This window comes from Streptomyces sp. APSN-46.1, assembly GCF_022815725.1.
Classification (GTDB): domain Bacteria; phylum Actinomycetota; class Actinomycetes; order Streptomycetales; family Streptomycetaceae; genus Streptomyces.
The window spans coordinates 1251351-1307334 of sequence record NZ_JALGRF010000001.1 but is presented as its reverse complement, the minus strand read 5'-3'; the positions used below and the strand labels follow the sequence as shown (position 1 = coordinate 1307334).

Sequence of the window (55984 nt, the reverse complement as noted above, 5' to 3'; positions counted from 1 at the left end):
CCGCCGGTCAACGGGAAGGTTGCGGTGGGCGAGGAGCAGAGTCAGGACACCCAGCGGCGCGTTGACGAGGAAGAGGGCCCGCCAGCCGAACCCGGAGATCAGGGCGCCGCCCAGCGAAGGACCCAGCGCGGTGCCGATCGCGGACATCGTTCCCAGCAGTCCCATGGCCCTGCCGGTCTGCTCCTTCGGCACCGTCTCACCGACGAACGCCATCGTCAGGGCCATCATCACGGCCGCTCCGAGACCCTGCGCCGCCCGGGCGGCGATCAGCAGCCAGAGCGTCGGCGCGAGACCGCACAGGACCGAGGCGACCGTGAACAGGGAGATTCCCGCCAGGAGCAGCCGGCGGCGGCCGATGAGGTCACCGAGCCGTCCGACGCTGACGATCAGCGTGGTGACGGCGAGGAGGTAGGCGAGGACGACCCACTGGACCGCCTGAAAAGAGGTGCCGAACGCCTCCGCCAACGTCGGCAGGCCGACATGGGCGATGCTGGTGCCGAGCGAGGACAGCACCATGGACAGGGAAAGACCGGCGAGCGCACACCGCAGCGCGGGTGTCCGGATTCCCCCGCTCGCGGCCGCCTGGTCCTGGTGTGCGCCGATCGGCTTCACCGTGAGCTCCGTTCTCCGGTGAATCCCGTGAAGACCGTGGTGGCGGAGAGGAGGAAGGCGTCGGGCCGTCGCAGGATGCCCTCCGGCGCCTCGGGATCGAGGAGTACGCCGAGCGTCGTGAGGTCGTCCTCGTCCAGGGACTCGCTCATCGTTTCCCGCAGCGTTTCCCGCAGCCGGGTCAGATGGCCGTGCAGGAAGGCCCGGCCCTGCTCGCCGAGCGGTGCCGGCAGGTCCAGGAGGGAAGTGAAGGCGCCGACACGGGTGAGCCCGGCGCGCTTCAGCATCGCGGGCCAGTCCTCGACCACGGCGGTAGCGCCCGGCAGTTCCGCCCGCATGATCTCGAACCAGTGCTCCTGGGCGGCGTCGAGCCTGGCCTGGAGGCCCGGCCTGCCGATACCGATGTCGCGGGGGAGGAAACGCATCGGCAGGCCGCCCTCCGCCACGGCGAGCAGCCCGCCGGGCCTCAGCACACCCGCGAGCGCGTCCAACGCGCCCTGCTGATCGCCGAGGTGGTGCACGGCCCTGCTGCTCCAGACCAGGTCCGCCGTGCCGAGCCCTCCGGCCCCGTGTTCGCCACCGGCGTCCAGGCCCTCGGGCAGCCGCACGTGCCGGACGGCCACCCGGCCGGCGAGGCCGAGCCGCTCGGCGCGGGCCAGGGCGCGGTCCAGCAACCCGGGCGTGCCGTCCACGGCCACGACCTCGGCGTCCGCGAAGGCCTCGGCGAAGACGCAGGTCATCACGCCCGGCCCGCTGCCGATGTCGAGGATGCGCCGGACGTCCCGTTCCGGGCCGAGCAGCTCCCTCAGGCGGGCCGCGGTCCGGTGGAGGGCCGGGAGCTGGAGTTCGCCGCCGCTCTCCAGCTGGGCGGCCATGACCTCCCAGTCGATGTCGGTGGTGTGGTCTCCGGGGCCGTGTCCATGTCCGTGTCCGTGCCGATGTTCATGTTCATGTTCATGTCCATGCTCGGGTGCGTGTCCGGAATCGTCGTGTGGGTTCATGCCGGGGAGCCTGCATCCGCCGGGCGAACGCGGCAACTTCTGTTGCCGATTCCGGGACGGCCGAGTGAAATGCCGGTATGGACAGCCCGCGATCGGCCCAGACGTACCAAGCGGTCCTCGACGAGGTCGCCCCCCGGCTCAGGCGACTGCGTGCCCAGCGCGGACTCACCCTGGCCGCGCTCTCCGAGGAGACCGGCATCTCCAAGAGCACCCTGTCCAGGCTGGAGTCCGGACAGCGCCGCCCGAGCCTGGAACTACTGCTGCCGCTCACGGGGGTGTACCAGGTACCCCTGGACGACCTGGTCGGCGCCCCCGAAGTGGGGGACCCCCGGGTGCGGCTGACCCCCGGCACCCTGGCGAACGGCGGTACGTTCGTCCCGCTGACCCGGGCTCCCGGCCCCCTTCAGGCGTACAAGATGATCATCACCGACCGGGGTGCCGAGCCGGCGCACCGTACGCACGAGGGCTACGAGTGGCTGTACGTGCTGAACGGCCGCCTGCGGCTCGTCCTCGCCGAGCACGACCTGGTCCTCGGCCCCGGTGAAGCCGCCGAGTTCGACACCCGGCTGCCCCACTGGTTCACCAGCGCGGACGGGCAACCCGTCGAGATCCTCAGCCTCTTCGGGAGGCAGGGGGAGCGCATGCACGTCCGGGCGAAGCCCCGCGCGTGACCGGGTCAGCCAGCCTCTTTGACCTCGGCCGCCGTCGGGGCGGTGCCGCCCAGGTGGGCCGGCAGCCACCAGGAGTCCTCGGGGCCCGAGGGCTTGGCCGGGTACGCGCGCTGCGCGGCCTCCAGCAGCTCCTGCACCCGCTCGCGCAGCCGGCGCGTGATGGCACCGGCGTACTGGTCGGCGGGCGCCTCCAGCGGCTCGCCCACGCGCATCGTCACCGGGATGTGGCTGCGCTTGAGGTTCTTCGGACGGCCCTTGGTCCACAGCCGCTGCGTGCCCCACAGCGCCACCGGGATCAGCGGGACCCCCGCGTCCTGCGCCATCCGCGCCGCACCCGACTTGAAGCTCTTGAGCGTGAAGGACTGCGAGATCGTCGCCTCCGGGAACACCCCGATGATCTCGCCGGCGCGCAGCGCGTCCAGCGCGTGCTGGTACGCGGCTTCACCCTGCTTGCGGTCAACCGGGATGTGCTTCATCGCGCGCATGAGCGGGCCGGACACCTTGTGCCGGAACACCGACTCCTTCGCCATGAAGCGGACCAGCCGCTTCTGCGGCCGCGCCGTCAGGCCGGCGAAGATGAAGTCGAGGTAGCCGATGTGGTTCGACACCAGGACCGCTCCGCCCTCGCGGGGGATGTTCTCGGTGCCCTTCATGTCGATGCGGATGTCCAACGCGCGGAAGAGCGTGTGCGCGGCGCCGATCACCGGAGGGTAGACGAGCTCAGCCATGGAGGGGAGACCCCCGCTTTCTGCCTGGGGAAGTGCTCCCGGCCGGAAGTTACGGAAGCGTAGGTACGCGACCATGGGGATCGTGCCCCAAATGTGGCCTGCTGGCCAGTCCAGACGGCTGTGCCCGGCGAGATTCTCGTCACGCCGGGAATGTGGCGCCCGCCCGGGGCGCTCGGAACAGGGTACGGATCATCAGGCGGGCGGGGTGCGGCGATGAGTGCGGAAACGAGAACGGGAGCGCGCGTGCGCGGGCACGAAGGCGGGCGCCAAAGCGGTCGGGAAAGCGGTCGGGAAGGCCGGCGAAGGGCACCGCTCGGCAGCGCCGAGCTGGGCGCCGAGCCGGGGGAGAGGGCCAGCCTGGTCCAGTTCTCCAGCGCCTTCTGCCAGCCCTGCCGGGCCACCCGGCGGATCCTGGCCGAGGTCGCCGACATGGTCGACGGCGTCGCGCACATCGAGATCGACGCCGAGCGGAACCTGGATCTGGTGCGGTCCCTCGGCGTCGAGAAGACGCCCACCGTGTTCGTGCTCGACGGCGCGGGGCGGATCGTCCGGCGGGGTGTCGGGATGCCGCGCAAGGCGGATGTGATCGCCGCCCTGGGTGCGGCGGTCGGCGCGGGGGGCACCCCGGCGCACGAGACGACGTAGGACGGGAAGGGTCCGGGTGCGCCGGTACGCGCGCCCGCACGCAGCGTGACGCGCCTGACATCTGCCCGCAGCCGCTTGACTGTGTACACGGGAGATCGACAGGCTGGCCGTATGAGGTATGAACTCCTGCTCTACGGGCGCATCCATGTGGACCTCGTCCGGCATGCGAGCGCGCGCTGTTGGTATCGCTGAACGCCCAACCTCCGCTCCCCGACTGTGCCCGTGGTTCCCGCGGCAGAAGGAAGACCCCTCATGACGGCCCCGACGGCCACCACTGCCCTGACCGCCTCGACCGCACGTCACGAGGGCGACCGTGACGACGACCGCGACCGTGACCGCGACCGCCTGGGTCTGCCCGGCTCGCCCGACCTCCTGCGCTCCGTCTTCCGGCAGCACGCCGCCGGGGTCGCGGTGATCACCGCCGCGGGCGGCGGCGGACCGGTGGGATTCACCGCGACCTCGCTGAACTCGGTCTCCGCGGACCCGCCGCTGCTGTCCTTCACCATCGGTACCGGCTCCTCCAGCTGGCCCGTGCTACGCGACTCCGGCCACATCGGCGTCCACATACTCGGCGAGCATCAGAGCGAGCTGGCCGGCCTCTTCGCGCGCAGCGGCGCCGACCGCTTCGGCCCCGCCACCGACTGGGCCCCCGGTCCGCACGGGGTCCCGCTGTTGGACGGCGTGCTGGCGTGGCTGGTGTGCCGGGTGGCGTCGGTGGTGCCCGCCGGAGCCCACCGGGTCGTGATCGCGGAGGCCGTCGAGGGAAACCCGGCCGGCCAGGGCCGTCCCCTGCTGTACCACCAGGGACGCTTCAACGCTCTGCGTGACTGAATCGTCCCTGCTGGGACGGGTTCGGTGCGCGTTGGACAGATCACAGTTCAGCGGCCTTGCAACCGGGGAAGACCCACGGTGTACTGACGAGTAACATTCCCTTCGGAGCGCGGGCCGCCCCGACCGGGATCCGCCCGAGAAGGCGCCTATGCTGCCTGCATAAGGCGGTATCAGTAAAAAGACGATGCGGTAGGAGAGCCGGCGTGAGCCTGAGGATCGTTGTCTGTGTGAAGTACGTGCCCGACGCCACCGGCGACCGGCACTTCGCCGATGACCTGACTGTCGACCGCGAGGACGTCGACGGCCTGCTGTCGGAGCTCGACGAGTACGCCGTCGAGCAGGCGCTGCAGATCGCCGACGAGGCGGACGACGCCGAGATCACCGTCCTGACGGTGGGCCCCGAGGACGCCAAGGACGCGCTGCGCAAGGCGCTGTCGATGGGCGCCGACAAGGCCATCCACGTCGAGGACGACGATCTGCACGGCTCCGACGTCATGGCCACCTCGCTGGTGCTCGCCAAGGCGATCGAGAAGGCCGGCTACGACCTGGTCATCACCGGCATGGCCTCGACCGACGGCACCATGGGTGTCCTCCCGGCGATCCTGGCCGAGCGTCTGGGCGTCCCGCAGGTCACCCTGCTGTCCGAGGTCAAGGTCGAGGACGGCACCGTCACCGGCCGCCGCGACGGCGACACCGCGAGCGAGCAGCTGGAGGCCTCCCTCCCCGCGCTCGTCTCCGTGACGGACCAGTCGGGCGAGGCCCGCTACCCGTCCTTCAAGGGCATCATGGCCGCCAAGAAGAAGCCGGTGGAGTCCTGGGACCTGGAGGAGCTGGAGATCGAGGCCGACGAGGTCGGTCTCGAGGGCTCCTGGACCGCGGTCGACTCCGCGGCGCAGCGTCCGGCCCGTACCGCCGGCACGATCGTCAAGGACGAGGGCGAGGGCGGCAAGCAGCTGGCCGAGTTCCTTGCCGGCCAGAAGTTCATCTAGAGCTTCGGTCGTCGACTCGATCGCCCCCTGACTACTTCGCATTCGCAGGAGCATCCCCATGGCTGAAGTTCTCGTCTACGTCGACCACGTGGACGGCGCCGTCCGCAAGCCCACCCTCGAACTGCTGACGCTGGCCCGCCGCATCGGCGAGCCCGTCGCCGTCGCCCTGGGCGCCGGTGCCGAGGCCACCGCCGCCGTGCTCGCCGAGCACGGTGCGGTCAAGGTCCTCACGGCCGACGCCCCCGAGTTCACCGAGTACCTCGTCGTACCGAAGGTGGACGCGCTGCAGGCCGCGTACGAGGCTGTGTCCACCGCAGGTTCCCTGGCCGCCGTGCTCGTCCCGTCCTCCGCCGAGGGCAAGGAGATCGCCGCGCGTCTGGCGGTCCGCATCGGTTCCGGCATCATCACGGACGCCGTGGACCTGGAGGCGGGTGACGAGGGTCCCGTCGCGACGCAGGCCGCGTTCGCCGCTTCCTTCACCACCAAGTCCCGTGTCTCCAAGGGCACCCCGGTCATCACCGTCAAGCCGAACTCGGCTCCGGTCGAGGCCGCCCCGGCCGCCGGCGCCGTCGAGGCGCTCGCCGTCACCTTCGGCGCCCTGGCCACCGGTACCAAGGTCGTCTCCCGCACCCCGCGCCAGTCGACCGGCCGCCCCGAGCTGACCGAGGCCGCGATCGTGGTCTCCGGCGGCCGCGGCGTCAACGGTGCCGAGAACTTCCACATCATCGAGGAGCTCGCGGACTCCCTCGGTGCCGCCGTCGGCGCCTCGCGCGCCGCCGTGGACGCCGGCTGGTACCCGCACTCCAACCAGGTCGGCCAGACCGGCAAGTCGGTCTCCCCGCAGCTGTACATCGCCTCCGGCATCTCGGGCGCGATCCAGCACCGGGCCGGCATGCAGACCTCGAAGACCATCGTGGCCATCAACAAGGACGCCGAGGCCCCGATCTTCGACCTGGTCGACTACGGCGTGGTCGGCGACCTCTTCGCGGTCGTCCCGCAGCTGACCGAGGAGATCAAGGCGCGCAAGGGCTAATCGCCTGACCTGCGTCGATGCTGTGACTCGGGGCCGCGTGGTGACACTCACCACGCGGCCCCGAGCCGTTTCCTGCAACCATTGACTAGTGAATGGCCCGTGACTAAATTCTGCTATGCGGATCTAAGCTTCCGTGAAGCGGAAAAGAGGAGAGTGCACGATGGGTCAGCAGGAGAAGGTGGCGACGAGCCTCGCAGGCGCGGTCAGCGAGGGCATCAGCGCCTCCCTCGCGCCGGTGGACGCGGAACTCGCGCGCCACTACCCCGGCGACCCCGGCACCCGTCAGCCCATCCACACGGTCTACGTCCCCGGTGACGTCTTCGCCGCCGACACCATCCGCTCCTGGGGCGACCAGGCCCTCGCGGCCCTCGACGAGCACGCCCCGGACGCCGCCACCTTCGCCAAGGTCCTCGGCATCAGCGACGAACTGGCCGTCCCGGTCTACGACCGCGTCCGCGCCAAGCTCCTGCGCGAGCCGATCGAGGACCTCCGCGTCGACTTCGAGGACGGCTTCGGCGTCCGCTCCGACGAGGAGGAGGACCAGGCCGCGGCCCGCGCCGCCCGCCTCGTGTCGGAGGCCTTCTCCAACGGCACGAACGCCCCGTACATGGGCATCCGCATGAAGTGCATGGAGTCCAACGTCCGCGACCGCGGCATCCGCACCACCGACATCTTCCTCTCCGGCCTGCTGGAGCACGGCGGCCTTCCCGACGGCCTGGTCCTCACCCTCCCGAAGGTGACCTACGCCGAGCAGGTCAGCGCGTTCGTCAAGCTGCTGGAGGCCTTCGAGACCACCCGCGGCCTGCGCCCGGGACGGATCGGCTTCGAGATCCAGATCGAGACCAGCCAGTCCATCGTCGCCTCCGACGGCACCGCCACCGTCGCCCGGATGATCGAGGCGTCCAAGGGCCGCGCCACCGGCCTGCACTACGGCACGTTCGACTACAGCGCCTGCGTCGGCGTCTCCGCCGCGTACCAGTCGAGCGACCACCCCGCGGCCGACCACGCCAAGGCGATCATGCAGGTCGCGGCCGCCGGCACCGGCGTACGCGTCTCCGACGGCTCGACCAACGTCCTGCCGATCGGCACCACCGAGCACGTCCACGAGGCCTGGAAGCTGCACTACGGCCTCACCCGCCGTGCGCTGGCCCGCGCCTACTACCAGGGCTGGGACATGCACCCGGCGCACCTCCCGACCCGCTACGCGGCGGTCTTCACCTTCTACCGCGAGGGTCTGGAGACGGCGGCTGCCCGCCTGAAGGCGTACGTGGCGAAGATCGAGGGCGACGTGATGGACGAGCCCGCCACCGCGAAGGCGCTGGCCGGCTACCTGGTCCGCGGCCTGGACTGCGGCGCGGTCGGCGCCGACGAGGTCACCGCCCTCACCGGCCTGACCCGCGCCGAGCTGGACGCCTTCGCCATCCCGCGCCGCTCGGCGACCCTGACGGCGACCGCCTGATCCGGCGCGTCCCCTTTCCGTACGCCCTTTTCCGTACGCCACCCCAGCCCCGCCCGGACGACACCGGGCGGGGCTGCGGTGCGGTCACCAGACCGGGGTGATCTCGCCCGAGCCGCGGGGTATCAGCCGGGTCGGGAGTTCCGTGCGGGTCGGGGGGAGGGGGGTGCCGGCGAGGCGTCGGAAGAGGCGGTCGGCGGCCACCCGGCCCAGGGCCGCGGGGTCCTGGGCGACCACCGTCACGCCCGGGCGCAGCAGGTCGGCGAGCTCGAAGTCGTCGAAGCCGACCAGGGCCACGGGGCGGGGGACCGCCGCCAGGACCCGTACCACCGTCACCGTCACGCGGTTGTTGCCCGCGAAGAGGGCCGTGACCGGGTCCGGGCCGGTCAGCATCGCGCGGGCCGCCGCGCTGACGCGTTCCGGGTCGGTGGATCCGGGTGATACCCAGGATTCAGCCACCGGAAGGCCCGCGTCCGCCATGGCCGAGCGGTAGCCGCGCAGGCGCTCGGCCGCCGTGTGGATGTGCGGGTGGTCCCCGATGAAGCCGATCCGGCGGTGCCCGCCGGCGATCAGGTGGGCCACCCCGTCCCGGGCGCCGCCGTAGCTGTCGGAGAGCACCACGTCCGCGTCGATCCGGCCGGCCGGGCGGTCCACGAACACCGTGGCCACACCCGCCCGGATCTCCGGCTCCAGGTAGCGGTGGTCGTCCCCGGCCGGGATCACGATCAGCCCGTCCACCCGGCGCGCGCACAGCGCGAGCGCCAACTCCCGCTCCCGGTGCGGGTCCTCGGCGCTGGAGCCGATGATGAGCAGGGCGCCGTGCGCGCGGGCCGCCTCCTCCACCGCCCGGTTCAGCGGTCCGTAGAAGGGGTCCGCGAGGTCCTCCAGGACCAGGCCCACGCTGGCGGTACGGCCCTTGCGGAGCACGCGGGCGCCGTCGTTGCGGCGGAAGCCGAGCGAGTCGATGGCTTCCCGGACCCGCCGCTCGGTGTCGGGGGTGACCCCGGGCTCGCCGTTGACCACCCGCGAGACCGTCTTCAGACCCACGCCCGCGCGGGCCGCCACGTCCTTCATGGTCGGCCGGTTGCCGTAGCGGGGCTCGGACGGGCGGCGGCTGAGGGGCACGGTACGGAAACCTCCGGAGGTACGGGGCGGTCGACGCTCTGACCTTGAGGATAAGCACTCGGCTGATAACCGGGTTTCCGTGGCAGGGTGGTGCGGGCAAGCCACTGGGGGCTGCGGAGGCGAGCCATCGGGAGAGGGGTACACGTGATTGTCTGGATCAACGGCACGTTCGGTGCCGGGAAGACCAGCACGGCCCGCGAACTGGCCGGACTCCTTCCGGACAGCACCCTGTTCGACCCGGAGTTCATCGGCGACGCGCTGCGTGTGCTGCTGCCGCGCAAACGGCTCGCGGAGGTCAGCGACTACCAGGACCTGCCGAGCTGGCGGCGCCTCGTCGTGGACACGGCGGCGGCGATGCTGGCGGAGCTGGGCGGGGTGCTGGTGGTACCGATGACGGTGCTGCGGCAGGAGTACCGGGACGAGATGTTCGGCGGCCTCGCGGCGCGGCGGATTCCGGTACGGCATGTGCTGCTGGCCCCAGCGGAAACGATCCTTCGGGAGCGGATCGCGGCCCGCGAGGAGCCGGGGAAGTCGGGGGAGCCGGGGGAGCCGGAGGCGGTGGACCTGCGGGTGCGGCAGAGGGCGTACGACCACATCGCCGCCTACCAGCAGGCGCTGGGCTGGCTCACCGCCGACGCGCACGTCATCGACAACGGTGTGCTGAGCGTCCGGGAGACGGCGGAGCGGATCGTGGAGGCCGTACGGACCGACACCGCGCGGGTCTGCGACATCGTGCAGACCCCGGAGCCCACGCGGGAGACCGTGGCGGCGGGGGTGCTGCTGTTCGACGAGCGGGACCGGGTGCTGCTGGTTGATCCGACGTACAAGCCGGGCTGGGAGTTCCCGGGTGGGATCGTCGAACCGGGCGAGGCGCCGGCGCGGGCGGGCATGCGGGAGGTGGAGGAGGAACTGGGCCTGACGCTGGACCGCGCGCCGGGTCTGCTGGTGGTGGACTGGGAGCCGCCGCGGCACCCCGCGTACGGCGGCCTGCGCCTGCTGTTCGACGGGGGCGCGCTCGCGGAGCCCGACATCGCGGGCCTCCGCCTTCCCGGGCCGGAGCTGCGGGAGTGGCGGTTCGTCACGGAGCCGGAGGCGGCGGAGCTGCTGCCGCCGCAGCGCTACGAACGCCTCCGCTGGGCCCTGCGCGCCCGCGAACGCGGCCGCCCCCTGTACCTGGAGGCGGGCCACCCGACCCCGTAGCGCTGCCGCGCAGGTGCCCCCGGGCTTCCCGGTCGCCGCCGTAGGCACCCGTGGTGGGGCCGGGCGCCGTCCTCCGGCCGTCCCGAGCCCGGATGCCCGCAGCGGCCACCGGCAGGCCCGGGACGGCAGCGCCGGCGCCAGTTCCGGCCCGCCCGGCCACATCCAGCCTCGCTGGCGGTTGAGACCGTAGGCCGGCGTTTGACCGGGGGTCCGCCATCTTCAGCCTCGCCGGCGGGGCTGAAGATGGTCGGCGACGCTGAAGATGGTCGGCGGGGGTGAAGGTGGCCGGCAGGGTTGAACGGGTGACGCTGCCGGGGCGCTGACGGGCCGGGGCGCCAATGGGCCCGGGCGCCGCCGGGTGTGGGAGCCTGCGGCGGCTACGGGCCGCCCGGGGTTGCGGTGGAGGCCGCCTGGAGGGTGGCAGGAGTGTTGGAGGTCAGGGGGTCGCCGTGGCCGAAGCAGGCCACCGACGGCGACAGCGCGGCCAGGCGGCGGAACGAGGCCCGCGCTTGGGCCCGGTCCACGTTGAACACGCCCAGCATCACCTGACCCACACCCGCCACACAGTCGCCCGTGAACAGCACGCCGTGCCGCGGCAGATGGACGCCGATGCTCCCCGGCGTGTGGCCCGGGGCGTGGACCACGACCGCCCCGTCGCCGAAGGGCAGTACCTCCCCGTCCTCCACCTCACGGTCCACCCGCGTCGGCGGCGCCTCGGGGACCGTCAGGCCGTGTGCGTACAGCGGTACTTCCCAGTCCAGCAGCACGGGCTCGGGCACCGCCCGCTCGCCCCGGATCACCGGGGCGTCCAGGCCGTGCGCCAGCACCTCCGCTCCCCAGCGGCCGGCGAGATCGTCCGCCGCGCCCACGTGGTCGCGGTGGCAGTGGGTCAGGACGATCCGCTCCAGCCCCTCCGGGCGCAGCCCGAGCGAGCGGATCGCACCCTCGATCGCGTCCGCCGCACCGGCATGGCCGGCGTCGATCAGGGTCAGGGCCTCGCCGTCGCGCCACAGGTACGCCTGGCCGATGGGGAAGCGGAGCATGTACAGCCGGTCGGAGACTACCTCTACAAGATCCATGGCCCGAACGTACGCGCGACGACTCCGCTCCCCGTGCTCGTTTCACGGGGAGCGGAGTTCGCTTCCAGCGCAGCCCAGCCGCAGCCCGGCCTCACGGACCGCGCCGCGATCCCCGGTGTGACGCGGCGTCAGACGCGCTTGGACTCCGCGTAGTTCAGCAGGAAGTGGGCCTCGGCGACCGACAGCCGCTCCAGTTCCTCCGGGGACACGCTCTCGTTCACCGCGTGGATCTGCGCCTCCGGCTCGCTCAGACCGATCAGCAGTATCTCCGCCCGCGGGTACAGCGACGTCAGCGTGTTGCACAGCGGGATCGATCCGCCCATGCCGGCGATCTGCATCTCCTGGCCCGGGTACGCCACCCGCATGGCCGCGGCCATCGACGCGTACGCCGGGCTGTTCGTGTCCGCCTGGAACGGCTGGCCCTGCCCCACGACCTCGACCTCAAGACGCGCCTGCCACGGCGTGTGCGCCACCAGGTGCGCCTCCAGCCGCTTGATGGCGTCCCCGGTGTCCACACCCGGCGGCACCCGCAGGCTGATCAGCGCGCCGGCGCTCGCGTGCACCGACGGGGTGGCGCCGACCACCGGCGGGCAGTCGATGCCCAGGACCGTGACGGCCGGACGCGCCCACAGCCGGTCCGCGATGGTCCCCTCGCCGATCAGTTCGACGCCGTCCAGCACCTTCGCGTCGGAGCGGAAGTCCGCCTCCGGGTACTGCAGGCCCTCCCACACCGCGTCCGAGTCCAGGCCGTCGACCGTGGTCGAGCCGTCGGCCGCGCGCAGCGAGGCCAGCAGCTGGATCAGGGCCGCCAGCGCGTCCGGGGCGACGCCGCCGAACATGCCGGAGTGCAGGTTGCCGCCCAGCGTGTCGATCTTGACCTTGACCAGCGTCATCCCGCGCAGCGTGGCCGTCACCGTCGGCAGGCCGAGCCGGAAGTTGCCCGCGTCGCCGATCAGGATCGTGTCGGCGGTCAGCAGCTCCGGGTTCGCCTCCGCGTACTGCTGGAGGCCGCCCGTGCCCTGCTCCTCCGAGCCCTCGACGATCATCTTCACGCTCACCGGCACACCGCCGTTGGCCTTCAGCGCGCGCAGCGCCAGCAGGTGCATGATGAACCCGCCCTTGCAGTCCGCGGCGCCGCGCCCGTACCAGCGGCCGTCGCGCTCGGTCAGCTCGAACGCGGGGGATATCCAGGCGGCGTCGTCGAGCGGCGGCTGCACGTCGTAGTGCGCGTACAGCAGGACGGTCGGCGCGCCCTCGGGGCCGGGCAGGAAGCCGTACACCGACTGCGTGCCGTCAGGGGTGTCGAGCAGCGCCACGTCCTGGAAACCCTCGACGCGCAGGGCGTCGGCCACCCAGTTGGCGGCGGCCTCGCTCTCGCTCTTGGGGAACTGCGCCCAGTCCGCCACCGACTGGAAGGCCACCAGCTCGGTCAGCTCCCGCTTGGCGCGGGGCATCAGTGCGGCGATGGTCTCGGCGATCGGATTCGGGCTCATGGGCACGCTCCTCTTGGGTGCGACGTTGTTCTCCGTGTACGCCGCCCGCATGCGCGGGGTGGGCGTATGCGGGCATGGCGAAAGACAGCCCCGATCCTCGCACAGCCGGGTGGGGCGGTCTCTCGCCGTAGGATTTCCACGGCATCCGAGCAACAGCGTGATCAGGAGCAGCAGCACATCGTGAGCAGCGACGACGACGTACACGGCGGGGGCGCGGGGCAGGCCGCTCAAGGGGCGGGCGGTTCGGGCGAGGAGACGGCCGGGGGGACCGGCGAGGTGTGGGACGTGGTCGTGGTCGGGGCCGGTCCGGCCGGTTCCTCGGCCGCGTACGCGGCGGCGACGGCGGGGCGGCGCGTCCTGCTGCTGGAGAAGGCGGAGCTGCCCCGGTACAAGACCTGCGGCGGCGGCATCATCGGCCCCTCGCGCGATGCCCTGCCTCCGGGTTTCGTACTGCCCTTGAAGGACCGCGTCCACGCGGTCACCTTCTCCCACAACGGCAGGCTGACGCGGACCAGGCGCTCGAAGCGCATGCTGTTCGGGCTCATCAACCGGCCGGAGTTCGATGCCGGTCTGGTCGCCGTCGCGGAGAAGGCGGGCGCGACCATCCGTACGGGCACGGCCGTGGCGCGGGTCGAGCAGCACGGCGCCGCGGTACCCGACCGGCGCACCGTCGCCGTGGTCCTCGCGGACGGGGAGACCGTACTGGCCCGCGCGGTGGTCGGGGCGGACGGCAGCGCGAGCCGGATCGGCGCGCACGTGGGCGTCGAGATGGACACGGTGGACCTCGGTCTGGAGGCGGAGATCCCGGTTCCGGAGACCGTCGCCGAGGACTGGAAGGGCCGGGTGCTCATCGACTGGGGCCCGCTGCCCGGCAGTTACGGATGGGTCTTCCCCAAGGGCGACACCCTCACCGTCGGGGTCATCTCGGCGAAGGGCGAAGGCGCCGCGACCAAGCGGTACCTGGACGACTTCATCGCCCGCCTCGGCCTTGCCGGCTTCGAGCCGGCCGTCTCCTCCGGGCACCTGACCCGCTGCCGCACGCCCGATTCGCCGCTCTCGCGCGGCCGGGTGCTGGTGGCGGGTGACGCGGCCGGGCTGCTGGAGCCGTGGACCCGGGAGGGCATCTCCTTCGCGCTGCGCTCGGGGCGGCTCGCGGGGGAGTGGGCCGTGAAGATCTCCGAGGCGCAGGACGCGGTGGACGCGCGGCGCCAGGCGCTCAACTACGCCTTCGCGGTGAAGGCCGGGCTGGGTGTGGAGATGAGCGTCGGCAAGCGCGTGCTGACCCTGTTCGAGTCCCGGCCGGGGCTGATGCACGCCGCGATCACCGGCTTCCGGCCGGCGTGGACGGCGTTCACCCGGATCGTGCGCGGCTCGACGACGCTGGCCGATCTGGTACGGACGTACCCGCTGGCCCGCAAGGCGCTGCACACCCTGGACAACCGGCAGGCGCGGAGCGGCGGGAGCTGAGGGAGCGGTCGGAGCGGCCTTAGCTGACGGAGCGGCCGTAGCTGACGGATCGGTGGGAGCTGACGGAGCCGACGGAGCGGCCGGAGCCGACGGGGCGCCGCGCCGTCGGGGCCCGGTGCGTGCCGGGCTCCGACGGGGTGCGTCAGCCGCTCACCGGCCGTCAGGGCTTGGGGCGGTGATCCTTCAGGCGGGCGAGGAGGAGGTTCGGGTCCGTCTGCGTCGTGAAGGCGGCGCTGGGGACGTAGACCTTCTCGTGGCGCACCGCGACCGACGTGGGGTTGGACAGCCCGTCGGCCGCGGTCAGCAGGACGGTGTGCGAACCGTCGTGCCGCACCAGGGCGACCTCGCTGGTGGCGTTCAGGGCGGCGAGGACCGTCTCGCCGTGCCCGGCGAAGGCGAAGTCGTCGATGCCGCCCAGCCCGGTGGCCCGGGTTTCGATCGCGCCCGCGGATCCGTCCCGCTCGACCGGGATCCGCAGCAGGGTGCCCTGGTCCAGGTTGGACACCCACACCGAGTCGTTGCGCACCTTGATGCCGTTGGCGCCGACGAACCCGGCTCGTTCGAGCGCGGCGCCGGTGGCCCACGTCGTCGCCGAGCCGTCGTCGAGCGAGACGCGCCACACCTTTCCGAGGTACGCGTCGGCGGCGTAGAGCACGCCGTGCCGCTCGTCGATCGCGAGGCCGTTGACGAAGGCGTCCGTCGGCAGGTCGCTGCCGGTGAACTGCTCGACCCGGCCGTCAGGGGTGATCCGCCAGATGCCGTTGGCCTCCGTACCGGTGGCGTAGCCGACGTACAGCGTCCCGTCGTGGGCCCGCACGATCCCGGTCGCGGCCGCCACGCCGATGACGGGCGTCCGGGGGTTCGCCACCGCGGGCAGGGTCGCGACGGGCTGGGAGTCCCCGTGCTTGTCGACCCGGACGACCTGGTGGGCGACGGCGAAGGTCAGGATGGCGGAGCCGTCGGGCTCCAGCGCGATGTTCTCCGGCGTCTGGCCCCGGGAGAAGTCGAAGTGGGCGAAGATGCGCGGGTCCGTCAGCGAGAGCGGCGGACCCGGAGACGGCGCCGGCAGTGTGGACGGTGGAGGCTCGGCGACGACCGCGGCGCCGGCGGTGGGGGCGGACGCGAGCACGCCGAGGGCGACGGCTACGGCGCCGATACCGGCGATACGCGGCAGACGGACCATTCGGGGCACGGGACTCTCTCCTTCTCGACCGGGCAGGGGAGTCAGGCGGGACGAGGGTCCAGAGAAACATGACGGAGGGTCAGGAACGGCGTTCTCGCACGGCGGGACCGCGAGGATCGCCCGCACGGTCGAAGGCCGCGCCGGCGTGTCCCCCTTCCCTCGCATGGGGCCTGCCGGTGAGCGCCGGGGTCGCGGCCGCGGCATGAGCCGGGTGCGGGCGGCGGGTGGGCGCGGCGGGTGCGCGCGCGGCGGCTCAGCGTGAATCGGCTCAGCGTGCGACGGCGAGGCGGAACACCGGGTGATCGCCGGCCGCCGCCTGGAGCTCCGCGTCGGAGGACTGGGCGGTGACGCCCTGGAAGAAACGATTGACCTCCCAGCCCCACTTCTCCAGGTACGTGCGCAGGACGGCGGCCCGCAGGACGGGGTCGGTGATCTCGACGGCCGTGAAGGTGCGCACCTTGCGGCCCACGCGCAGCTCCCCGCCGCCGGCGACCCGCATGTTGCGGACCCACTGGGAGTGGCCGCGGGCCGAAACCAGGTACTGCTCGCCCTCGTGGGTGTGCGGGTTGACCGGGATCCGCTGCATCTCGCCGGACGTGCGGCCGCGCACCGACAGCTCGGCGCTGCCAGCCAGGCTGATACCGAGGCGGGCGAGCTTCCCGAAGAGCGCGTTGAAGCGGACGGCGAACGGGCCGGCCTGGACGTAGTAGCGGCTGGACGCGTTCATGATGGCCTCCGAGGCGTGTGGGGAGAGCGGTGCTCTCGTTTCGGTGCACTGCCCAGTCTGCGTGGAGCGGTGCACTAAATCAAGAGCACTGCTCTTATTTTGGATCGCCGCTCCGGATTTTGGGCAGTGCTCCACCCGCATGGCACACTGGCCGCATGAGCACCGTGCGAGGGGCCAGGGAACGGGCCCGCATCGAGGTCACCGCCGCCATCAAGGACGAGGCGCGCCGCATGCTCGCGGCCGAAGGAGCCGCGAAGCTCTCGCTGCGCGCCGTCGCCCGCGAGCTCGGCATGGTCTCCTCGGCCCTGTACCGCTACTTCCCCAGCCGCGACGAGTTGCTCACCGCGCTCATCGTCGACGCCTACGACAGCGTCGGCGCCGCCGCCGAGGAAGCCGACGCCCGCACCCTCGCCGCGGGCGAACCGCCCCGCGCCCGCTGGGTCGCGGTCTGCGAGGCCGTCCGCGCCTGGGCGCTGGAGCACCCGCACGAGTACTCCCTCATCTACGGCTCCCCGGTCCCCGGCTACAGCGCCCCGCTCGACACCGTCGGCCCGGCCTCCCGCGTGGGCAACGCGTTCATAGGCATCCTCCGCGCCGCCTACCAGGGCCGCGGGCTCGCCCTCCCGCCGCTGCCCGCCGCCCTGCGCCCCGAAGCGGCCCGGATGACCGCGGACTTCGCCGAAGGCCTGCCCCCGGAGGTGACGGCCGCGCTGGTCGCCGCGTGGGCGCAGCTGGTCGGGCTCGTCTCCTTCGAGGTGTTCGGCCAGTTCAACCGGGTGGTCGAGGACCGCGACACCTTCTTCGCGCACGCCGCCGACCAACTGGCCCACGGGGTCGGGCTACCCGCCGTCTGACGCGGACGCCGGCGAGCGGACCCCTGTGACTTCCACCCCCGGCTAAAGGGGCCGGGGTGGTGGCCTGCGTTGTCTCCGGACACGTGTCCGCATCCCCCGGCGGAGGGCGGGCAGGTGCGGGACGTGTTGCGGGCGCTGACCGGGATCGTCAGCCGACCGGCGCTTTCAGCCTTGTGAGCGAGGATTCCCAGGAACACCCCCCAACCCGCATCGTGGATGCTGCTGTTCAGTCCGGCTTTCGCCGCCGCGCCTGCCGTCACCGGCTCTGACGGTGGTGGACGCCCTGGATCCCTGGAGGGAAGGTGGCGGTGCACATCGTGCCCTGGGTACATGTCGTTCCTGAGCAAGGCAGCCTGCCTGTCGATTTGCTGCTTCCCATGGCTGGGAGGGCGTACGTAGCGCGGCTCGACGGCCGGGAGATGCGTGACACCGACTCCGTCTTCCAGCAGTTCTACGACGGACTGAAGCTGCCGGATTACTTCGGGTGGAACTGGAATGCCCTCTTCGACTGCCTGCGTGACCTGAAGTGGCTGCCCGCGGACCACTACGTGCTGATCGTCGAGGCTGCGGATGAGGCGCTGTCGGGCGATGCCGCCGGACGGCGGCTGCTCTTCGAGACTCTGCTACGGGCAGGACAGCGATGGTCCTCCACAAAGCGGCCCGAAGGCATTGACCTCAGCAGGCTCGTGGTCGTCATGTCCTGCGACGCAGCATCCATTTCGGGCCTGCAGGCACAGCTGCGATTGTGCTGGGAAGAGATGGTCTCGTCATAGAGAGGGCTTCATCTCGCGGACCAGAGGAAGATGCCCGCGACGTGGAGTCCGGCCAGGTAGATGGTCGCGGTCTTCTCATCACGTGTGGCGATGCCGCGCCACTGCTTCAAGCGGTTGATGCACCGCTCGACCGTGTTGCGCTGCTTGTATGCCGCGCGGTCGAAGATCGGGGGCCGGCCACCGCGGCTCCCTCGACGCAGTCGGTGGCCCCGCTGGTCCGCCGGGACGGGGATCACCACTCGGATGCCGCGCTTGCTCAGGTGATCGCGAATGGCACGTGAGGAGTACGCCTTGTCGGCTAGGACTTGTCCGGTGTTGCGCTTCTTATACCGCTCTTCGTTGAAGCCCGGTGGCCGTCCGCCGCGTGACCCTTTGCGCTGGCGGGCGACCTGAACCCGCCGCGCGAGCGGCCCAGGCCCTCACCTCCCGCACTACCTCCACCAGGCGGGCGTGCAGGCTCTGCCACGGGGTTTCGCCCTGGTGTTCTGGGACTTCGGCCCCCTTTGAGGCGGGGGCCGGTGCGGGCGCCGGCCGCGTGCTGATGAGCCCGCAGGATGGTGGAGTCGACCGAGATGTCCCAGTCGATCTCACCCGCCGCATCGGCGGCGGCCTGGACCTGCTGGAGTAGTCGCTCCCAGGTTCCGTCTGCCGACCACAGTCGGTGGCGTTCATAGACCGTCTTCCATGGGTCGAACCGCTCGGGCAGGTCACGCCACTGCACGCCGGTTCGTACCCGGTGCAGAATCCCGTCGATCACCTGCCGGTGGTCCCGCCACCTGCCACAACGCCTGTTGCTGACCGGCAAGAACGGCCGCAGCCGTTCCCACTGGGCATCGCTCAGATCCGGACGCGGGTGGTCGGCCGAGAGCTGAGCGGGGCCGGCCGCGCCCGATACGGCAGCAGGGCCCGGACCGCGCGTCGCGGTCCGGGCCCTGCCCCGTGCGGTGCCGCCCTGCGGCGGCGGTGCGTCAGCTCTGTGCGGTGTCGTCGCCCGCCTGCCCGGCGCCCTCAGCCGCGCCGGCCTTCTCGCGCATCTTGCGCACCAGCTCCGCCTTCTGGTCGGCTGCACCCTGGCGGTCGAGGTTGCGGTGCGGACCGTTGTTCTGCCGTTCGGCGCGGGACAGCTTCTTGCGCTGGCCGCCGCCCATGCCCACGGGGTTGTTGATGTTCTTGCTCACGGTCACGGGTTCTCCCGGTAATGATGTGAAGTGATCTACGGATTCATCGGTGGGGGACGGGCGGCGACGTCGAAGGACGTCAGCAGGGGCCCGTCACGCTCTCACTCGTAAATCGGCCTCTGGAAGAACATGACAAAGACGTTACCCGGTTCCGTCGGCCCCGCACACCAACCTTTTCGCCGCCCCGGCGTCGGCCGGGCCTTCGGCGAGCGTCCGGGGTCAGCCGTTTCCTTCCGGGAATCTCGGCACCGCCAGCGTTGTCAGTGGTCGTGAGCACACTGACGGCATGAGAGATCATCTCACTTGCGCCCCGCCGTTTACGGGACAACCGTCAGAGATAGCAGCGCAACGAACTCCGGCGCTCCGCGCCTACGATCCAAGGACGAAACTCCCCCACCGGCTAAAGCCGGTGGTCCCCTTTCGAGAAGGCCTGATGGAAGATCTCGTCACCCAACGGCTCGTGCTGCACCCCCTCAGCGTCCAGGAAGCGGCATCCCTGGCGCGGGGCGAGCCGGAGGGGCACGGGCGATGGGCCCGCGGCTATCCCACCGCGGCCGACATCGCCGGCGCCCGGCGCCACCTCGACACCTGCGCGCTGCAAGGCGATCCGCAGCCGTTCGGCCCCTACGAGATCCGCCGCCGGGAGGACGGCGAGGCCATCGGCGGCCTCGGCTTCCACGGACCGCCGGACGAGGACGGCACGGTCACCATCGGATACGGACTCGCCCCCTCCGCCCAGGGCCGGGGATACGCGGCGGAGGCCCTGCGCGCCCTGCTCGGCTTCGCCCGCGCCCACGGTGTCAGACAGGTGCTCGGAGACACGGACCGCGGCAACATCGCCTCGCAACGGGTGATGGCGGCAGCCGGGATGGAGCCGGTGGGGGAGGACGACCGGCTGAAGTACTACGCCGTACGGTGGCCGGTCCCGGCGGACGGCCCGGGCTCGCCCGCCTGACAGGCGACGACGGCCACCCGGGGGCGGCGACCGGCGTGCGGCGTGCGGCCGAGGTTTCCGGGCCCCCAGCGCGCGGGAGCCGGGCGCGCCCGACGGAGGCCGCCGACGGCGCGCCCGGCTCCAGCGCGCCCGTACGGTCCGGCGGGGTCCGGCGGGGTCCGCGGGTCGTCAGAGGGACGCGTGGTCCACGAGAGCGGCCAGCGCGGCCGCCAGCGCGTCGAGACCGGGTCCCGCGGGCCCTCCCGGCTCCCGCATGTAGAGGTCGCGCCGGATCTCCACCATCAGCGCGCCGACCCGCTGATCCTTCCCGTAGTACCGCAGCGGCACGTACGTGCCCGCGAACGGGCTGTCCAGCCCCGTGCCCCCGAAGTCCGCGAACGTCCGGCGCGCCGCGTCGAGCAGCGGGCCCGGCGTATGGAAGGAGTCCGTGCCGAGGCAGATCGGGGGCCGCGGCCCGTCGCCGTGGAGCTCGTACGGCAACGCCTTCGCCGGGTACGAGTGGACGTCGATGATCACGGCGCGTCCGACCGCCCGGAGCCGCTCCGCGACCGCGTCGGTCATGGCGCGCGCGTACGGGTGGAAGTAGCGCTCGATCAGCGGCTGTCCGTCGAAACCGGCCGGGCGGAGCTCCTCGCGGTGCGTGGTCCGCGCGTAGACCGCGCCCATGCCCCGCGCCAGCATCTCCTCGCGGTCGTCGGGGAAGCGCTCGGGGTCGACGACCAGTCGGGAGAGCCGGTTCACGAACCGCCAGGGAGCGGTGCGCGCGGCCTCGGCCGCCCCGGCGGCGATCTCCGCCGTGTGCGAGTCGGTGATGTGGTCCAGCTCCGACGCGAGCGCGTGCTCGTCCAGCAGGATCCCGGCGCGGACGTCCGCGGGTACGGCGCGGGAGGAGTGTGGGACGTGGAGGATCACGGGAGAGTCGGGAGAGCCCGGATGGAGCCGGAAGGAGGCGGAGGCATCGGTCATCTGGTTCCTCGCTGCGCGTCTCGTGGCGGTGACGTGTCCCGGACATCATGTCCGTCCGTTCGTCCGTTCGTCCGTCCGTCCGCTTCGCCCGGGCCCGGCCTACGGCCGTCGTTCTCCGGGCGAGGGCGAACCGCCAGAGGACGTGCGTGGCGCGGAGCAGGAAGACAAGGAAGACCACTGCGGCCAGGACCCCGCCCGGCACGGCCAGGGCGTGCCGTGCCGTGCCGTGCCGGGCCGGGCGAGGGAGCGAGGGAGGGAGAAGGCCGGCGCCGGGCCGAAGACCGCCCCGAAGACCAGCGCGGCCGCGAAGCACCCGCTGAGGAAGGCGTAGCCGATCTCGACGGTGATCGCGTCCCCATCCGCCTGCGTACGTCGCCCCACGCGGGCAGTGTCACGGCGGGCACGCGCCCCTCACAAGGGCGCCCCGCCGGCTCTGCCCGCTCCGGCCGCCCCCGCCCGGGCCCTCGGTCAGTCGGTCAGATGCCGGCCGTCTCCCGCCACAGCCGGGCCGGCTCCGGATCACCCGTCACGCCCGGTCCGGCCAGCGGGGTCCGGTTCCACAGGGCCGTGTACAGCCAGGCCGCCGTGCCGGTCAGCTCGCAGTCCACCGGGCCCCCCAGATCGCCCGTCACCGTACGCGGCGGCTCCGCGGACAGGTGTACGGTCCACACCGCGCCCGTGTCCACCGCCCGGACCCGGATCACCCGGGGCTCCGGGCTGCGCACCCGGCTGCGCGGCCGGGCGTGGAAGCCGGTCAGCAGCTCGTCCACCCCGTCCTCCGCGAACTCCGGCTCGAACGCCGAGAACTCGACGCCGAGCGCCGCCTCGGCGTCCAGCCGGTGGACGGCCGTCTCATGTGCCTGCCGCCGCGCCCAGAACGCCAGCGGCGAGGGCGGGGCCGTCGGCAGGAAGGTCCAGCACTGCACCTCGGCCGGGGCCTCGGCCAGCGTACGGACCAGCTCCGCGTGACCCTCGCGGAACCAGGCCAGCAGCTCCGCACCGGCCAGTTCGGGGGCGTCCGGGAACGGCACCGGCTCCACGATCGCGTCCCCGACGAACGCGGCCGCCCAGCGGTGCACCGACCCCGTGTGCCGCAGCAGATCCGCGACCCGCCACTGCGGACAGGTGGGCACCAGCGCCTCCGTGCCCGCCCGTTCGGCCACGTCGGCGAGCAGCTCGCCCTCCCGACCAAGGGTCTTCAGGTACTCATCGATATCCATGCCGCGAGTCTCGCAGCAGACCCCGACAATGGAGGCATGGACGGGGAACTCTTCCCGCGCGAGCGGACCGAGATCGCCCCCGGCGCCGTGCACGTGCCCGACTGGCTCGGGCCGGAGCGGCAGCGGGAGCTGCTGGCCGCCTGCCGGGAGTGGGCGCGGCCGCCCGCCGGGCTGCGCACCGTCAGCACCCCCGGGGGCGGGACGATGACCGCCCGCCAGGTGTGCCTCGGGCTCCACTGGTATCCGTACGCGTACGCCCGCACCGCCGTGGACGGCGACGGGGCGCCGGTGAAGCCGATGCCGGGGTGGCTCGCGGAGCTGGGGCGGGACGCCGTGGCCGCCGCGTACGGCACGGCCGCCGGCACCGCCGCCACGGCCGCCACGGCCGCTCGTACGCCGGCCCACACGCCCGCCGGCCGTGACGCCGCCGCCTACGACATCGCGCTGATCAACTTCTATGACGGCGACGCCCGGATGGGCATGCACCGCGACGCCGAGGAGAAGTCCCCCGCCCCGGTGGTCTCCCTGAGCCTCGGCGACACCTGCGTCTTCCGGTTCGGCAACACCGCCTCGCGCGGCCGCCCGTACCAGGACGTCGAGCTGCGCAGCGGGGACCTGTTCGTCTTCGGCGGTCCCAGCCGGGCGGCCTACCACGGGGTGCCGAAGGTCCTGTCCGGAACGGCCCCGCCCGGGCTGGGCCTGACCGGGCGGCTGAACATCACGCTCCGGGTCGGCGGGTTCGGAGACCAACTCGGCTGAGGGGCGGGCGCCGGCGCGACCACACCGCCGATCATGCGAGGATCGCTTCCATGAACGGCAACGGGGCCCCGCCGCGGGCGGGGGATGCGAGCACCGTGTCCACGCGGAGCAAACTGGAGCGGGGCCGCGGCGCGCTCGGCCCGGCGCTGGAGCTCGTCCATACCGGCCGGGCCCCGACCCGGGCGGTCCTGACGGCCGAGCTCGGCGTCACCCGCGCCACGGCCGGAGCCGTCGCCGCCGAGCTGGAGGCGCTCGGCCTGATCCGCGTCGACTCCCGCCCCGGTGGCGCGGGCGGCACCCAGGGCCGCCCCTCGCACCGGCTGTCCGTGGACGAGAACGGCCCCGTCGCGCTGGCCGCGCAGGTGCACTCGGACGGGTTCCGGGCCGCCCTCGTCGGCCTCGGCGGCCGGATCGTGGCCACCGCCCCCGGCAAGGTCACCGTCTCCGCCGACCCGGCGCAGGTGCTCGGCGCGGTGGTCGAGGCGGGCGCCGCGCTGCTCGCGGAGAGCGGGCGCCGCTGCGTCGGCGCGGGCCTCGCGGTGCCCTCGGCCGTCGCCGAGCCGGACGGTACGGCGCTGAACCCGCTGCACCTGGCCTGGCCTGCCGGTTCCCCCGTACGGGCCATCTTCGCGGAATGCGTGAAGGCCGCCGGGATCGACGGCCCCGCCCTGACGGGGAACGACGTCAACCTCGCCGCGCTCGCCGAACACCGGCACGGCGCGGGGCGCAGCGCTCAGCACCTGCTGTGCGTGGCCACCGGCCACCGCGGGGTCGGCGGGGCGCTGGTGCTCGACGGGCGCCTGCACAGCGGGAGTTCGGGCCTGGCGCTGGAGGTCGGCCACCTCACCGTGAACCCGGAGGGGCGGCCCTGCCACTGCGGCAGCCGGGGCTGCCTCGACGTGGAGGCCGATCCGCTGGCCTTCCTCACCGCGGCGGGGCGGACCCCGGGCCCCGAGGTGTCGCTGCTCCAGCAGGCCCGTGACCTGCTGCGCGAGGAGTACGCACAACCCGCCGTCCGGGCGGCCGCGGCGGAGCTCATCGACCGGCTCGGGCTCGGCCTCGCGGGCCTGGTGAACATCCTGAACCCGGACCGGATCATCCTGGGCGGCCTGCACCGGGAGCTGCTGTACGCGGACCCGGAGCGGCTGCGCGCGGTGGTCGCGGACCGGAGCCTGTGGGGGCGCAGCGGGGGTGTGCCGATCCTGCCGTGCACCCTGGACCACAACAGCCTGGTCGGCGCGGCGGAGCTGGCGTGGCAGCCGGTGCTGGACGACCCGCTGGGGACGCTGGGGGCGACGGCGGCCTGAGCCGCTGCCACCGGCCCGGAGCTACCACCCGGCCCGGAGCTACCCGGGCCGGGTGCCGACCGACAACGCCACCGGCACGCCGACGGTGACGGCTCCCGGATCGACGGCGACGAACGCCGCCGGCGCGGGCTCTCGTACAGGTGTGCTGGTATCGATCCGGACCGTACGGGTCGGCGTGGCGGGGGTGGGCGTCGCCCGCAGGGAGAACCACACGACCTTGCCCGGGCTGTCGTCCTGGGGCCGCGCGCCCCAGGCCTCGCTGACCGCCTCGACGAGCGCGAGGCCGCGCCCGCAGGTCTCCAGGGCGTCCGCCTGCGTCGCGCGCAGGACGGGGAGCCGCGGATCGCTGTCGTACACGGAGACGGTGAGGCGGCCGAGACGGAACTCGATCTCGACGGTGCAGGTCTTGTGCGGCTGCGCGTGGCGGTGGACGTTGCTGAGCAGCTCCGTCACGCCGAGCGCAGCCCGGTCTATGAGCGGATCGAGCTGCCAGTGGCGCAATTGCGCGGAAACGATGCGGCGGACCTGACCGATCCGCGACGGCATGGCCTGCAGTTCGACTACGCAGTGCCTGCGGGAATGACTGATCACGGCTGCGACTCCCCGACATGAGTGTTACGGGTGCTGCACCCTCGGTAATGCTCCACCAGGGTCACCCACGGTGCCGGACTGTGCAACCGAACGCGCGTGACAACACCCGACGCGACGTGTTCGAGCCCGCGTGATCCCGTGCGGCCTCGTGCGATCCCCTTCGACCCCGTTCGGCCCCGTGCGATACGGCGGCCCAAAGCGATTCGCATGGACCCCCAAAGTGACTGTTTGCGCAGGTGAGGGGGGTACATTGCGAAAGCAGGGGGCGAACGCACGCACGAAGGAGCACGGCGCATGAGCACCACCGGTAGCACCCGCAGCACCGCCGGCACCGGCGGCGCGACGGTCACGACCGTCGACGTCGACCGCACTGACGCGGACTACCGCGCCTGGCTGAAGGAGGCCGTGCGCAAGGTCCAGGCGGACGCCAACCGCTCCGCCGACACCCACCTCCTCCGCTTCCCGCTCCCCGAGGAGTGGGGCATCGACCTCTACCTCAAGGACGAGTCCACGCACCCCACGGGCTCCCTCAAGCACCGGCTCGCCCGCTCCCTGTTCCTGTACGCCCTCTGCAACGGCTGGATCCGCCCCGGCCGCCCCGTCATCGAGGCGTCCAGCGGCTCGACCGCCGTCTCCGAGGCGTACTTCGCCAAGCTGATCGGCGTGCCGTTCATCGCGGTGATGCCGAGGACGACCAGCCCGGAGAAGTGCCGCCTCATCGAATTCCACGGCGGGGCATGCCACTTCGTCGACGACTCGATGAAGATGTACGAGGAGTCGGCGGAGCTCGCGGCCCGGACCGGCGGGCACTACATGGACCAGTTCACGTACGCGGAGCGCGCGACGGACTGGCGTGGCAACAACAACATCGCCGAATCGATGTACCAGCAGCTGCGCCTGGAGCGGTACCCCGAGCCCACGTGGATCGTGGCGACCGCGGGCACCGGCGGCACCTCCGCGACCATCGCGCGGTACGTGCACTACATGCAGCACGACACGCGCGTTTGCGTCCCGGACCCGGAGAACTCCTGTTTCTTCGACGGCTGGACCAACAACGACCCGCACGCGAGCAGCGATTGCGGCTCGCGCATCGAGGGCATCGGCCGGCCGAGGATGGAGCCGAGCTTCGTGCCGGGCGCCATCGACCGGATGATGAAGGTGCCGGACGCGGCGAGCGTGGCCGCGTGCCGGGCGCTGGAACAGGCCATCGGCCGCAAGGCGGGCGGCTCGACCGGCACCGGACTGTGGAGCGCCCTGAAGATCGTCTCGGAGATGGTGGCGCAGGGCCGTACGGGCAGTGTGGTCACCCTGCTGTGCGACCCGGGCGACCGGTACCTCGACAAGTACTACTCGGACGAATGGCTGGCGGCGCAGCGGCTCGACATCGCCCCGTACGCGAAGACGCTCGACACGCTGCTGACCACGGGGGTCTGGCGCGAGCCGGTGGCCTGAAGCGGGGCCGGGGGCGCGGGGCGGGGCACGGCCCAGGGGCGGGGGCCCGGCGGCACGGTCCGCCGTCACGCCCCGGGGCTGAGCCGGGGGTTACCGGCCGGCCGCGTCGCGCCGGGCGACGAGGCGGCCGTCGAGCGTGCGGACCGCCGCGCGGAAAGACCGGCCGAGGCCCGGGCGGGAGGTGGTGAGGGCCAGCCGGAACGGGGCCGAGCCGTCCGCCGCGAAGGTCCAGCGGACCAGGGTTCCCGTGCCCGAGGGAGTGAGCCGCCACTCCTCCAACAGGGCCCGCACGCCGGGGACGTTGGTCTCGTCGACCCGGTACGCGTAGCGTCGCTCCGGGTCTCTGGCCATGATCGTCTCGCGGAATCGGACCCCGCCCAGCAGCTTGATCTCGCGGCCCGCACCACCGTCTGTGGGCCGGGCCAGGGTCACGGCCTTGAACCAGTCCGGCCAGCCCTCGACATCCTCCGCGAGGGCGCGGTACACCGCGTCCGGCGCCGCCGCGGCCTCGGCCGCGAAGCCGAGCCGGATCGGGGCGTCCTCGGCGAAGCGGAGCCCCACGGGGCGGAGTCGGCGGGCCATGGCGGTACCCCCTGGGGTGCGTGCGGTGCGGAATCGTGCGGGCACGATAGCCGAGCTGCCGTCAGAAGTCCGCACCGGACGGGAATTCACCCGGAGGGGCGGCCCCGGGCCCTGGGCAGGCGGCCCGCCGCGCGGGATGCTGGAGCCCGGAGCGAGCCGCGCGCCCCGCCGCGGCCCCCGCGAGCGGAGGCACCGTGCCGGACACCCCGACGTCGGACGCCCCGCCCCCGGACGCCTCCACCCGGGACGCCCCGCCCCCGGACGCCCCGACCCCGGACGCCCCGCCCCCGGACGTCTACACCCGGGACGCCCCGCCCCCGGACGTCTACACCCCGGACGCCCGCACACCAGACGCCTCCACCCGGGACGTTTCCACGCAGGAGGCCCGAACACCGGACGCCCCGGCTTCGGACGCCTCCACTCGAAACGCCCCGACGCCGGACGTCTCCACGCCGGACGCCCCGACCCCGGACGCCCGCACACCAGACGCCTCCACCCGGGATGCCTCCACGCCGGACGCCCGGACACCAGACGCCTCCACCCGGGACGTCTCCATTCGGGACGCCTCTACGCCGGAGGCCCGCATGCTGGACGTCTCCAATCCGGAGGCCCGCATGCCGGGCGTCTCCAGGCCGGAGGCCCGCACGCCGGAGGCCGGCGCCCCGGAGGCCGGTGCCCCGGGAGGCCCCGGGGTGCCGCTCGCGCTGGAGCTTCTGGTGCATGGTGTCGCCGGAGCCGGACCTGACGAGTTGCTCGGCGATCCCCGCACCGTCCGCGTCAGCGGTGATTCCACCGCCGCCGTCTTCCGCCGCGCCGAGGATGCCGACGCCGAGGCCCACCCCGAGCGCCATGCCGGCCGGCCCGTGCCCGAGGCCTACTGCTGGTCCCGGCTCACCTCAGGCAACGGCACCCGCGCGCTGTGGCTGCTCCTCCTGCCGTTCATGGTGGCCAACCTCGCCCACTGGGCCCGCCCGGCCCCGCCCGCCGCCGCCCCGGGATCGCCGCGCGCGGTGCGCGCGTACGGGCTGCTCGTGCGCGTCCTCGCGCTCAGCCTCACCGTCCTGTTGACCGCGGCCGCCTGCGAGGTCGCGCTCGACCTCGTCGCCTGGCAGTGCGCGGGCTCCGGAACCTGCACCGGGTCCCGCTCCCGGCTCGGGTTCCTCTCCGCCGACGGCGGCGGCTGGTGGGGCCGGCCCGGACGCCGCCTCGCGCTGGGCGCGTTGGTCCCGGCCGCGCTGACCGGCCTGCTCTGGTTCCTGTCGAACCGCACGTGGAGCGCCTACGAATCGCAGCCCCCGCCCGCCGGCACGGGCGACCCGGACGCCCTGGACGACACCGCGCCCGCGCTCGGCCGGCCCGGATTCTGGTACGGACGCCGTCTCGTGGCCCGGCTGCGCGCGGCGCACACCGCCGCCGGCCTGCTCACCGTCGCGGCGGCCGTCGCCGCGCCCGTCGCCCGCCACGACCGCCGGGCCGGCGGCGCCCCGGCCCTCGCGGCCGTCGGCTGGACGGTCGAAGCACTGCTCATCGGCGGGGCCGTCGCGGTGGCCTGGGTCGTCTGCCGACGGGGCCGCACCGAAGCGCGGCCCGACCACCGCCTCGACCGGGCCGCCGTCACGGTACTGCCCGGCTGCGCCCTCGGCCTGCTCGCCGCCGTCCTCGTCTACGCCTGCTGGTCGCGCCCCGGCTGGAGCTCGGCCGGACGCCTCCCGGGGGACTTCGCCTTCGGGGTGATCATGCTGGGACAGGGCTGCGCGGTGCTCGCCCTCGCCCTCGTCGCCCGCCACCTGTACCGCGGGGCACCCGATCCGGCCGCCGCCCTGCGCGGCCTCGGCGGGCCCGCCGTCGCCATGCTCGGCTGCGCACTCGGCGGGGTGATGTCCGGCGGCGTGGCCCAGCGCGTCGCCGACTGGCTCGACGGCGGAGCCACCCCCGGCATGGCGGGCGCCCCGCTGCCCGGACCCCCGGTGCTGCTGTCCTGGCAGGCCGCCGTACTGCCCCCGCTGCTGCTCGTACTGGTCGGGCTCGCCCTCTGGTTCGGCGTCCGCGGGGCCCGCGCGCGCCGCCGGCTCGCCGCGACCGTCGCCGCCGAGTACCCGGGGGAGGCGCCGGACGCGGCCCGCAGCCGCCGGATCGCCGGGGCCCGGGCCGCCGCCGCGCTCACCGACTCCGCGCCGTGGTTCGTGGCCGCCGTCTCCGGGGTCACCCTGCTGCTCGGCGCGGGCGCCCTCGCCGGAGCCTGGCTCAGCGGGCAGGTCCCGGGCGAGGCGGCCCGGGGCGCCCACCCGCTGCTGGAGACCGCCGCCCGCGCCGCGCAGGAAACCGGGTCCTGGCTCGTCGGCCTCGGTATCGCCGCCTTCGTCACCTGGGGCCGCCGCGCCTACCGGGATCCCGCAGCCCGCCGCACCATCGGCATCCTGTGGGACGTCGGAACCTTCTGGCCGCGCGCCGCCCACCCCTTCGCCCCGCCCTGCTACGCCGAGCGGGCCGTCCCCGACCTGACCTGGCGGATGACCGGCTGGATCGGGAGCACCGGCGGCCGTCTGGTGATCTCCGGCCACTCGCAGGGCAGCGTGCTCGCGGCCGCCGCCGTCTGGCAGCTGCCGCCGCGGGTCCGCCGCCGGGTCGCGCTGCTGACGTACGGCTCCCCGCTCGGCCGGCTCTACGGGCGCTGGTTCCCGGCCTACTTCGGCCCCGGTCCGCTCACCGCGCTGCACCGCGAGGTCGACTGCTGGCGCAATCTGTGGCGCTCCACCGACCCGATCGGCGGCCCGGTCCTGGTCGGTGGCCCGGAGGTGGACCGGGGGCCGCTCGCCGACCCGATCGCCTACGGGCGCAGCGCACGGCACCCGTTGCCCGCCCCCATCCTCGGGCACTCCGCCTACCAGGCCGACCCGGCCTTCGCCGCCGAACGCGATGCGTTGCTCGCGCGCCTGGGCGCGCCCGCGCGGGCCGACGTACCGGCTCAGCGGTTCAGCGAGGCCCCGACAGCTCCGACACGTCCGACGGCACCGGCAGACGAGGCGGACCAGGCAGACCCGGCAGCACCGGAAGGTCGCGCAGCACCGGCAGGCCCGGCAGGTCCGCCGGGTACAGCAAGGTGAGTTCGTCCGTGGTCGGCTCCGACAACTGCGCCACCCGCCCCGCGTGCCGCTCGACCATCGACTCGAACGTCTGGCGCGCCGTGCGGCCGTTGCCGAAGGCCGGGCCCTTGGGCAGCTCGGTGAAATAAGCCAGCAGCGCCTCGGACGTGCCCTCGCCCAGCCGGTACTCGTGCTCCTCCGCCTGCTGCTCCACGATCCGCAGCAACTCCTCGGGCCCGTAGTCGCCGAAGGTGATGGTCCGGGAGAACCGGGAGGCCACACCCGGGTTGACGGTCAGGAACCGGTCCATCTCCGCCGTGTACCCGGCGACGATCACCACCACCGCGTCCCGGTGGTCCTCCATCAGCTTCACCAGGGTGTCGATCGCCTCGCGCCCGAAGTCCCGGCCCGAGTCCTCGGGGGCCAGCGCGTACGCCTCGTCGATGAACAGCACCCCGCCGCGCGCCCGGTCGAAGGCCTCCTGGGTGCGGATCGCCGTGGAGCCGATGTGCTCGCCGACCAGGTCCACCCGCGATACCTCGACCAGGTGGCCGTGCTCCAGGACGCCGAGGGAGGCGAGGATCTCCCCGTACAGCCGGGCCACCGTGGTCTTCCCGGTGCCGGGGGAGCCGGTGAAGACCAGATGCCGGCGCACCGAGGCCGCCTTGAGCCCGGCCCGCTGCCGCCTGCGGCCCACCTCGATCATGTCGGTCAGGGCGCGGACCTCGCGTTTGACGCTGTCCAGCCCGACCAGCGCGTCGAGCTGCCCCAGTACCGCGCCGGAGCCCCCGGCCGCCGTCCCGGTCCCGGTCCCGGTCGCCTTCGACGCGGCCGCCCCGGCCGCCCGGTCCGGCCGGTCGGCGGACCGCTGCGCGGGCACGTCCGCCGCCGCGGGCCCGGCGGAGCTCCGCGCCGCGGTGACCGTACGGATGCCCGGGCGCTCCCCGGCGAGCCCGCCGCCCGGGGCCGACTGGGCGGCGAGGCGCGGCCCGGACTCGTCACTGGTGCACTCCTCGGCGACCGGCCCGTCCTCGGCGAACTCGTAACCCCCGCGCGCGCAGCGCTCGGTATGGCAGCGGCTCAGTGTGGTGCGGCAGCCGTCGATGACGTGGAAGCCGAAGCCGGAGCTGCCGGTGACCCGGCAGGCGGTGAAGGTACCCCGGCCCCCCGCCGACACGTAGAAACCGGCCTCGGTGGGGGAACTGACCGTGCACCGTTCCAGGGCGGGATCGGCGCCCTTGGTGACGATCACGCCCGTCTGCACGGAGTCGATGGTGCAGTTGGCAAGGGTGCCGCCGCTGCCGTGGTCGCGGAACCAGGCGCCGGTGGCCGCCTCCCGGATCCGGCAGTCGTCCAGCCGGGCGGTGGCCCCGTCGCTCACGGAGACGGCGGTGTTCCGCACCTGGGACAGATCGCTGTCGACCACATCGACGCGCGAGCCCCGGTCCAGGACGAACACCGCGTCCGGCACGTCACGCACGCGGCAGGAGTCCAGCGAGGCGGTGGCCCCGTCGCTGATCCACACCGCCGGATAGTCGCCCGTACTGTCGTGGATCTCGCAGGACTCGGCATCGACCCGGGTGCCCGGGTCCCACACCGACAGGCCGTTGCGGCCGAACCGGCGGACGCTGGTGCGGCTGAGGGTGAGCACCGAACGGGAACGCAGATCCACCGCGTTCTCGGGAATGTCGTGGATGTCGCAGCCGGCGAGCGCGAGCACGGCGTCCGTGTCGAGGGTGACCCCGTCGGAGGAGGTGCGGTGCACCGCGCAGTCCGTGAGGCGGGCGGCGGCGCGCGCGGCGATCTGCACCCCCGTGCCCCTGATCTCGTACACCTCGCAGCCCAGCGCCTCCAGGCCGGAGCCCTCGCCGGTCACGCTGATGCCGGCCCCGGTCGCGTGGTGGATGCGGCAGCGCTCCAGGCGCGGGTGGCCGCCGCCGCGCACCGAGATCCCGGCCTGCCCGGCGGCCACGACCTCGCACTCCTCGAACACCCCGCCGCCGCCGTCCAGTACGGCGATCCCGACGCCCGTCGGGTTCTCCACCGTGCACCGCCGCACCAGGGGCCGGGCCCCGCCCCGGACCTCGATACCGGCCGCCGACCGGGTGCTCACGCGGAGGTCGCTGAGCTCCGGGGCGCCCTCTTCGACGAGCACGGCGGGCGCCGCCCGGTCCTGGCCCTCCAGATGCAGGTCCTGGACCACGGCCGAGGCGCGCAGGGTCAGCGCGACGCCGTCGAGCGGGGCGATCCGCACCGATCCCACGGCGCCCTCGGGCCCGCGCAGGGTGACGGCGTGGTGCAGCACCAGGTTCTCCCGGTAGGTGCCGGGGGCGATCGACAGCACGTCCCCGTCGACCGCGACGGCGAGCGCGGAGGCCAGCGTCGGATACTCACCGGAGCGGCGCCGCCACCGAGAAGCCCCGCCGTGCGTCACCTGGACCGTGCCCTGAGCCATGGTGCTGTCGTGCCCCCACCCTCGTACTCGCGCTGCCGAAGCGACGGAAGCCGCTCAAGGAATCCGCCGAAGCGGCTCAAGCGACTCAAGCGACTGATCTGGCTCACCACCGTAGCGCGCGCGGGGCCGAGGAGTTGCCAGGTCAACTGCCCGCGCCCGCCCGGCCCCAGTCCGGCCCGGCCGCCGCCCAGGCGCGGTCCAGCCGTATGTACCGCCGATGCACCAGCCTTCGTACGACCATCCGCCGGACCGTCTCGACCAGCACGGCCACGGTGAGGGCGGCGGCCAGGCCCGCCAGGGCCGCGTGGAAGGAGGCGGACGACGGGTCGAGCGGCTGCCCCACCACCCGGCCCCGGGTGTCGGTCCATATCCGGAACCGGTCGCCGGTGCGCGGCGGTTCCTCGGCGGCCGGCACCGTCCCCTGGTGGCTGCTGCCGTCGGGCGCTGTCCACGCGGCCACGATCCGCGTCCGCTGCGGGGTCTGCCGCTGCGCCGACGGGTCGGCGGATGCCCCGCCGGGCGGTTCCGGACCCGGCCGGACCACCACCGCGGGGACGAGGTACCGCTCGTGCCGCTGTTCGCGCGCGGCCCGCTGAAGGGTGCCGTCCACCCGCATGCCCGCGACCCAGCCGATGGCCGGAGCCACCACCAGGACGCACACCAGCGCGGCGAAGGCCACCCACGCCTCGAAGAGATCGGTCGGCCGGCGCAGCGGATTGCGCCGCCAGCGCCACACACCCATCGCCGTCCACACGGTCCGGCTCCCCCTGCCCATGCCCGCTCCGCCCGCCTGCGCGTCCCAGCCTCCCGCATGCCCGGAGCACGCGCATTCCGGGACGCGCGAGACGCGGGTCACCCGATCCGGTGCACGTTCCCCCGCACCGGCTCCTCGTGAGATTCCACGGGAGTGCCCACACGTCCTGTCAGCTCCAACGGCGTGGTCGGGCACGTTGGTTCCAGTCGACGGGCGGAGCCCCCCGAAGGTGTCATTCCAGGACGCGGACCTCGTCGCCCACGCGTACCGTGCCCAGTCGCACCGGCACCAGCTGACGCCCGAAGGCCAGCGACTTCCCGATCCGCCGGTGCCGCGCCAGCGTCTTCAGCGGCTCCTTGCCGCGCTCCGCCGTCGTCTGGTCGGTGGTGGTGATGATGCACCGCCCGCACTCGCGCACCCCGCGGAACTCGGCGTCGCCGATCGCGATGCGCCGCCAGTCGTCCTCGGCCCACGCCTCGGCACCCGAGACCACCACGTTCGGGCGGAAACGGTTCATCGGCAGCGGGCCCTCCTCGGGATGCTCCCCCTGCCGGATCAGGCCATTGAGGGCGTCCAGCGAGGCGAGTGTGGTGAGCAACAGGGGATAGGCGTCGGCCAGGCTCACCGTCTCGCCCGGCAGGGCGTAGTCCGGGTCCACGGGCCGCCGGACCGCGGGGTCGTCCATGTGCACCAGCCGGGCCGGGAGCCCGAGGTACGCGGAGAACCAGTCGGCGGCGGCGCTCGCCGCGACCACGGTCTCGACCTTCTTGCCGAACAGCGCGACGGGCTCCAGCGGCCCGGGCTCCGGCACCTCCACGACCAGCTCCGCCATGCCCGGTCCCGACAGCGCGACCCGGCCGTCCGCCAGGGGACTGGCCGACGCCAGGGCGAGCCGCGCCTCCTGGCGTTGGGTGATCACCGCGCCCTCGCTGTCGATCACCGCCCATCGCCGGTCCCCGGACAGCCCCCAGGGCTCCACGGCCACCTCGTCGGGAGTGGTCCCCGCTACCGACTTGACGGGATGGACGTGGAGGGCCTGAACATACAAATTCGCCATGAGGGCATCTTGCCAGGCGACCCCGGCGCGGACCGAGGGAGTATCGGGCCCGCTGTCGGGCCGGCCGTCGGGCCCGCCGTCAGTAGCCGCGCCCGGGGTAGGGGCGGCCGTACGGGTCCTCGTACGAGCCCGGACCCTGCGCCGGAGTCGGCATCGGGCGCGGAGCGGCCGGGCGCATGGCTTCGTATCCGGGGGCTCCGGCGGCGACCGGACGGGGCTGCTGCGGCTGCGGCGCGTATCCCGTTCGGGCCGCGACCGGCTGCTGCTGCGGGATGTACGGGGCCGGGGCGTTCTGCAGCGGCATCGGCTGCTGCGCCGCCTGCTGCTGGTACGGGTACCCGTACCCATACCCGTGGCTCTGCTGCTGCGGCATCGCCGGGGGCAGCGCGGCCGGCAGGGCGGGCAGCGCGGAGGCGAGAGCCGGCAGGTAACCACCGCTCGAATAACCGGCGCTCGGGGAGTCGTAGGCGGCAGGAACGCGGATCGGGGCGATCTGCGGAGTGCCGCGTTCGGCGACGAGGGAGTCGTAGATGGGGGTGTCCGGGAAGGAGGGCGCGGAGTAGTAACCGCCGCCATAAGTGGAGCGGGGGGAGGTCATGGGACCTAAGTTAAGCCCACGGCTTCACCGGGTCCATAGCGAGGGCTCGTCAACACCGCCCTGACCTGCATATTCCCAGGTCAGGGCCGCACCTTTCACTTGGCGTTCACGTGCACGATTCGTCACTTGCGCCCCATCTTGATACTGCTCGTGCTCACCGGTTGTGTGGTGCACCCACTTGTTGTTGACGGAGCGTCACAACGCGGTGACCTCGGATGACGCTGATTCAGGCGCAGTTACGCGGTTTTACGCGTCGCTGGGGCGGGCATAGGTACGGCCCTTCCAGGCGGCGCCTCGGCCGCGGTAATGCAGCAAAGCGGAGTCGATGGTCATCAGGAGATACAGCAGCGCGGTGAGCGGGAGCAGCGGCGCGAGGGCGGCCGGCTGCCGGTAGTAGCGCAGCATCGGCAGGTAGGTCCCGGCCATCAGCAGCCAGGCCAGGCCCCCGGCCCACGCGGCGGCCGTCCGCCCGGTCGCCATCCCCGCGAAGAAGGCCGCCGGGGGGACGAGGTAGACGAGGACGAGACCGGCCACCGTCCCGGCCAGCAGCATCGGCTGGTGGCGCAGTTGGGCGTAGGCGCTGCGCGAGACCATCCGCCACAGGTCCTTGAGGGCGGGGTACGGGCGCACGCTGTCCACCCGGTCCGCCAGCCCGAGCCAGATCCGTCCGCCGGAGCGCCGGACCGCGCGGGCGAGCGAGACGTCGTCGATGACGGCCTGCCGGATGGAGTCGGGGACGCCCGCGCGAACGGCGGCCTCGGTGCGCAGCAGCACACAGCCGCCGGCGGCCGCGGCGGTCCGGCCGGTGGGGCGGTTGATCCGGCGGAAGGGGTAGAGCTGGGCGAAGAAGTACACGAAGGCCGGTACGACGAGCCGCTCCCAGAAGCTCGCGACGCGCAGCCGGGCCATCTGCGAGACGAGGTCGAGGCCGGCGGAGTTCGCGGCGGCGACGAGTTCGCGGAGGCTGTCGGGCTCGTGGGCGATGTCGGCGTCGGTGAGGAGGAGGAACTCGGGCTCGGTGGGGCGGGAGGTGCGGGCGAGGGCGATGCCGTGGCGGAGCGCCCAGAGCTTGCCGGTCCAGCCGGGTGCGGGGTCGCCGGGGGAGACGACGGTCAGGGGGAGTCCGGGGAACGCGTGGGCGAGGCGGCGGGCGAGCTCGCCGGTGCCGTCGCGACTGCCGTCGTCGACCAGGATGACCTCGGCTTCGCCGGGATAGTCCTGGGCGAGGAGGGAGGGCAGGCTGCGGGGCAGCACCTCGGCCTCGTCCCTGGCCGGGACGACGATGGCGACGGAGGGCCAGGGCCCGGCGGGGGCGGTGCGCGGGGGGAGGCGGACGTCGGTGCGCCAGAACATGCCCTGGGCGAGGGTGAGCCAGAGCCAGGCGGCGAGGGAGACGTAGGCGGCGGTGGTGAGGAGGCCCATTGCGGCAGTGTGTCGAAGCCGGCGGCGGCTGTCTCGCATTCGGACCCGGCGTGGCCCTGTCGGGTACGCCCGCCCGTACGCCCCGACCGCCGACGCGCCTGAATCCCCCCGCCCGCCCGGACTCACTCGGGGTTCCACCCAAGCGCCCCGCGCCTCGATCGTCGGTGGGGTCGGGGTGCCCGGCCGCCCCGGGCCCGACGCGCCTGGGGCGCCCGGCCGCCCGAACCCGGCGGGGTGAGCGCTGGCGGGGGCCGGGGTCGGCGCGCGGCTGCGGCGGCTGGCGGCCGGGCTTCGTCGGTGCTCCGCCCGGTGCTCCGCGCGATCGCCGGCGGGCTGGGGTACCCGGCCGCCCGGATTCGTCGGGGCTTTGCCCCGTGCTCCGTGCCTCGATCGCCGCCTGGGGCCGGTGGGTGAGCGCTGCCACGGCCGGAGGCGGTGAGGAAGGGGGGTTCTCGGGGGGATTCCATTAAGGTGACCGGGTGAAGATCGCCCTTATGGACTCCGGAATCGGCCTCCTCGCGGCCGCCGCCGCGATGCGTCGGCTGCGGCCCGACGCCGATCTGGTCCTGTCCTCCGACCCAGACGGGATGCCGTGGGGGCCGCGTACCCCCGCGGACCTCACCGAGCGGGCGCGCGCCGTCGCCCGGGCCGCCGCCGGGCTCCGCCCGGACGCGCTGATCGTCGCCTGCAACACCGCCTCCGTCCACGCGCTGCCGACCCTGCGGGCCGAGCTGGAGCCCGAGATTCCGGTCATTGGGACCGTACCGGCGATCAAGCCCGCCGCGGCCGCCGGCGGCCGGGTGGCGATCTGGGCCACCCCCGCCACCACCGGCAGCCCGTACCAGCGCGGCCTGATCCGCGACTTCGCCGCCGGGGTCCCGGTCACCGAGGTGCCGTGCCCCGGCCTCGCCGACGCCGTGGAGCACGCCGACGAGGACGCCGTCATCCTGGCCGTCGCCGCGGCCGCCGCGCTGACCCCGCCGGACGTCACCGACGTGGTGCTCGGCTGCACCCACTACGAGCTGGTCGAGGGGCCCATCCGGGCCGCCCTGGCCGAACGGACCGGCGGCGCGGAGCTCACGTACCACGGCTCGGCCGAACCGGTCGCCGTCCAGGCGCTGCGCCGGCTCGGCGCCCGCCCCGAGCCCGGCCTGCCGCGTACCGGGAGCCTGACCGTGCTGCTCAGCGGGCGTGAGGGGGAACTCCTCGCCGCCGCCCTCGGGTACGCCGAAGGGCGGCTCCTCGCGGGAGCGGACGCGGCCGTGGGGCGATGACCCCCTGAGACCCTGTCCGGGTCCGGGCGATCTTCGCGGGCCCGCGGTGCCTGGCACGGCACCCGCCGCGTTGTCGCATCGCGCAAGTGCGGCCACGTACGAACTGCGATCCTCCGCCTGGCGATGCACGGCACCAGACGCCGCGGACTGACCCATGAAGATCGCCCGGACGGGACCCAGGTGGGCCGCTCGCGTGCCGACCGCGCCGAGCTCGCCGCCCGGCCTGGTTCGCCCTGGCGAGACGAAACGCCTTGATGCCGCGTCGAGGCTCGGTTACCTGGACCGCGTCGGCCGCACGGTCCGGCCCGGCGAGCGGATCGGCCCCGCCGCCGACAACGGGTCCGGGAAGTCCACCCTGCTCCGGCTCCTCGCCGGGCGCGAACGGCCGGACCAGGGGCAGGTCGCCGTCACCACACCCGGCGGCATCGGGTACCTCGCGCAGACCCTCGGCCTCCCCCGGACCGCCCGCGTCGGCGACGCGGTCACCCTCGCGCTCGCGGACCTACGCAGCCTGGAGCGCCGGATCCGCCCCTGCCGGAGGCCCGCCTCGGGCAGGCCGGCCCCGACGAGCTCGCCGCGTACGGGACCGCGGCCCTGGAGGCGGACCCCGACCGCCGCACCGTACGGCGCTACGGCGCTACGGTGACGGCTACGCCGGCTTCCTGACCGCCCGCGCGCCGACCGCGCCCGCCGGGAGCGCGAGTACGAGGAGTGGCGCGCGGAGATCCACCGCGCCGAGCGGCTCGCCGAGACCACCATCGGGCGCTTCGCCGAGATCCCCGCAAGCCGCCGCGCGGCTTCAGCGGGGCCGGCGCCTTCCGGCCTGATCGGATCCGCGCGGCCCGCGAGCGGTTGCACCGGCTGACGGAGAACCCCCTTCACCGGCTGGTTCACGACCGGCTCCGCCGGGGGGCGAGGCCGCCGGAGCGGCCCTGAGCGGGCGGCTGGCGCCCACCTCCTTCCGGCTCGCGCCGGGAGAGCGATTGCTGGTCAGCGCAGCAGCCCGACGCGCCCGGGGACGCGTACGGCGCCCTGATCCGGGGCGAGTTGGCGAGTTCACCCGTGAACAGCAGCAACAGGGTGGATTTCCCCGCACCGCTGGTCTCTGGGTGCGCGAACCCTGCTCCACCACCATCGAGGGTGTTCGGGGAGGAGTGCGCCGAACAGACCGCCGCCCTCGGCCTGCGCGCCCGGCGGACACGACCCGCCCCGTCCGCGCCCTCTCGGCCGGCCGGCGCCGCGAGCTGGAACCCGCCCGGCTGGGCGCGCGACCGCTGGACCTGCTGTTGCTGGACGAGCCCACGAACCACCTGGCCCCGGCCGTGGTGGAGGAACTGGAGGCGGCCCTGACACGGGTCACCGGAACCCTGATCACGGTCACCCACGACCGGCCGGAACTCGCCCCGGAGGATCAGCCGGTGGTCGTGAGCCGCTGAGCCAGCGTCCGTAGCCCGTCCGCGTCCAGCACCCGGTCGCCGAACCCGGGCAGCGGCACATGCAGCGGGGCGGTCCACTCCGCCGGGATCGCGCCCTGCCCGTACCGGGCGCCGGCCAGGGTGCCGGTCACCGCCGCCACCGTGTCGGTGTCCCCGCCCAGGTCCACGGCCGCCCGTACGGCCTCCGCGAATCCCGAGGTGGTCCGCAACGCCCACACGGCCGAGCCGAGGCAGGGCCACACGGCCCCGTTGAACTCGGCGGCCAGGCCCGGGTGCCAGTCCGGGCCGAGTACGCCGCCGAACCGCTCCCGGTGGTCCGGGTGCACCGAGGCGAGCGTCTCGGGGAGGGCGGCCAGCGGATCGGCCCCGTCCAAGGCGACGCGTACCAGCTCGTGGAGGATGGCGGTGCCCTCCCAGGCTGCCGCGTCCCCGTGCGTCAGCGCCGCGATCCGCCGGCCGGCGTCCATGGACCTCTCCCGCCCGGCGGGAGCGAAGTACACCGCCGAGGTGGAGGCCCGCATCAGCGAACCGTTGCCCGCGGCCCGCGCGTTGACCTGGAAGTGCAGCGCGGCCGCGAGGTCCCAGGGCCCGCCGTTGGTCAGGACGTCCTCGGTCTGGAGCCCGATGTCCTTGGGCTGCCCAGCGGCCCAGCGCTGGAACCGCCTGAAGACGTCCGGGAGTTCGAGGCCGCCGCACTCCAGCAGGGACTCGCCGACCAGGACCGCCATCTGCGTGTCGTCGGTGGCCTCACCCGGATCCCAGCCGCCGCCCCCGCGCATTTCCGCGCCGCGCGCGGTCAACCCCCCGGCCGGGCCGAACTCGTAGGGCGCGCCCAGGGCGTCGCCGACGGCAGAGCCCAGTACGGCGCCCACGGCGCGGTCGAGTCGCGAGATCACGGAGCCTCCAGGGTGGGATCCGGGCGTTCGGTGGCCGGCACCCCGCGCGTGAAGCCGTCGAGGTCGTCCAGCCCGGCTGCGTCCCAGTGTGCCCGTTGCCTGGCCGGCGTTTCAGGCACGGCGTCCGGGCAGCGCCCCTGGGGGCACCTCCCCGCGGTAGCTGGGGGAGAAACCCGGCTCCGCCGGGTACCGGGCTCCGCCCGGACCCGCGCCTCAAACGCCGTCGAGGCTGGAAATGCAGCCCCTACGCCTCGGAGAGCCGGCGTCCCAGCTCCTCTTCGGAGAGGTCCTCCAGGTGGGTCAGGAACACCCAGAGGTGTCCGAACGGATCCCGGAGGATGACGGTCCGGTCGCCGTGGAACTGATCCGCGGGCTCCTGGACCAGCTCGGCTCCGGCCGCCACCGCGGTCCGTGCGAGCGCGTCCACGTCCGGGACGAAGACATGCAGGGCCACCGAGGTCCCGCCCAGCGCCGTGGGCGCGACGAACGGGCCCTCGGAAGTGTCGCCGAGCATCAGGACCGCCCCGCCGACCCGGATCTCGGCGTGCATCACCCCGCCCTCCGGGCCGGGAAGCCGGAACTCCTCGACCGCGCCGAAGGCCTGCCCGTAGAAGGAGAGCGCGGCGGCCGCGTCGGCCACCATGATGTGCGGCACCACCGCCGTGCGGTAGCGCTCCGGAATGATCTGTACTGCCTCGTGAGTGGTCATGTCTGCGACCGTAGGACCTCAAGCTTGCTTGAGGTCAAGCCGAACCGGCCGGCGGAGAGGCAGTGGCGTCCATGGGGAACGTGAGTACGCTGAGCGACATGACGGTGCACCCCCCAGGCCCGTTCTGGACGGGCCGGGCCTCCAACCGCGCGCAGTGGCTGTTCGCCGCAGCCGGTGCGGCCTGTCTGGCGCTCGGCATCGGACTGGCGGTCGACTCCTCATGGACCAACGGCATCGTCCCGCTGGTCATGTCCGTGGTGGGCTGCCTCGCGGTCGGGCTGCTCATCCTCTACGGGACCCTCGCCTTCGTCCACGTGGCCGTCACCGTCGACTCGGAGGCGCTGGTGGTGCGGTGCGGCCACATAGGACTGCCGCGTCGCACGATCCGGCTGGCCGACGTGGCCTCCGTCGAGTTCCTCCCCCAGATCACCCCCCAGCAGTGGGGCGGCTGGGGCTGCCGCTGGCGCCCCGACAAGGGCACCGCGGTCATCATCCGGCGCGGCGAGGGGCTGGAGCTGCGCCTCGGCGACGGGAAGCTGTTCACCGTGACCGTCGACGACGCCGAGAACGCGGTCCGGGTCATCCGGGCCCATTTGCGCACCCTCGCCCGCTGAGGCGTTTACCGGTCTCCGGCACCCGGGGACGTACACTCCGCCAGATGAGCAGCAGTGTCACCCGCGCGGCCGGGAACGAGCCCCCGCAGCCCTCCGCGGCGACCGAGACCGGAAGCGGAACCGGACCCGACGCCACGACAAACGTCACGACCGACGCCACGACCGAAGTCAAGGCCGCGTCCGCGTCCGCATCCGCATCCGCGTCCCCGTCCGCCCGCCCCCGCGGCGCCGCCCGGTTCGCGCGCCCCGCCCTCGCCGTCCTCGCCGGCGCGCTGCTCTACGTCAGTTTCCCGCCCCGCCCCCTGTGGTGGCTGGCCCCCTTCGCCCTGGCCCTGCTCGCCGGCTCCCTGCACGGCCGCCGCGCCCGGGCCGGCTTCGGCCTCGGTTTCCTCTTCGGCCTCGGCTACCTGCTTCCGCTGCTCGTCTGGACCAGCGAGGGCGTCGGCCCCGTCCCCTGGCTGGCCCTCGTCACCCTCGAAGCGCTCCTCATCGGCCTCACCGGCCTCGGAGTCGCCCTCCTGACCCGGCTTCCCGCCTGGCCGCTGTGGGCCGCCGCCGTCTGGACCGCGGGAGAGGCCCTGCGCGCCCGCGCCCCCTTCGGCGGCTTCTCCTGGGGCAAGCTCGCCTTCGGCCAGGCTGAGGGCATCTTCCTCCCGCTCGCCGCCCTCGGCGGCACGCCGCTGCTCTCCTTCGCCGTGGCGCTGTGCGGATTCGGGCTGTACGAGGCCCTGCGCACCGCCCGCAACCACCCCCGGCGGGCCGCCGCCGCCCTCGCCGCCCTCACCGTCGCCGCCCCGATCGGGGCGGCCCTCGCCGCCCGGCCGCTGGTCTCCGACGCCGCCGAGGACGGCACCGCCGTGGCCGCCGTCATCCAGGGCAACGTGCCGCGCGCCGGGTTCGACTTCAACGCCCAGCGCCGCGCCGTCCTCGACAACCACGCCGACCGCACCATCCAGCTGGCCGCCGACGTCAAGGCCGGCCGCGCCCCGAAGCCCGATTTCGTGGTCTGGCCGGAGAACTCCTCCGACATCGACCCCTTCACCCAGCCCGACGCCTACGCCGTCATCGACAGGGCGGTCAAGGCCATCGGCGTGCCCGTCGCGATCGGCTCCGTGCTGGCCCCGGAGACCGGCCCGCTGCGCAACACGATGATCCTCTGGGACCCGGTCAAGGGCCCGACCGACACCTACGACAAGCGCAAGATCCAGCCGTTCGGCGAGCGCATCCCGATGCGTTCCTTCGTCCGCCTCTTCAGTGCCGACGTGGACCGCGTACGGCGCGACTTCGGCCCGGGCACGGAACCCGGCGTCTTCGACATGGCGGGCAGCGGGATCGGCATGGTCACCTGCTACGAGGCCGCCTTCGACGACGCCGTCCGCTCGACCGTCCGGGCCGGCGCCCAGGTCATCGCCGTCCCCAGCAACAACGCCACCTTCGGCCGGACCCAGATGACCTACCAGCAGCTCGCCATGGACCAGATCCGCGCGGTCGAGCACAGCCGGACCGTCCTCGTCCCCGTCACCAGCGGGGTCAGTGCCGTGATCCGCCCCGACGGCACGATCGCCTCGGAGACGAAGATGTTCACCGCGGACGCGCTGGTCGCCGAGATCCCGCTGCGTTCCACCGAGACCCCGGCCACGCGCTTCGGTCCGCTGCCGGAGTACGTGCTCCTCGCGATCGCCGCCGGCGGCTTCGGCTGGGCCTTGACCCGGCGGATCGGCGCCCGCCGCCCGGGCGGCCCGCAGGCGCCCGCGGCCTCGTAGGGTCAGGGCCATGACCACACCCGAGTACATCCGCGCGATCCGGGCCACCGCCGGGCGCCAACTGCTCCTGCTGCCCGGCGTCACCGCCATCGTCTTCGACGACCGGGGCCGGGTGCTGCTCGGACGCCGCTCCGACACCGGGCAGTGGTCGGTGATCGGCGGCATCGCCGAGCCGGGGGAGCAGCCCGCCGAGACCGCGGTGCGCGAGGTGTACGAGGAGACGGCGGTGCGCTGCGTCCCCGAGCGGGTGGTCCTCGTACAGATGCTGGCGCCGATCACCTACCCCAACGGCGACGTCTGCCAGTTCCAGGACATCACCTTCCGCTGCCGGGCCACGGGCGGCGAGGCGCGGGTCAACGACCACGAGTCGCTGGAGGTGGCCTGGTTCGCGGTGGACGGGCTGCCGCCGCTGGAGCCGTTCGCCCTGGACCGCATCCACCAGGCCCTGAAGGACGAGCCGACCTGGTTCGAGGCCCCGGCGGAGAGCGCGCGGTAGCGCCTCGGCGGCCCGGTGTCCGAGGGTCCGAGTGTCCCGTCAGCTCTCCGACACGGCTGCCTCGCGGTAGAGCTCCAGGGCCTGGTCACCGAGGACCGCGCTGTACGAGACGTCCGGGTCCGTACCGCCGTCCTCGTGGCCGCCGAGCACCCCGGCCAGTGCCCCGTCCACCAGCCAGGGGCTGCCGCTGGTGCCGCCGCTGAGCGCGGGGCAGTCGATACGGCGCTGGGTGTCGGACAGCAGACGGGTCGTGTTGACGCAGCGCAGCGGGACGTTCCGGCTGCTCGGGTAGCCGAGGACCGTGACGGTGGCGTGGGCCGGCTGCCGGACGGCGACGCGGAAGCCGCCCACCACGTCCTCGACGTTCTGGCCCTCCGCGCCGCCCAGCGGCGCGACCGTGGCGAACGCGATGTCGGCGTCCGGATCCTTGCCCTCCGCACCCTCCGCGCCGTTTCCGTCCTCGTCCTCGTCCTCGCCCTCGTCCCAGCCCGGGGGGAGGTAGCGGCCGGTGAGTCTCCAGAGCCCGAACGGGGCCACGCCGTTCCGATAGCCCGGGGCGAAGAGGGCGCCCTCCAGGCTGTCGAGGCCGTCCAGGCAGTGCGCGGCGGTGGCGATCACATCACCGTAGTCGCTGTGCACCACCGAGGCGGTGCAGAAGTGGCCGTCGTCGAGGCCGCCCTCGAACAGCGGCCCCACCCGGTGCGCGGCCGCGCCGGGTACGGCCGGCGCGGTGACACCGAGCGCCGGCGCGGCGGCCGCGTCGGGTACGCCGAGCAGCGCCGCCAGTGCGGCCAGCGCGGGCAGGATCCGGGACGCCCGCCGGGTACGGGAGCGGGCGACGCAGTCACAGGCACGGGGGAGCAGGTGCTGGATCATGCGTCGAGCCTCCCCGGCGAAGCTATGTCCGGAGCCCGAGATTCCATATGAATCCCCTGTGAATCATGAATCCCCTGTGAATCCGCGGCGCGGCGGGCGGCGGACTTGTCGGAAGCCATGAAAGGGAGCGGGTCCCAGGTGGGCCTGCCCGGGCGGAAAGCACAGGTCTATGGACGACACGGACGGTTTCCGGACCGGCTGTTGTGCACGGCGGAGCGTGATCGCCGGGCCCGCCCGCCCCTAGCCTCGCCGCAGGAGCACGAACGAGGGGCGGTACCCGGTGAACTGGCTCATCCACGACTACCGCGAGAGCGATCTCGCGGCGGTGGTCCATCTGATCGACACCACGGCCGAACTCGGCCAGGAATCCGTCTTCTCGCTGGCCGAGTGCATCAGCGCCCTGACCGGCCGGCAGCCCTGTGTGGTCGCCGTCCACCAGGGCGTCCCGATCGGCGCCGCGCTCGCCTGCGTCACCGGCGAGCGGGCCTGGGTGATGCGCATCGCGATCGCCGCCGGCTGGCGGGGCCGCGGCCTGGCCAGCGCCCTGCTCGTCGAGCTGGAGCGACGGCTGATCGCCGCCCGCGTCGGCCGGATCGCGTACGTCCTGCCCGAGGAGGACCTGCTCGGCGAGGGCCTGCTCAACGCCGGCTACACACGTCAGCCCGCCGTCGCCTACTTCGAGAAGACCGAGCCGCTGCACGGGCCGGCCGCCGGTCTCCTGGACGACCTCGGCGGACGCTTCCTCGCGAACGACCTCTGGGCCAAGGTCGCCGGCATGGAGACGGAGAAGGACCTCATCGAGCGCCGCGTGGTGCTGCCGCTCGCGGAGCCCGAGCGGGCCGCCGCGCACGGTGTGCAGCCGCCCCGCGCGATCACCCTGTTCGGCCCGCCCGGCACCGGCAAGACCACCTTCGCCCGCGCCATCGCCTCCCGTCTCGGCTGGCCCTTCGTGGAACTGCTGCCGTCCCGGCTCGCCGACGAGGGCAATCTGGCCGCCGCGCTGCGCTCCGCGTTCGCCCGGATCGCCGAGCTGGAGCGGGTGCTCGTCTTCATCGACGAGGTCGAGGAGATCGCGCCCGTGCGCACCGAGCCCGCGCAGCCCGGCGGGATCCACGGCGTCACGAACGAGCTGCTCAAGCTGATACCCGGCTTCCGGGAGGGCGGCGAGCGGCTGCTGGTGTGCGCCACCAACTCCATCCGCTCACTCGATCCCGCCTTCCTGCGGCCCGGGCGGTTCGACTACCTGATCCCGATCGGCACGCCGGACGCCGGGGCCCGCGCCGCGATCTGGTCCCGCTACACGGCGGGGCGCACGGATGTGGACGTGGCGGCCCTGGTGGAGGCGAGCGAGCTGTTCACCCCGGCCGACATCGAGCACGCGGCGCGGATCGCCGCGCAGGTGTCCTTCGAGCGGGACCTGGAGGCGGTGGGCGCGCGGGGCCCGGCGGTGACTCAGCTGGGCGCGAGCACGCGGGACTACCTGGCGGCGGTCGCCCAGTGCCGGCCGACCGTGACCCCGGCGATGACCGGGGAGTTCGCGGCGGACATCACGGCGCACGCCCGCTTCTGAGTTCCGTCCTCCGGTTGCGGCGGAGGACGGTGCGCGGTGGCCCGCAGCCGCTCCCCGAAGCGGCTGCGGGCCTCCCGCGCGGAGGCTACGGGCGGCAGCTGTACGTGAACTCCACCGCCGCCGTGTGCCGCGCGGGCGAGATCAGCTCGAACTGCGCCTCGGCGGGGTAGGAGCCCTTGCCCTGGAAGGTCCACAGCAGGTGCATCGTGGCCTCCTTCCGCCCGCTCGGCACCCGCTCCGTGAGCTCCTCCGAGCGCGTGCCGTCGCTGCGCACCCACCGGTAGGTGAGGGACCCCGGGCGCCCGTTGGTCCGTACGAGGGCCACCACGTCGGCGGCCGAATCGCAGGCGGGCCCCTTCGGGTCGGTGCTCACCGACACCTCCCGGACCTCCAGGCCCGGACCGAAGCGCTGCCAGCCCAGGTACGCGAGGACCGCGGCCAGCACCACCGCGGCGAGGGCGTACCGCCGCGGGGCCGCGGCCCGCCGCCCGCGTGGGGCCGGGGCGGCGGTCACGGGGAACGGCGCCGGCATCGCCGCCGTCACCCCGGGCCCGAACCGCAGCAGCGACCCCTCGACCCGGTCGGGAACGGCCTCGGGCACGTCGAACCGCATCGTCTCCCCGGGCTGGCCCGGTTGCCCGGGCGGGCCGCTGATCCAGTGGCTGCCGAGAACGGTGGCGCTGTAGTCGTCGTCCTCGGGGACGCGGGAATCGTTCATCGTACGGGCTCCTGGCAACGCAAGAGGTACTGCGAGTCGGACGCCGACTTGTTCCCGGCGGCGGGCTTGGTGGTGACCCGCACCCCGCCGTAACAGCCGCGCCCTCGGCTGAAGGTGTGGGGCTGGACCAGGGAGGCCGGTGCCCCGGACTGGACCACGACGGTGTCGGTGCCGTCGGGCACGGAGTAGACGCCCTGCTCGCTGCCGAGGAACCACTGGAGCACGACGGTGATCGGCCCGGTGCCCTCGGCGGCGACCGAGACGGTCGCCTCGCCCCGGTAGACCCCCGGCCGCAGGGAGACATCCACCTTCGTGACCTTCAGCGTCGGCGACGGTGTCGGCGTGGGTGTGGGGGTCGGTTTGGGCGTGGGAGTCGGTGTCCAACTGACCGTGGGCTTCGGGGTCGGCGTGGGCGTCGGGGTCGGCGACGCGGAAGACGACGGTGTGGCGCTCGGCGACACCGACGCGGACGGGGACGTGGACGGCGAGGCCGACGGGCTCACGCTCGCGGTCGGGCCCGGCCCCGGGGAGGCGTCGCCCGAGGTCGGGGTCGTCGTCGCGAACGCGCTCAGCGCCGAGAGGCCGCCGGGCTCCCCGCCGGACGCGTCGTACGTGAGCACCAGCACTGTCCCCACGACCAGCGCCACCCCGGCCGCGGCCAGGCCGCGCCGCCCCGGGGCCCAGCTCGCCGGCGCCGGCGGCGGCTTCAGCACGGTCGTCGCCACCGCCGTCGTACCCGAGGCCGACGCGCCCGCCGAGGGGAACAGCAGCGGCAGCAGCGCCGCCAGCGCGGCCAGCTTGCGCTGCCCGCGCTCCTCCCAGTCCGGCCCGTACGCGGCCAGCGCCACGCCCTCCAGCTCGGCCACGAACTCCTCGGCGCTCGAAGGCCGCTGCTCCGGCCGCTTGGCCAGACCGCGCCGGATCAGCGGGCGCACCGGCTCCGGGGCCTCCGTCTCCGGCACCGGAGCCTCTATGTGCTGGACGGCGAGCTCCGCGAAGTTCTCCCCGTCGAAGGGCTTGCGCCCCGTCAGGCACTCGAAGAACGTGGCCGTCGCCGCGTACACGTCCGCCGCGGGCGAGGCGGGCTGCCCCTGCCACTGCTCGGGGGCCATGTACGCGGGCGTACCCGCGACCCCGGGGGTGGTCCCCTGCCCCGCCGCGATCCCGAAGTCCACCAGCTTCGACGAACCGTCCGGCGAGACCAGCACGTTCTCCGGCTTGTAGTCGCGGTGCACCACCCCCGCCCGGTGCGCGGCGGCCAGCCCGAGCAGAGAGCCCTTGAGCACCACCAGCGCGGCCTCGGCGTCGGCCCGCCCGGACTGCTTCAGCAGCGCGCGCAGCGAGACGCCGTCCACCAGTTCCATCACGATGGCGGCGCCGCCCGGCGCCTCCACGTATTCGTAGAGCCCCACCACGTACGGCGACCGCAGCCCGCCGAGGAGCCGTGCCTCCGCCCGGAACTGCCCGACGAACGCCGGGTCCTGGCGGAGCCGGTCGCTGAGGTACTTGACCGCGACCGCCGTGCCCGTACCGTCGTGGACGGCGAGCACGACGCGGCCGCTGCCGCCCGAACCGAGGTCCCGGACCTCCGTATAGCCGGGCACCGTCCACGTGCTGCTCATCGCTGCGCCCCCTGCCGTGGCGTCGCCGCGCCCAAGGAACCGGTCACGAGCTGACCGGCCACCCCCTGGGACACGGTTTCCGCCACGGCCGGTTCCCAACCCCGCCGCGCGTCTCGGAGTGCGGTCAGGCCGCGGCGCTCAGCGCCCCGATCATGGCGTGCAGCCGGTCGGCCGCCGCCCGCCCGAAGGCCGGGTCGTTGATGTGGGTGTCGTAGTCGTAGAGCCGGGCGGCGCTGCCCCGCAGCCCCTCGCGCAGTGCCGAGAACAGGGCCCGGTCCGCGCCCGGGTCGTGGTACGGGCCGCCCGGCGCGCCGAGCGTGGACAGCCCGCGCAGCGGGAGGCAGACGGCCGTGGGCCCGGTCGCCACGCGGAGTTTGGCCGCGACCCGGCGGCCGAGTTCCGCGCATTCGGACTCGGTCGTACGGATGACCGTGACCGAGGGGTTGTGGACGTGGACCCGCCGGTGGCGGGGCATTTCGGGCAGCGTGTCCAGGGGGCCGAACTTCACCATGTCCAGCGCCCCCAGGCTCACCACCTGCGGAATCCCGGCCCGTCCGGCCGCCCTGAGCCGGTCGGGGCCGGCGCTGAGGACGCCCCCGCACAGGTCGTCGGCGATTTCGCTGAGGGTGAGGTCCAGCACCCCCGCGAAGACCCCCTGACCGGCCAGGGTCTCCAGGGTGCGGCCTCCGGTGCCGCTGACGTGGAAGACCAGCACCTCGTAGCCGAGTTCGGTCAGTCGCTCCCGGGCGGCGTCCACGCCGATCGTGGTCACCCCCGCCATGCTCGCCGCGATCAGCGGGCGGCCGCCCGAGCCCAGGGGGACCGGCCGGCGCTCCAGGGACGAGCGGGCGAAGGCCTTCGCCATTCCGGCGATCGCCTCCACCGCGTTCGCGAGGATCGGCGCCGAGACGCTGTTGATGCCCGCGATGTCCACGACGCTGTACATCATCGTGATGTCCGAGGATCCGACGTACGGGGCCACGTTCCCGGACGCCATGGACGAGACCATCAGCTTCGGCACGCCCAGCGGCAGCGCGCGCATCGCCCGGCTGGCGATGGAGGTGCCGCCGCTGCCGCCGATCGCGAGCACCCCGTGCAGCCGGCCCTCGGCGTGCAGCCGTAACAGGGTGGCCTCGGCTCCCTGGGCCATCGTGGTGACGGCCGCGCCCCGGTCGGCGGCCGCCCGTAGTTCCGACAGTTCCGTCCCCGCCGCCCGGGCCACCGCTTCGCGCGGCACCTCCGCGGGCACCCGGGGCTCGCCCATGATTCCTGTGTCGACCAGTACCACCTCGACGCCGGCACGCAGCAGCCGCTCGCGCAACCAGCCGTACTCCACACCCTTGGTGTCCAGGGTTCCCACCAGCACGACGTTCGTCATATGTGTAATGTCAACGCGGATGGGGCCTGCTGGCAAGTCGCGGCGCGTCAACCGGCCAGCAGATCCAACAGGCGTTCCAGAAAATGGATTTGACTGGCCACCAGCTTGGTTCTGGCCACCGGTGGAGTGAACCAGGCCACCCGGTCCAATTCGGGGAACTCCTCTTCCCGCCCCGAACGCGGCGGCCACTCCATGGTGAAGGTCCCGGGCACCATGAGCGCCGGATCCAGGTCCGCCCGTACGGCCCAGATCGTCACCAGCTTCCCGCTGGAGAGCCGTACCTCGCCCAGTGGGAGGTACGGGCCTTCCGGCGGAGGCAGCCCGATCTCCTCGGTGAACTCCCGGCGGGCCGCGTCGCGCGGGGACTCCTCCGGCTCGTACTCGCCCTTGGGGATCGCCCACGCGCCCTCGTCGCGCCGCTCCCAGAGCGGGCCGCCCATGTGGCCGAGCAGCACCTCCACGCCGTCGTCGGCGGCGTTCTCGTCGCCGGACTGGCGGAACAGGAGCAGCCCGGCACTCCGCTTCGTCGTCATGGTCCATCCATGCCCGCGCGAGCGCCCCGACGCACCCCGGCGTCCGGCACGGCCCCGAAGGCGGAGAAGTGACCCGCGCCCCTGTTCCTGGAGGCCGCTCAGAGGCCGCTTAGTGGTCGTGCGGGCCGTCGCGGTGCACCGGGCCGTGGGCGTCCGCGCAGTGCGGGTCCGCCGGGTGCCCGCCCGCCGGGCCCACCGAGAGCAGGGCCTCTTGGAGGTGGTCCACCTGGAGGGTGGTGTGGGTGATCCCGTACTCCTTGGCGAGCATCCGCTCCAGGTCGCGCCGGACGGCGTGGCAGTCGCCGGCCGGTTCCACCAGCACGTGCGCCGACAGGGCCGCCTGGCCCGAGGTGATGGTCCAGATGTGCAGGTCGTGCACCTCGGTGACCGGCGGATGCCCGACCAGCCGGTCGCCGACCGTGTCCGGGTCCAGATGGGCGGGAGCCGCCTCCAGCAGGATCCGGCCGGACTCGCGGACCAGACCGTAGCCCGCCTTGACCATCAGCACCACGACCACGAGCGTGGCGATCGCGTCGGCCTGGACGAATCCGGTGGTGAGCACGATCAGACCGGCCACCGCCGTCCCGATGAAGGCGAACAGGTCGTTCAGGATGTGCTGGTACGCGCCCTCGACGGCCAGCGAGGAGCGGTTCGCCCGCGAGATGCACCAGGCCGTGGCCACGTTGACGACGATGCCCGCGAGCGCCGTCACCAGCACCAGCCCGCCCGCCACCGGCGGCGGGTCGAGCAGCCGGCGCACCGCCTCGTAGGCCAGCCAGAGCGCGAGCAGCAACAGGGTCAAGCCGTTGGCCTGGGCGGAGAGTATCTCCGCCCGCTTGAGGCCGTACGTGTATCCGCCGCGCGCCGGGCGGGCCGCGAGCCGCATCGCTATCAGCGCGAGGACGATGGAGACGGCGTCGGTCAGCATGTGCGCCGCGTCGGAGATCAGGGCCAGGGAATGGGCCACGACGCCGATGGCCACCTCGACGGCCATGAACGCGCTGATCAGGCCGAGCGCGATCGCCAGCCAGCGGCGGTCGGCGTCCGGATCGACGCCGTGGCTGTGCCCGCCGTGCCCCTCGTGGCCGTGGCCGGGGCCGTGGCCGTGCGCGTGGGTGCGGCTGTCGTCGTGATTGTGGTCGTGCCCGGTCATGGCATCCCCCGTTGATTCGGATTCGGTTCCGACGCGTGAAGTGAAGCGCACCCGGCCGAGATGGGCAAAGGCTGCAACGGGGACCGTTGTCATTACGCATAAGGGGCCTCTGACCTGCGGTTATGCTGGGCCGGTCGGATCGTGGGAAAATCTGATCACGAACCCCAGGTCATGCGGAAGCGGAAGCAGGCCCCATGACGAACCCCGACGAGCCGGCGGACTTCCGGCCCACGCACGTCGTCCCCCAGGAGGGGCTGCACGCGTGGGAGGCGCCCGACACCTCCCGACCGACCACGCCCCTCGACGCCTTCCTGCCCGTGCAACTGCTGTCCCGGCGCGGGGAGTGGGCGGAGATCCTGTGCGCCAACGGCTGGTCCGCCTGGGTGGACGGGCGCCTGCTGGTCCCCGTACCGCAGCCGCCGCCGACGGGCGGGCGGCCGCTCACCCGCGCCGAGGATCCGCGACCGCTGCTCTCCCGGACCGCCGAAGCCCTGGACCGCTACCGGCGCGCCTCCGACGAATTCGGTTCCGGGCGGCTGGACGCGGAGGGCTTCCGGCGCGGGACGAGGGGGCTGAAGGCCGGGATGGTGCTCGACGGGGAGGCGGTCTGGCTGTACGACGACGCCTCCGGGCGCTGGATGTACGGCGAAGGGACCCGCCTGACGACCTACGCGGTCGCGGCGGGACCGGGCGCCTCCGCCCCGTCGGCGGCGCCGGCCGGGCCCTCGGACGAGGGCGGGGATCGCTGATGTCCTCCGAATCCTCCGAGTCCGAGTCCGAGTCCCCGATCGAGCGGGCCGGGCCCGACGAGGTCACCGAGCCGTCCCGGACCAACGCGTCGCTGGTCGGGCGCCCCTCCGAACTGCGGGGGAGACGGATCGCCGGGTACGAGGTGGAGAGCGAGATCGGGCGCGGCGGGATGGCCGTCGTCTACCAGGCGCGGGATCTGCGGCTGGACCGGGTGGTGGCGCTGAAACTGCTGGCCCCGGAGCTGGCCCGGAACGACACCTTCAGGCAGCGGTTCGTGTTCGAGTCGAAGGCGGCGGCGGCCATCGAACACCCGCACATCGTCCCGGTGTTCGAGGCGGGCGAGGCGGAGGGCCTGCTCTACATCGCGATGCGGTACGTGGCGGGGCAGGACCTGCGGGCGCTGCTGGACCGGACCGGTCCGCTGCCGGTGGAGACGGTGGCGCGGATCGCCGCGCAGGTGGCTTCGGCGCTGGACGCGGCGCACGACCACAACCTCGTGCACCGGGATGTGAAGCCGGGGAACATCCTGGTCGCGGAGGGGACGGACAGAGAGCACCCCGAGCACGTGTACCTGACGGACTTCGGGCTGACGAAGAAGTCCCAGTCGCTGACGGGGTTCACGAGCGTCGGACAGTTCGTCGGGACGCTGGACTACGTCGCGCCGGAGCAGATCGCCGGGAAGCCGGTGGACGGGCGGTGTGACGTCTACAGCCTGGGGTGCGTCGTCTACGAGATGCTGACCGGCGGGCCGCCCTTCCAGCGCGACGACGACATGGCCCTGCTCTGGGCGCACCAGTACGATCCGCCGCCCCCGCTGAGCTCGCGGCGGCCGGAGGTGCCGGCGGCGCTGGACGAGGTACTGGCGAAGTCGCTGGCCAAGTCGCCGGAGGACCGGTGGGGCAGCTGCCTTGAGTTCACCGGGGCGCTGCGGCAGGCAGGGGCGGAGGAGGTGACGGCCATCGCGCCGGCGGAAGCCGGCCCCGCGCCGGCTCCGGGGCCGCCACCTCCGCCACCACCGTGGGCGGCGGCGGTGTTCCGCGCCCGACGGCGGCCGTAGTCGTAGTCGTAGTCGTAGTCGTAGGAGATGCTGTCGGACACCCCCTAGCCCACGCGGCCCCGGCGGTGGACGGGGCGGGCCAGGAAGGTGCCGAGGAAGCCCGCGAGCGCGCCCCAGAGCAGGGCCAGGCCCACCGTCCGCCAGATCACCGGGTTCAGCCGCACCTCGCCGCCCAGGGCGTCCACCTCGCCGATGCCCAGCAGCGTCAGCCCGAACTGGGCCTGGACCCGGCACAGCAGGCATACCGTCAGGGTAGCGGCGGCCAGGGCCACTCCCATGTGGACGGCGTGCTGCCACGGGCGCACGTCGGCCGGGGACCGTACGGCCGCCCCGAACCCCGTGGCCAGCAGCAGGACGGCCGCGACCACCACCAGCCACCACGCCCGGGCGTCCCGCTCCGCGAGGGAGGCCACATCGACCGTGGACACCTCGGGGCGGCGCAGCACCTCGTCCAGCAACTGCGGCATCGGCAGCCCGAACGGCCCCTCGACCCTGCCCTCCCACGCCCCGCCGAAGCCCAGCGTGAGCGCGATCCACGCCAGATTCGGCAGGCCCAGCAGCACCACCGCCAGGGTCCGCGCCGTGTGGCCCTGGGTGGCGGCCACCCCCAGACCGACCGCGGCGCCGACGGCCACGTACGCCAGCAGCAGTACGAGAGTGGCGTGGGCGGCCGGGCGCACCGCCGCGTGGAAGCGGACCAGCCTCGCGGGCAGCGGCGCGCGGCGGGAGACCAGCAGGGAGACCGCCAACAGGCCCAGGATCCACAGCAGTCCGAAGAGCAGCGTGGCGGGCAGGGCGGCCTCGAAGCCCACCGTCGGGGCGGAGTCCAGGATTTCGCCGATCGTTCCGAGGGGGGAGTCGCCGGTGTCGACCCCGAACGTCTGGCGGGCGAGGAGCGCGGCGCCGGTGAGCGCGAGCAGCCACAGCAGGACCAACGGTCCGGCGCGGGCCAGCAGTTCGCGCGGTCGGGCCACCGCCCGATGGTGCAACGGCCGAAGGAAGCCGCAACCGGCCGTGAGCGCGCCGCCCAGACTCACCGAGAGCGGGAGTACGGACAGGCTCGCGTCGGCCCCGGCCCGGAAGCCGGCCTCGCCGGACACCTCCATCGAGCCGCCCGCCGCCATCACCACGACGGCCGCCACCACCCGGGGGAACGCGCCGCCCGGGAGATCGGCGGCGCCCGCGTACGCGAGTCCCGCCGCTGCGAGCACGGCCATCGCCGCGAAAGCCGCGACGACCGTGACGAGGGCGTCCCGCCAGGCCTTCGCGGAGCCAGCGGGTATGTCCGGGCGGCTCCCGGACCGTGCCGTGCTCACCCCGCCACCGTAGGCACCCTCCGCTTGCGGGCACCACCTGAACGGCGCACACAATGGTCCGTAGGAGTGCAACGAATCCGGAGATTTCCGGCCACGGGGCGTGCGGCGGAACGTCCACATGGGGACCGGAACTCCTCCGCCTGGGAAGAAGAGCCCGTGACCATGCAACCCTCCGGCCAAGAACCGCCCCGGCAGCCGTCGGACTCGTCTCAGCCTCGGTCCGAGCGCCCCACCGGTCCTCCCTCCGGCCCGCTCTCCGGCGGGCGGGGAGCGCCACCGCCGACGCCACCACCGCCTCCCGGAGGCCCTTCAGGCCCTTCGGGGCCGTCCGCGTCCGGGCCGCCGGAGGAGCCGGCCAAGGGCCCCTGGTGGCGGTCCGTGCCGAAACTCGCCACCGGGCTCGTCGCGCTGGTCGCCGCCGTGGCTCTCGCCCTGGTCCTCACCCGGCCGAGCGGCACCGACGACGCCGGGAGCGGCGAGGTGTTCCTGGAGCCCGTCAACGCGGTCGGCCCGGCCCCATTCACCGATTCCACGGCGGTGGGGGCGGAGGTTCCCCCGCCGGAGGGCACGCCACCGCCCCAGCCGCCACCGTCACCGCCGCAGGCGAAGACGACCCCTGGTTCGCGCACGCCGGAAACCCCGTACGAGACCGGGCGCGGCACCGATCAGCCCCCGACCGGGACGACGACGGTCGCCCGGAGCATCAGCGGTGCGGCGCCGGGCGTGTACGGGGGCACCAAGAACGCGCCCAGCTGCGACGTGGAGAAGCAGATCAAGGGACTGACCGCCGTGCCCTCGAAGAACAGCGCCTTCGCGGCGTCCGTCGGCGTCGCCCCTTCGGCTGTACCGGGATACCTCCGCTCGCTCACCCCGGTCCAGGTGAGGCTGGACACCCGGGTGACGAACCACGGATACCGCGAGGGCAAGAGCGACGCCTACCAGGCCGTACTCCAGACGGGGACGTCCGTCATGGTCGACGACCGCGGCGTACCGCGCGTGCGCTGCGCGTGCGGGAACCCGCTCGGAGGGCCGGTGGCGCTGAAGGCGAACCCCAAGCGGCACGGCCAGCCTTGGAAGAGCTACCAGCCGGCGAAGGTAGTCGTCATCGCGCCGTCGGTGAAGGTCGTGAAGAAGTTCGTCATCTACGACCACCACGAGAAGCACTGGTACGAGCGCGAGCACGGCCACCACGACAAGGGCAGGTACGACAAGCCGGTGCCGCCGCCCCCGCCGCCGTGGACTCCCGGTGAGCCGCCCCGGACATGGAACCCGGCGGACCCGCCGGTCGAGAAGCAGCCGCGTGATGTCCCGAAGGAGGACCTGCCGAAGGAGGACGTCCCGAAGGAGGACCTGCCGAAGGAGGACGTCCCGAAGGAGGACCTGCCGAAGGAGGACGTCCCGAAGGAGGACGTCCCGAAGGAGGACCTGCCGAAGGAGGACGTCCCGAAGGAGGACGTCCCGAAGGAGGACGTCCCGAAGGAGGACCTGCCGAAGGAGGACGTCCCGAAGGAGGACCTGCCGAAGGAGGACCTGCCGAAGGAGGACGTCCCGAAGGAGGACCTGCCGAAGGAGGACCTGCC

General features: G+C 73.5%; 52 protein-coding genes and 2 pseudogenes (1 of these 54 running past the window's edge). 25 read left to right on the top strand and 29 right to left on the bottom strand.

Features of this window, described 5'->3' with window-relative positions; translation table 11 throughout:
- Both MTF65_RS05855 and MTF65_RS05850 read right to left on the bottom strand, forming a co-directional pair.
- Window positions 1-612, bottom strand: partial view of an MFS transporter gene (locus MTF65_RS05855; protein ID WP_243627105.1) — the start only. The gene continues 933 nt to the left of window position 1, outside the view; only the first 612 of its 1545 coding nucleotides appear in the window; the start codon lies at window positions 610-612; its stop codon lies off the left edge, out of view.
- Entirely contained in the window at window positions 609-1610 is a 1002-nt protein-coding gene (locus MTF65_RS05850) for a class I SAM-dependent methyltransferase (protein ID WP_243627104.1), read from the bottom strand. Before MTF65_RS05850 ends, MTF65_RS05855 begins: the two co-directional genes overlap by 4 nt.
- Window positions 1611-1687: 77 nt before the next feature.
- Between MTF65_RS05850 and MTF65_RS05845 the strand changes: the two genes are divergently transcribed.
- Window positions 1688-2281 carry a helix-turn-helix transcriptional regulator gene (locus tag MTF65_RS05845; RefSeq protein WP_243627103.1) on the top strand — a complete coding sequence of 198 codons (594 nt, stop codon included), beginning with the start codon at window positions 1688-1690 and terminating at the stop codon, window positions 2279-2281.
- A 5-nt stretch (window positions 2282-2286) separates the two neighbouring features.
- On the opposite strand, the gene MTF65_RS05840 is transcribed toward MTF65_RS05845, so the two are convergent.
- Window positions 2287-3009, bottom strand: coding sequence for a 1-acyl-sn-glycerol-3-phosphate acyltransferase (locus MTF65_RS05840; RefSeq protein ID WP_243627102.1), 723 nt, complete (start codon window positions 3007-3009; stop codon window positions 2287-2289).
- A 213-nt stretch (window positions 3010-3222) separates the two neighbouring features.
- On the opposite strand from MTF65_RS05840, the gene MTF65_RS05835 reads away from it, so the two are divergent.
- From MTF65_RS05835 to MTF65_RS05815, 5 genes are all read left to right on the top strand, one after another.
- Window positions 3223-3654, top strand: a complete 432-nt coding sequence (locus MTF65_RS05835; protein ID WP_279398560.1) for a thioredoxin family protein — start codon at window positions 3223-3225, stop codon at window positions 3652-3654.
- A gap of 252 nt (window positions 3655-3906) precedes the next feature.
- Complete coding sequence (locus MTF65_RS05830; RefSeq protein ID WP_243627100.1) at window positions 3907-4485, top strand: flavin reductase family protein; 579 nt, start codon at window positions 3907-3909, stop codon at window positions 4483-4485.
- Window positions 4486-4688: 203 nt separating this feature from the next.
- Window positions 4689-5474 (top strand): electron transfer flavoprotein subunit beta/FixA family protein, encoded by a 786-nt coding sequence (locus tag MTF65_RS05825; protein ID WP_243627099.1) that lies wholly within the window; start codon window positions 4689-4691, stop codon window positions 5472-5474.
- 58 nt (window positions 5475-5532) lie between these two features.
- Window positions 5533-6507, top strand: coding sequence for an electron transfer flavoprotein subunit alpha/FixB family protein (locus MTF65_RS05820; RefSeq protein WP_243627098.1), 975 nt, complete (start codon window positions 5533-5535; stop codon window positions 6505-6507).
- Between the two features lie 160 nt (window positions 6508-6667).
- On the top strand, window positions 6668-7966 hold the full coding sequence (locus MTF65_RS05815; RefSeq protein ID WP_243627097.1) for a DUF6986 family protein: 1299 nt from the start codon (window positions 6668-6670) through the stop codon (window positions 7964-7966).
- Window positions 7967-8050: 84 nt separating this feature from the next.
- Here MTF65_RS05815 and MTF65_RS05810 read toward each other — a convergent pair whose 3' ends face one another.
- The gene (locus MTF65_RS05810) at window positions 8051-9037 is read right to left on the bottom strand and encodes a LacI family DNA-binding transcriptional regulator (RefSeq protein WP_243627341.1); all 987 of its coding nucleotides are present in this window, start codon (window positions 9035-9037) and stop codon (window positions 8051-8053) included.
- 195 nt (window positions 9038-9232) lie between these two features.
- Between MTF65_RS05810 and MTF65_RS05805 the strand changes: the two genes are divergently transcribed.
- Window positions 9233-10288, top strand: a complete 1056-nt coding sequence (locus MTF65_RS05805) for an NUDIX domain-containing protein (protein ID WP_243627096.1) — start codon at window positions 9233-9235, stop codon at window positions 10286-10288.
- Window positions 10289-10665: 377 nt separating this feature from the next.
- On the opposite strand, the gene MTF65_RS05800 is transcribed toward MTF65_RS05805, so the two are convergent.
- Together MTF65_RS05800 and MTF65_RS05795 are read right to left on the bottom strand one after the other, a co-directional pair.
- Window positions 10666-11367 carry an MBL fold metallo-hydrolase gene (locus MTF65_RS05800; protein WP_243627095.1) on the bottom strand — a complete coding sequence of 234 codons (702 nt, stop codon included), beginning with the start codon at window positions 11365-11367 and terminating at the stop codon, window positions 10666-10668.
- A 128-nt stretch (window positions 11368-11495) separates the two neighbouring features.
- Window positions 11496-12860 (bottom strand): dipeptidase, encoded by a 1365-nt coding sequence (locus MTF65_RS05795; RefSeq protein WP_243627094.1) that lies wholly within the window; start codon window positions 12858-12860, stop codon window positions 11496-11498.
- 276 nt (window positions 12861-13136) lie between these two features.
- On the opposite strand from MTF65_RS05795, the gene MTF65_RS05790 reads away from it, so the two are divergent.
- Window positions 13137-14327 carry a geranylgeranyl reductase family protein gene (locus MTF65_RS05790; RefSeq protein ID WP_243627340.1) on the top strand — a complete coding sequence of 397 codons (1191 nt, stop codon included), beginning with the start codon at window positions 13137-13139 and terminating at the stop codon, window positions 14325-14327.
- A 160-nt stretch (window positions 14328-14487) separates the two neighbouring features.
- On the opposite strand, the gene MTF65_RS05785 is transcribed toward MTF65_RS05790, so the two are convergent.
- Complete coding sequence (locus tag MTF65_RS05785) at window positions 14488-15510, bottom strand: hypothetical protein (RefSeq protein WP_243627339.1); 1023 nt, start codon at window positions 15508-15510, stop codon at window positions 14488-14490.
- 268 nt (window positions 15511-15778) lie between these two features.
- Window positions 15779-16237 carry a nitroreductase/quinone reductase family protein gene (locus MTF65_RS05780; protein ID WP_243627093.1) on the bottom strand — a complete coding sequence of 153 codons (459 nt, stop codon included), beginning with the start codon at window positions 16235-16237 and terminating at the stop codon, window positions 15779-15781.
- Window positions 16238-16392: 155 nt separating this feature from the next.
- On the opposite strand from MTF65_RS05780, the gene MTF65_RS05775 reads away from it, so the two are divergent.
- Together MTF65_RS05775 and MTF65_RS05765 are read left to right on the top strand one after the other, a co-directional pair.
- Window positions 16393-17091, top strand: a complete 699-nt coding sequence (locus tag MTF65_RS05775; protein ID WP_243627092.1) for a TetR/AcrR family transcriptional regulator — start codon at window positions 16393-16395, stop codon at window positions 17089-17091.
- A 302-nt stretch (window positions 17092-17393) separates the two neighbouring features.
- Window positions 17394-17864: a barstar family protein gene (locus MTF65_RS05765; protein WP_243627091.1), complete on the top strand. Its 471-nt coding sequence runs from the start codon at window positions 17394-17396 to the stop codon at window positions 17862-17864.
- A gap of 8 nt (window positions 17865-17872) precedes the next feature.
- Here the strand turns inward: MTF65_RS05765 and MTF65_RS05760 are convergent.
- A protein-coding gene (locus MTF65_RS05760) for an IS5 family transposase (RefSeq protein WP_374207180.1) occupies window positions 17873-18705 on the bottom strand; the annotation gives its coding sequence in 2 pieces (ribosomal slippage) (window positions 17873-18171 and window positions 18171-18705; 834 coding nt in all).
- A 127-nt stretch (window positions 18706-18832) separates the two neighbouring features.
- Entirely contained in the window at window positions 18833-19048 is a 216-nt protein-coding gene (locus MTF65_RS05755; protein ID WP_243627090.1) for a DUF6243 family protein, read from the bottom strand.
- A gap of 427 nt (window positions 19049-19475) precedes the next feature.
- On the opposite strand from MTF65_RS05755, the gene MTF65_RS05750 reads away from it, so the two are divergent.
- The gene (locus MTF65_RS05750) at window positions 19476-19997 is read left to right on the top strand and encodes a GNAT family N-acetyltransferase (RefSeq protein ID WP_243627089.1); all 522 of its coding nucleotides are present in this window, start codon (window positions 19476-19478) and stop codon (window positions 19995-19997) included.
- Window positions 19998-20165: 168 nt separating this feature from the next.
- On the opposite strand, the gene MTF65_RS05745 is transcribed toward MTF65_RS05750, so the two are convergent.
- The 3 genes from MTF65_RS05745 to MTF65_RS05735 all read right to left on the bottom strand — a co-directional run bounded on the left by MTF65_RS05745 (window position 20166) and on the right by MTF65_RS05735 (window position 22183).
- Window positions 20166-20963, bottom strand: a complete 798-nt coding sequence (locus MTF65_RS05745; RefSeq protein ID WP_243627088.1) for an N-formylglutamate amidohydrolase — start codon at window positions 20961-20963, stop codon at window positions 20166-20168.
- Between the two features lie 99 nt (window positions 20964-21062).
- A complete protein-coding gene (locus MTF65_RS30660) occupies window positions 21063-21344 on the bottom strand; it encodes a DUF6332 family protein (RefSeq protein WP_374207160.1) in 282 nt (93 codons plus the stop codon).
- 95 nt (window positions 21345-21439) lie between these two features.
- Entirely contained in the window at window positions 21440-22183 is a 744-nt protein-coding gene (locus MTF65_RS05735; RefSeq protein ID WP_243627087.1) for a maleylpyruvate isomerase family mycothiol-dependent enzyme, read from the bottom strand.
- A 36-nt stretch (window positions 22184-22219) separates the two neighbouring features.
- Between MTF65_RS05735 and MTF65_RS05730 the strand changes: the two genes are divergently transcribed.
- On the top strand, window positions 22220-22942 hold the full coding sequence (locus MTF65_RS05730; protein WP_243627086.1) for an alpha-ketoglutarate-dependent dioxygenase AlkB: 723 nt from the start codon (window positions 22220-22222) through the stop codon (window positions 22940-22942).
- 50 nt (window positions 22943-22992) lie between these two features.
- Complete coding sequence (locus MTF65_RS05725; protein ID WP_243627085.1) at window positions 22993-24249, top strand: ROK family protein; 1257 nt, start codon at window positions 22993-22995, stop codon at window positions 24247-24249.
- 39 nt (window positions 24250-24288) lie between these two features.
- Here the strand turns inward: MTF65_RS05725 and MTF65_RS05720 are convergent, their stop codons facing one another.
- Window positions 24289-24840 (bottom strand): ATP-binding protein, encoded by a 552-nt coding sequence (locus MTF65_RS05720; protein WP_243627084.1) that lies wholly within the window; start codon window positions 24838-24840, stop codon window positions 24289-24291.
- A 294-nt stretch (window positions 24841-25134) separates the two neighbouring features.
- Between MTF65_RS05720 and MTF65_RS05715 the strand changes: the two genes are divergently transcribed.
- The gene (locus MTF65_RS05715; RefSeq protein ID WP_243627083.1) at window positions 25135-26292 is read left to right on the top strand and encodes a PLP-dependent cysteine synthase family protein; all 1158 of its coding nucleotides are present in this window, start codon (window positions 25135-25137) and stop codon (window positions 26290-26292) included.
- A gap of 90 nt (window positions 26293-26382) precedes the next feature.
- Here MTF65_RS05715 and MTF65_RS05710 read toward each other — a convergent pair whose 3' ends face one another.
- Window positions 26383-26874, bottom strand: coding sequence for an SRPBCC family protein (locus tag MTF65_RS05710; RefSeq protein WP_243627082.1), 492 nt, complete (start codon window positions 26872-26874; stop codon window positions 26383-26385).
- A 614-nt stretch (window positions 26875-27488) separates the two neighbouring features.
- On the opposite strand from MTF65_RS05710, the pseudogene MTF65_RS05705 reads away from it, so the two are divergent.
- A pseudogene (locus MTF65_RS05705) lies at window positions 27489-29828 on the top strand (hypothetical protein); the annotation flags it as partial.
- A gap of 19 nt (window positions 29829-29847) precedes the next feature.
- Here the strand turns inward: MTF65_RS05705 and MTF65_RS05700 are convergent.
- The 5 genes from MTF65_RS05700 to MTF65_RS05680 all read right to left on the bottom strand — a co-directional run bounded on the left by MTF65_RS05700 (window position 29848) and on the right by MTF65_RS05680 (window position 36243).
- Window positions 29848-32412: a right-handed parallel beta-helix repeat-containing protein gene (locus MTF65_RS05700; RefSeq protein WP_374207159.1), complete on the bottom strand. Its 2565-nt coding sequence runs from the start codon at window positions 32410-32412 to the stop codon at window positions 29848-29850.
- Window positions 32413-32554: 142 nt separating this feature from the next.
- Window positions 32555-33187, bottom strand: a complete 633-nt coding sequence (locus tag MTF65_RS05695) for a hypothetical protein (RefSeq protein ID WP_243627081.1) — start codon at window positions 33185-33187, stop codon at window positions 32555-32557.
- Window positions 33188-33398: 211 nt separating this feature from the next.
- Window positions 33399-34223: an MOSC domain-containing protein gene (locus tag MTF65_RS05690; RefSeq protein ID WP_243627080.1), complete on the bottom strand. Its 825-nt coding sequence runs from the start codon at window positions 34221-34223 to the stop codon at window positions 33399-33401.
- 79 nt (window positions 34224-34302) lie between these two features.
- On the bottom strand, window positions 34303-34821 hold the full coding sequence (locus MTF65_RS05685; protein ID WP_243627079.1) for a DUF6643 family protein: 519 nt from the start codon (window positions 34819-34821) through the stop codon (window positions 34303-34305).
- 246 nt (window positions 34822-35067) lie between these two features.
- The gene (locus MTF65_RS05680; protein WP_243627078.1) at window positions 35068-36243 is read right to left on the bottom strand and encodes a glycosyltransferase; all 1176 of its coding nucleotides are present in this window, start codon (window positions 36241-36243) and stop codon (window positions 35068-35070) included.
- 479 nt (window positions 36244-36722) lie between these two features.
- Between MTF65_RS05680 and MTF65_RS05675 the strand changes: the two genes are divergently transcribed.
- The 3 genes and pseudogenes from MTF65_RS05675 to MTF65_RS05665 all read left to right on the top strand — a co-directional run bounded on the left by MTF65_RS05675 (window position 36723) and on the right by MTF65_RS05665 (window position 38953).
- The gene (locus MTF65_RS05675) at window positions 36723-37517 is read left to right on the top strand and encodes a glutamate racemase (protein ID WP_243627077.1); all 795 of its coding nucleotides are present in this window, start codon (window positions 36723-36725) and stop codon (window positions 37515-37517) included.
- Between the two features lie 223 nt (window positions 37518-37740).
- A pseudogene (locus MTF65_RS05670) lies at window positions 37741-38046 on the top strand (ATP-binding cassette domain-containing protein); the annotation flags it as partial.
- 625 nt (window positions 38047-38671) lie between these two features.
- On the top strand, window positions 38672-38953 hold the full coding sequence (locus MTF65_RS05665; RefSeq protein ID WP_243627076.1) for a hypothetical protein: 282 nt from the start codon (window positions 38672-38674) through the stop codon (window positions 38951-38953).
- Here MTF65_RS05665 and MTF65_RS05660 read toward each other — a convergent pair.
- Together MTF65_RS05660 and MTF65_RS05655 are read right to left on the bottom strand one after the other, a co-directional pair.
- Complete coding sequence (locus MTF65_RS05660; protein WP_243627336.1) at window positions 38929-39846, bottom strand: ADP-ribosylglycohydrolase family protein; 918 nt, start codon at window positions 39844-39846, stop codon at window positions 38929-38931. The genes MTF65_RS05665 and MTF65_RS05660 overlap by 25 nt on opposite strands.
- 247 nt (window positions 39847-40093) lie before the next feature.
- Window positions 40094-40558, bottom strand: coding sequence for a VOC family protein (locus MTF65_RS05655; protein ID WP_243627075.1), 465 nt, complete (start codon window positions 40556-40558; stop codon window positions 40094-40096).
- Between the two features lie 98 nt (window positions 40559-40656).
- Between MTF65_RS05655 and MTF65_RS05650 the strand changes: the two genes are divergently transcribed.
- Genes MTF65_RS05650 through MTF65_RS05640 form a run of 3 tightly spaced genes read left to right on the top strand, consistent with a single transcriptional unit; the run spans window position 40657 to window position 43431 of the window.
- Complete coding sequence (locus tag MTF65_RS05650) at window positions 40657-41172, top strand: hypothetical protein (protein ID WP_243627074.1); 516 nt, start codon at window positions 40657-40659, stop codon at window positions 41170-41172.
- Window positions 41173-41216: 44 nt separating this feature from the next.
- On the top strand, window positions 41217-42935 hold the full coding sequence (lnt, locus tag MTF65_RS05645; RefSeq protein ID WP_243627073.1) for an apolipoprotein N-acyltransferase: 1719 nt from the start codon (window positions 41217-41219) through the stop codon (window positions 42933-42935).
- 10 nt (window positions 42936-42945) lie between these two features.
- Window positions 42946-43431 carry an NUDIX domain-containing protein gene (locus MTF65_RS05640; RefSeq protein WP_243627072.1) on the top strand — a complete coding sequence of 162 codons (486 nt, stop codon included), beginning with the start codon at window positions 42946-42948 and terminating at the stop codon, window positions 43429-43431.
- Between the two features lie 39 nt (window positions 43432-43470).
- Here MTF65_RS05640 and MTF65_RS05635 read toward each other — a convergent pair whose 3' ends face one another.
- On the bottom strand, window positions 43471-44307 hold the full coding sequence (locus tag MTF65_RS05635; RefSeq protein WP_243627071.1) for a serine protease: 837 nt from the start codon (window positions 44305-44307) through the stop codon (window positions 43471-43473).
- A 280-nt stretch (window positions 44308-44587) separates the two neighbouring features.
- Here MTF65_RS05635 and MTF65_RS05630 point away from each other — a divergent pair, with 280 nt between their 5' ends.
- Window positions 44588-45877, top strand: a complete 1290-nt coding sequence (locus MTF65_RS05630) for an ATP-binding protein (protein WP_243627070.1) — start codon at window positions 44588-44590, stop codon at window positions 45875-45877.
- Window positions 45878-45962: 85 nt separating this feature from the next.
- Here the strand turns inward: MTF65_RS05630 and MTF65_RS05625 are convergent, their stop codons facing one another.
- The 5 genes from MTF65_RS05625 to MTF65_RS05605 form a co-directional block, all read right to left on the bottom strand.
- Window positions 45963-46595: a hypothetical protein gene (locus MTF65_RS05625; RefSeq protein WP_243627069.1), complete on the bottom strand. Its 633-nt coding sequence runs from the start codon at window positions 46593-46595 to the stop codon at window positions 45963-45965.
- On the bottom strand, window positions 46592-48217 hold the full coding sequence (locus MTF65_RS05620; protein ID WP_243627068.1) for a serine/threonine-protein kinase: 1626 nt from the start codon (window positions 48215-48217) through the stop codon (window positions 46592-46594). Before MTF65_RS05620 ends, MTF65_RS05625 begins: the two co-directional genes overlap by 4 nt.
- Window positions 48218-48341: 124 nt before the next feature.
- Complete coding sequence (locus MTF65_RS05615) at window positions 48342-49595, bottom strand: Tm-1-like ATP-binding domain-containing protein (protein WP_243627067.1); 1254 nt, start codon at window positions 49593-49595, stop codon at window positions 48342-48344.
- A gap of 47 nt (window positions 49596-49642) precedes the next feature.
- A complete protein-coding gene (locus MTF65_RS05610; protein ID WP_243627066.1) occupies window positions 49643-50128 on the bottom strand; it encodes an NUDIX domain-containing protein in 486 nt (161 codons plus the stop codon).
- A gap of 109 nt (window positions 50129-50237) precedes the next feature.
- Window positions 50238-51281: a cation diffusion facilitator family transporter gene (locus tag MTF65_RS05605; protein WP_243627065.1), complete on the bottom strand. Its 1044-nt coding sequence runs from the start codon at window positions 51279-51281 to the stop codon at window positions 50238-50240.
- 194 nt (window positions 51282-51475) lie between these two features.
- Between MTF65_RS05605 and MTF65_RS05600 the strand changes: the two genes are divergently transcribed.
- Both MTF65_RS05600 and MTF65_RS05595 read left to right on the top strand, forming a co-directional pair.
- Window positions 51476-52030, top strand: coding sequence for a hypothetical protein (locus MTF65_RS05600; protein ID WP_243627064.1), 555 nt, complete (start codon window positions 51476-51478; stop codon window positions 52028-52030).
- Entirely contained in the window at window positions 52030-53088 is a 1059-nt protein-coding gene (locus MTF65_RS05595) for a serine/threonine-protein kinase (protein ID WP_243627063.1), read from the top strand. The genes MTF65_RS05600 and MTF65_RS05595 overlap by 1 nt, the downstream gene beginning before the upstream one ends.
- Before the next feature lie 44 nt (window positions 53089-53132).
- On the opposite strand, the gene MTF65_RS05590 is transcribed toward MTF65_RS05595, so the two are convergent.
- Window positions 53133-54404, bottom strand: a complete 1272-nt coding sequence (locus tag MTF65_RS05590) for a streptophobe family protein (protein ID WP_243627062.1) — start codon at window positions 54402-54404, stop codon at window positions 53133-53135.
- A gap of 378 nt (window positions 54405-54782) precedes the next feature.
- Between MTF65_RS05590 and MTF65_RS05585 the strand changes: the two genes are divergently transcribed.
- A partial coding sequence (locus MTF65_RS05585; protein ID WP_243627061.1) for a DUF6777 domain-containing protein occupies window positions 54783-55984 on the top strand: 1202 nt, incomplete at its 3' end.

Bases quoted from the DNA above. Each gene is read 5' to 3' on its own strand.
- MTF65_RS05795 (WP_243627094.1), bottom strand. From the start codon at position 12,860: ATGAGCCCGAATCCGATCGCCGAGACCATCGCCGCACTGATGCCCCGC.
- MTF65_RS05710 (WP_243627082.1), bottom strand. From the start codon at position 26,874: ATGGCCCGCCGACTCCGCCCCGTGGGGCTCCGCTTCGCCGAGGACGCC.
- MTF65_RS05680 (WP_243627078.1), bottom strand. From the start codon at position 36,243: ATGGGCCTCCTCACCACCGCCGCCTACGTCTCCCTCGCCGCCTGGCTC.
- MTF65_RS05850 (WP_243627104.1), bottom strand. From the start codon at position 1,610: ATGAACCCACACGACGATTCCGGACACGCACCCGAGCATGGACATGAA.
- MTF65_RS05750 (WP_243627089.1), top strand. From the start codon at position 19,476: ATGGAAGATCTCGTCACCCAACGGCTCGTGCTGCACCCCCTCAGCGTC.
- MTF65_RS05725 (WP_243627085.1), top strand. From the start codon at position 22,993: ATGAACGGCAACGGGGCCCCGCCGCGGGCGGGGGATGCGAGCACCGTG.
- MTF65_RS05715 (WP_243627083.1), top strand. From the start codon at position 25,135: ATGAGCACCACCGGTAGCACCCGCAGCACCGCCGGCACCGGCGGCGCG.
- MTF65_RS05640 (WP_243627072.1), top strand. From the start codon at position 42,946: ATGACCACACCCGAGTACATCCGCGCGATCCGGGCCACCGCCGGGCGC.
- MTF65_RS05775 (WP_243627092.1), top strand. From the start codon at position 16,393: ATGAGCACCGTGCGAGGGGCCAGGGAACGGGCCCGCATCGAGGTCACC.
- MTF65_RS05830 (WP_243627100.1), top strand. From the start codon at position 3,907: ATGACGGCCCCGACGGCCACCACTGCCCTGACCGCCTCGACCGCACGT.
- MTF65_RS05605 (WP_243627065.1), bottom strand. From the start codon at position 51,281: ATGACCGGGCACGACCACAATCACGACGACAGCCGCACCCACGCGCAC.
- MTF65_RS05700 (WP_374207159.1), bottom strand. From the start codon at position 32,412: ATGGCTCAGGGCACGGTCCAGGTGACGCACGGCGGGGCTTCTCGGTGG.
- MTF65_RS05840 (WP_243627102.1), bottom strand. From the start codon at position 3,009: ATGGCTGAGCTCGTCTACCCTCCGGTGATCGGCGCCGCGCACACGCTC.
- MTF65_RS05820 (WP_243627098.1), top strand. From the start codon at position 5,533: ATGGCTGAAGTTCTCGTCTACGTCGACCACGTGGACGGCGCCGTCCGC.
- MTF65_RS05835 (WP_279398560.1), top strand. From the start codon at position 3,223: ATGAGTGCGGAAACGAGAACGGGAGCGCGCGTGCGCGGGCACGAAGGC.
- MTF65_RS05635 (WP_243627071.1), bottom strand. From the start codon at position 44,307: ATGATCCAGCACCTGCTCCCCCGTGCCTGTGACTGCGTCGCCCGCTCC.
- MTF65_RS05600 (WP_243627064.1), top strand. From the start codon at position 51,476: ATGACGAACCCCGACGAGCCGGCGGACTTCCGGCCCACGCACGTCGTC.
- MTF65_RS05655 (WP_243627075.1), bottom strand. From the start codon at position 40,558: ATGACCACTCACGAGGCAGTACAGATCATTCCGGAGCGCTACCGCACG.
- MTF65_RS05730 (WP_243627086.1), top strand. From the start codon at position 22,220: ATGGACGGGGAACTCTTCCCGCGCGAGCGGACCGAGATCGCCCCCGGC.
- MTF65_RS05650 (WP_243627074.1), top strand. From the start codon at position 40,657: ATGACGGTGCACCCCCCAGGCCCGTTCTGGACGGGCCGGGCCTCCAAC.
- MTF65_RS05690 (WP_243627080.1), bottom strand. From the start codon at position 34,223: ATGGCGAATTTGTATGTTCAGGCCCTCCACGTCCATCCCGTCAAGTCG.
- MTF65_RS05695 (WP_243627081.1), bottom strand. From the start codon at position 33,187: ATGGGCAGGGGGAGCCGGACCGTGTGGACGGCGATGGGTGTGTGGCGC.
- MTF65_RS05785 (WP_243627339.1), bottom strand. From the start codon at position 15,510: ATGGTCCGTCTGCCGCGTATCGCCGGTATCGGCGCCGTAGCCGTCGCC.
- MTF65_RS05610 (WP_243627066.1), bottom strand. From the start codon at position 50,128: ATGACGACGAAGCGGAGTGCCGGGCTGCTCCTGTTCCGCCAGTCCGGC.
- MTF65_RS05620 (WP_243627068.1), bottom strand. From the start codon at position 48,217: ATGAGCAGCACGTGGACGGTGCCCGGCTATACGGAGGTCCGGGACCTC.
- MTF65_RS05845 (WP_243627103.1), top strand. From the start codon at position 1,688: ATGGACAGCCCGCGATCGGCCCAGACGTACCAAGCGGTCCTCGACGAG.
- MTF65_RS05615 (WP_243627067.1), bottom strand. From the start codon at position 49,595: ATGACGAACGTCGTGCTGGTGGGAACCCTGGACACCAAGGGTGTGGAG.
- MTF65_RS05800 (WP_243627095.1), bottom strand. From the start codon at position 11,367: ATGGATCTTGTAGAGGTAGTCTCCGACCGGCTGTACATGCTCCGCTTC.
- MTF65_RS05745 (WP_243627088.1), bottom strand. From the start codon at position 20,963: ATGACCGATGCCTCCGCCTCCTTCCGGCTCCATCCGGGCTCTCCCGAC.
- MTF65_RS05625 (WP_243627069.1), bottom strand. From the start codon at position 46,595: ATGAACGATTCCCGCGTCCCCGAGGACGACGACTACAGCGCCACCGTT.
- MTF65_RS05595 (WP_243627063.1), top strand. From the start codon at position 52,030: ATGTCCTCCGAATCCTCCGAGTCCGAGTCCGAGTCCCCGATCGAGCGG.
- MTF65_RS05685 (WP_243627079.1), bottom strand. From the start codon at position 34,821: ATGACCTCCCCCCGCTCCACTTATGGCGGCGGTTACTACTCCGCGCCC.
- MTF65_RS05780 (WP_243627093.1), bottom strand. From the start codon at position 16,237: ATGAACGCGTCCAGCCGCTACTACGTCCAGGCCGGCCCGTTCGCCGTC.
- MTF65_RS05810 (WP_243627341.1), bottom strand. From the start codon at position 9,037: ATGAAGGACGTGGCGGCCCGCGCGGGCGTGGGTCTGAAGACGGTCTCG.
- lnt (WP_243627073.1), top strand. From the start codon at position 41,217: ATGAGCAGCAGTGTCACCCGCGCGGCCGGGAACGAGCCCCCGCAGCCC.
- MTF65_RS05735 (WP_243627087.1), bottom strand. From the start codon at position 22,183: ATGGATATCGATGAGTACCTGAAGACCCTTGGTCGGGAGGGCGAGCTG.
- MTF65_RS05815 (WP_243627097.1), top strand. From the start codon at position 6,668: ATGGGTCAGCAGGAGAAGGTGGCGACGAGCCTCGCAGGCGCGGTCAGC.